The organism is Anaerotignum sp., assembly GCF_017483025.1.
GTDB lineage: Bacteria > Bacillota > Clostridia > Lachnospirales > Anaerotignaceae > Anaerotignum_A.
In genome coordinates this window covers 1-55,026 of the sequence record NZ_JAFUMA010000047.1, presented here as the reverse complement: position 1 = coordinate 55,026, position 55,026 = coordinate 1, and the positions used below count along the sequence as shown (strand labels likewise).

55 protein-coding genes, 1 pseudogene and 2 other annotated features are annotated in these 55,026 nt (G+C 48.2%); of the genes and pseudogenes, 11 read left to right on the top strand and 45 right to left on the bottom strand.

The genetic code is table 11. The annotated features are described in order from the left end of the window. Positions 1–846, bottom strand: a pseudogene (locus IJ369_RS04160) (CvpA family protein); the annotation flags it as partial. 153 nt (positions 847–999) lie between these two features. Between IJ369_RS04160 and IJ369_RS04155 the strand changes: the two are divergent. Continuing rightward, positions 1,000–1,650, top strand: coding sequence for an adaptor protein MecA (locus IJ369_RS04155; protein ID WP_290716326.1), 651 nt, complete (start codon positions 1,000–1,002; stop codon positions 1,648–1,650). 34 nt (positions 1,651–1,684) lie between these two features. Here IJ369_RS04155 and IJ369_RS04150 read toward each other — a convergent pair whose 3' ends face one another. The 27 genes from IJ369_RS04150 to IJ369_RS04020 form a co-directional block, all read right to left on the bottom strand. Next, on the bottom strand, positions 1,685–2,359 hold the full coding sequence (locus tag IJ369_RS04150) for a DUF2461 domain-containing protein (RefSeq protein WP_290716323.1): 675 nt from the start codon (positions 2,357–2,359) through the stop codon (positions 1,685–1,687). A 165-nt stretch (positions 2,360–2,524) separates the two neighbouring features. Next, positions 2,525–3,913: a glycine--tRNA ligase gene (locus IJ369_RS04145; protein WP_290716322.1), complete on the bottom strand. Its 1,389-nt coding sequence runs from the start codon at positions 3,911–3,913 to the stop codon at positions 2,525–2,527. A gap of 169 nt (positions 3,914–4,082) precedes the next feature. After that, positions 4,083–4,258: a binding site (T-box leader), on the bottom strand. A 128-nt stretch (positions 4,259–4,386) separates the two neighbouring features. Further along, positions 4,387–5,109 (bottom strand): DNA repair protein RecO, encoded by a 723-nt coding sequence (gene recO / locus IJ369_RS04140; protein ID WP_290716320.1) that lies wholly within the window; start codon positions 5,107–5,109, stop codon positions 4,387–4,389. 27 nt (positions 5,110–5,136) lie between these two features. After that, positions 5,137–5,286: a hypothetical protein gene (locus IJ369_RS04135; protein ID WP_290716317.1), complete on the bottom strand. Its 150-nt coding sequence runs from the start codon at positions 5,284–5,286 to the stop codon at positions 5,137–5,139. A 148-nt stretch (positions 5,287–5,434) separates the two neighbouring features. Further along, positions 5,435–6,337 carry a GTPase Era gene (gene era, locus IJ369_RS04130; protein WP_290716315.1) on the bottom strand — a complete coding sequence of 301 codons (903 nt, stop codon included), beginning with the start codon at positions 6,335–6,337 and terminating at the stop codon, positions 5,435–5,437. Then, positions 6,334–6,813 (bottom strand): hypothetical protein, encoded by a 480-nt coding sequence (locus IJ369_RS04125; protein ID WP_290716313.1) that lies wholly within the window; start codon positions 6,811–6,813, stop codon positions 6,334–6,336. The genes era and IJ369_RS04125 overlap by 4 nt, the downstream gene beginning before the upstream one ends. Positions 6,814–6,838: 25 nt before the next feature. Continuing rightward, complete coding sequence (locus IJ369_RS04120; RefSeq protein WP_290716312.1) at positions 6,839–7,408, bottom strand: uracil-DNA glycosylase; 570 nt, start codon at positions 7,406–7,408, stop codon at positions 6,839–6,841. 18 nt (positions 7,409–7,426) lie between these two features. Next, the gene (gene cdd / locus IJ369_RS04115) at positions 7,427–7,819 is read right to left on the bottom strand and encodes a cytidine deaminase (protein WP_290716310.1); all 393 of its coding nucleotides are present in this window, start codon (positions 7,817–7,819) and stop codon (positions 7,427–7,429) included. Between the two features lie 20 nt (positions 7,820–7,839). Next, positions 7,840–8,310, bottom strand: a complete 471-nt coding sequence (gene ybeY, locus IJ369_RS04110; RefSeq protein WP_290716308.1) for an rRNA maturation RNase YbeY — start codon at positions 8,308–8,310, stop codon at positions 7,840–7,842. After that, complete coding sequence (locus IJ369_RS04105; RefSeq protein ID WP_290716306.1) at positions 8,291–10,429, bottom strand: HD family phosphohydrolase; 2,139 nt, start codon at positions 10,427–10,429, stop codon at positions 8,291–8,293. The genes ybeY and IJ369_RS04105 overlap by 20 nt, the downstream gene beginning before the upstream one ends. Further along, positions 10,398–11,396, bottom strand: coding sequence for a PhoH family protein (locus IJ369_RS04100; RefSeq protein WP_290716304.1), 999 nt, complete (start codon positions 11,394–11,396; stop codon positions 10,398–10,400). Before IJ369_RS04100 ends, IJ369_RS04105 begins: the two co-directional genes overlap by 32 nt. Beyond that, positions 11,386–12,603 carry a sporulation protein YqfD gene (gene yqfD / locus IJ369_RS04095; RefSeq protein WP_290716302.1) on the bottom strand — a complete coding sequence of 406 codons (1,218 nt, stop codon included), beginning with the start codon at positions 12,601–12,603 and terminating at the stop codon, positions 11,386–11,388. Before yqfD ends, IJ369_RS04100 begins: the two co-directional genes overlap by 11 nt. A 26-nt stretch (positions 12,604–12,629) precedes the next feature. Then, positions 12,630–12,893 (bottom strand): sporulation protein YqfC, encoded by a 264-nt coding sequence (gene yqfC / locus IJ369_RS04090; RefSeq protein WP_290716300.1) that lies wholly within the window; start codon positions 12,891–12,893, stop codon positions 12,630–12,632. 188 nt (positions 12,894–13,081) lie between these two features. Next, the gene (locus IJ369_RS04085) at positions 13,082–14,062 is read right to left on the bottom strand and encodes an ABC transporter substrate-binding protein (RefSeq protein ID WP_290716298.1); all 981 of its coding nucleotides are present in this window, start codon (positions 14,060–14,062) and stop codon (positions 13,082–13,084) included. A 214-nt stretch (positions 14,063–14,276) separates the two neighbouring features. After that, a complete protein-coding gene (locus IJ369_RS04080; protein ID WP_290716296.1) occupies positions 14,277–15,071 on the bottom strand; it encodes an ABC transporter ATP-binding protein in 795 nt (264 codons plus the stop codon). Continuing rightward, on the bottom strand, positions 15,064–15,972 hold the full coding sequence (locus tag IJ369_RS04075) for an ABC transporter permease (RefSeq protein ID WP_290716294.1): 909 nt from the start codon (positions 15,970–15,972) through the stop codon (positions 15,064–15,066). The genes IJ369_RS04080 and IJ369_RS04075 overlap by 8 nt, the downstream gene beginning before the upstream one ends. A gap of 108 nt (positions 15,973–16,080) precedes the next feature. Continuing rightward, positions 16,081–17,070: an ABC transporter substrate-binding protein gene (locus IJ369_RS04070; protein ID WP_290716292.1), complete on the bottom strand. Its 990-nt coding sequence runs from the start codon at positions 17,068–17,070 to the stop codon at positions 16,081–16,083. A gap of 244 nt (positions 17,071–17,314) precedes the next feature. Next, positions 17,315–18,301 (bottom strand): ABC transporter substrate-binding protein, encoded by a 987-nt coding sequence (locus IJ369_RS04065; protein WP_290716290.1) that lies wholly within the window; start codon positions 18,299–18,301, stop codon positions 17,315–17,317. 235 nt (positions 18,302–18,536) lie between these two features. Next, positions 18,537–18,986: a GatB/YqeY domain-containing protein gene (locus IJ369_RS04060; protein WP_290716288.1), complete on the bottom strand. Its 450-nt coding sequence runs from the start codon at positions 18,984–18,986 to the stop codon at positions 18,537–18,539. Between the two features lie 32 nt (positions 18,987–19,018). Continuing rightward, complete coding sequence (gene rpsU, locus IJ369_RS04055) at positions 19,019–19,195, bottom strand: 30S ribosomal protein S21 (RefSeq protein WP_016406744.1); 177 nt, start codon at positions 19,193–19,195, stop codon at positions 19,019–19,021. A 139-nt stretch (positions 19,196–19,334) separates the two neighbouring features. Further along, entirely contained in the window at positions 19,335–21,623 is a 2,289-nt protein-coding gene (gene glgB / locus IJ369_RS04050; RefSeq protein WP_290716282.1) for a 1,4-alpha-glucan branching protein GlgB, read from the bottom strand. A 210-nt stretch (positions 21,624–21,833) separates the two neighbouring features. Further along, positions 21,834–23,180, bottom strand: coding sequence for a TldD/PmbA family protein (locus IJ369_RS04045; RefSeq protein ID WP_290716280.1), 1,347 nt, complete (start codon positions 23,178–23,180; stop codon positions 21,834–21,836). Between the two features lie 2 nt (positions 23,181–23,182). Next, positions 23,183–24,565 (bottom strand): TldD/PmbA family protein, encoded by a 1,383-nt coding sequence (locus tag IJ369_RS04040; protein ID WP_290716278.1) that lies wholly within the window; start codon positions 24,563–24,565, stop codon positions 23,183–23,185. A gap of 1 nt (position 24,566) precedes the next feature. Continuing rightward, positions 24,567–25,112 (bottom strand): Holliday junction resolvase RecU, encoded by a 546-nt coding sequence (locus tag IJ369_RS04035; RefSeq protein ID WP_290716276.1) that lies wholly within the window; start codon positions 25,110–25,112, stop codon positions 24,567–24,569. Between the two features lie 56 nt (positions 25,113–25,168). Continuing rightward, entirely contained in the window at positions 25,169–25,954 is a 786-nt protein-coding gene (locus IJ369_RS04030; protein ID WP_290716274.1) for a divergent polysaccharide deacetylase family protein, read from the bottom strand. Positions 25,955–26,055: 101 nt separating this feature from the next. Continuing rightward, positions 26,056–27,429 carry an MATE family efflux transporter gene (locus tag IJ369_RS04025; RefSeq protein WP_290716273.1) on the bottom strand — a complete coding sequence of 458 codons (1,374 nt, stop codon included), beginning with the start codon at positions 27,427–27,429 and terminating at the stop codon, positions 26,056–26,058. Positions 27,430–27,503: 74 nt separating this feature from the next. Then, complete coding sequence (locus tag IJ369_RS04020; RefSeq protein WP_290716271.1) at positions 27,504–27,968, bottom strand: hypothetical protein; 465 nt, start codon at positions 27,966–27,968, stop codon at positions 27,504–27,506. Between the two features lie 146 nt (positions 27,969–28,114). Here IJ369_RS04020 and IJ369_RS04015 point away from each other — a divergent pair, with 146 nt between their 5' ends. The 3 genes from IJ369_RS04015 to IJ369_RS04005 all read left to right on the top strand — a co-directional run bounded on the left by IJ369_RS04015 (position 28,115) and on the right by IJ369_RS04005 (position 31,002). Continuing rightward, a complete protein-coding gene (locus tag IJ369_RS04015) occupies positions 28,115–28,294 on the top strand; it encodes a hypothetical protein (protein ID WP_290716268.1) in 180 nt (59 codons plus the stop codon). 216 nt (positions 28,295–28,510) lie between these two features. Continuing rightward, positions 28,511–29,086, top strand: coding sequence for a xanthine phosphoribosyltransferase (locus IJ369_RS04010; protein ID WP_290716266.1), 576 nt, complete (start codon positions 28,511–28,513; stop codon positions 29,084–29,086). A gap of 269 nt (positions 29,087–29,355) precedes the next feature. Continuing rightward, positions 29,356–31,002, top strand: a complete 1,647-nt coding sequence (locus IJ369_RS04005; RefSeq protein ID WP_290716264.1) for a SulP family inorganic anion transporter — start codon at positions 29,356–29,358, stop codon at positions 31,000–31,002. Positions 31,003–31,051: 49 nt separating this feature from the next. Here the strand turns inward: IJ369_RS04005 and IJ369_RS04000 are convergent, their stop codons facing one another. The 5 genes from IJ369_RS04000 to IJ369_RS03980 all read right to left on the bottom strand — a co-directional run bounded on the left by IJ369_RS04000 (position 31,052) and on the right by IJ369_RS03980 (position 34,676). After that, on the bottom strand, positions 31,052–32,434 hold the full coding sequence (locus IJ369_RS04000) for a TrpB-like pyridoxal phosphate-dependent enzyme (protein WP_290716262.1): 1,383 nt from the start codon (positions 32,432–32,434) through the stop codon (positions 31,052–31,054). A 312-nt stretch (positions 32,435–32,746) separates the two neighbouring features. Then, entirely contained in the window at positions 32,747–33,094 is a 348-nt protein-coding gene (locus IJ369_RS03995) for a CD1247 N-terminal domain-containing protein (RefSeq protein ID WP_290716260.1), read from the bottom strand. Positions 33,095–33,125: 31 nt separating this feature from the next. Further along, positions 33,126–33,689 (bottom strand): elongation factor P, encoded by a 564-nt coding sequence (efp, locus tag IJ369_RS03990; protein ID WP_290716258.1) that lies wholly within the window; start codon positions 33,687–33,689, stop codon positions 33,126–33,128. Positions 33,690–33,818: 129 nt separating this feature from the next. Continuing rightward, on the bottom strand, positions 33,819–34,328 hold the full coding sequence (locus IJ369_RS03985) for a YqeG family HAD IIIA-type phosphatase (RefSeq protein WP_290716256.1): 510 nt from the start codon (positions 34,326–34,328) through the stop codon (positions 33,819–33,821). Positions 34,329–34,331: 3 nt separating this feature from the next. Next, positions 34,332–34,676 (bottom strand): NifB/NifX family molybdenum-iron cluster-binding protein, encoded by a 345-nt coding sequence (locus tag IJ369_RS03980; protein ID WP_290716254.1) that lies wholly within the window; start codon positions 34,674–34,676, stop codon positions 34,332–34,334. Between the two features lie 118 nt (positions 34,677–34,794). Here IJ369_RS03980 and IJ369_RS03975 point away from each other — a divergent pair, with 118 nt between their 5' ends. The 4 genes from IJ369_RS03975 to IJ369_RS03960 all read left to right on the top strand — a co-directional run bounded on the left by IJ369_RS03975 (position 34,795) and on the right by IJ369_RS03960 (position 40,370). Beyond that, on the top strand, positions 34,795–35,910 hold the full coding sequence (locus IJ369_RS03975) for an aminopeptidase (RefSeq protein ID WP_290716251.1): 1,116 nt from the start codon (positions 34,795–34,797) through the stop codon (positions 35,908–35,910). Positions 35,911–36,028: 118 nt separating this feature from the next. Next, positions 36,029–36,276: a binding site (T-box leader), on the top strand. A gap of 87 nt (positions 36,277–36,363) precedes the next feature. Next, a complete protein-coding gene (gene metG, locus IJ369_RS03970) occupies positions 36,364–38,373 on the top strand; it encodes a methionine--tRNA ligase (protein WP_290716249.1) in 2,010 nt (669 codons plus the stop codon). Positions 38,374–38,375: 2 nt separating this feature from the next. Further along, on the top strand, positions 38,376–39,140 hold the full coding sequence (locus IJ369_RS03965; RefSeq protein ID WP_290716247.1) for a TatD family hydrolase: 765 nt from the start codon (positions 38,376–38,378) through the stop codon (positions 39,138–39,140). A gap of 432 nt (positions 39,141–39,572) precedes the next feature. Beyond that, positions 39,573–40,370, top strand: coding sequence for a 3D domain-containing protein (locus tag IJ369_RS03960; protein ID WP_290716245.1), 798 nt, complete (start codon positions 39,573–39,575; stop codon positions 40,368–40,370). Positions 40,371–40,414: 44 nt separating this feature from the next. Here IJ369_RS03960 and IJ369_RS03955 read toward each other — a convergent pair whose 3' ends face one another. Beyond that, positions 40,415–40,894, bottom strand: coding sequence for a pyridoxamine 5'-phosphate oxidase family protein (locus tag IJ369_RS03955; RefSeq protein WP_290716243.1), 480 nt, complete (start codon positions 40,892–40,894; stop codon positions 40,415–40,417). A 163-nt stretch (positions 40,895–41,057) separates the two neighbouring features. Between IJ369_RS03955 and IJ369_RS03950 the strand changes: the two genes are divergently transcribed. Together IJ369_RS03950 and IJ369_RS03945 are read left to right on the top strand one after the other, a co-directional pair. Then, positions 41,058–41,360 (top strand): metal-sensing transcriptional repressor, encoded by a 303-nt coding sequence (locus IJ369_RS03950; RefSeq protein WP_290716241.1) that lies wholly within the window; start codon positions 41,058–41,060, stop codon positions 41,358–41,360. A gap of 16 nt (positions 41,361–41,376) precedes the next feature. After that, a complete protein-coding gene (locus tag IJ369_RS03945) occupies positions 41,377–43,926 on the top strand; it encodes a heavy metal translocating P-type ATPase (RefSeq protein WP_290716238.1) in 2,550 nt (849 codons plus the stop codon). A 34-nt stretch (positions 43,927–43,960) separates the two neighbouring features. On the opposite strand, the gene dusB is transcribed toward IJ369_RS03945, so the two are convergent. The 8 genes from dusB to ftsH all read right to left on the bottom strand — a co-directional run bounded on the left by dusB (position 43,961) and on the right by ftsH (position 51,282). Then, complete coding sequence (gene dusB / locus IJ369_RS03940; protein ID WP_290716235.1) at positions 43,961–44,926, bottom strand: tRNA dihydrouridine synthase DusB; 966 nt, start codon at positions 44,924–44,926, stop codon at positions 43,961–43,963. Between the two features lie 235 nt (positions 44,927–45,161). Continuing rightward, entirely contained in the window at positions 45,162–45,929 is a 768-nt protein-coding gene (locus IJ369_RS03935; protein ID WP_290716232.1) for a type III pantothenate kinase, read from the bottom strand. Positions 45,930–45,944: 15 nt separating this feature from the next. Continuing rightward, positions 45,945–46,724, bottom strand: coding sequence for a type III pantothenate kinase (locus IJ369_RS03930; protein ID WP_290716230.1), 780 nt, complete (start codon positions 46,722–46,724; stop codon positions 45,945–45,947). Between the two features lie 89 nt (positions 46,725–46,813). Then, the gene (locus tag IJ369_RS03925; RefSeq protein ID WP_290716228.1) at positions 46,814–47,455 is read right to left on the bottom strand and encodes an ECF transporter S component; all 642 of its coding nucleotides are present in this window, start codon (positions 47,453–47,455) and stop codon (positions 46,814–46,816) included. Positions 47,456–47,702: 247 nt separating this feature from the next. Continuing rightward, positions 47,703–48,077: a DUF6145 family protein gene (locus IJ369_RS03920; RefSeq protein ID WP_290716226.1), complete on the bottom strand. Its 375-nt coding sequence runs from the start codon at positions 48,075–48,077 to the stop codon at positions 47,703–47,705. A gap of 2 nt (positions 48,078–48,079) precedes the next feature. Then, entirely contained in the window at positions 48,080–48,880 is an 801-nt protein-coding gene (locus IJ369_RS03915; protein WP_290716224.1) for a biotin--[acetyl-CoA-carboxylase] ligase, read from the bottom strand. Positions 48,881–48,943: 63 nt separating this feature from the next. Further along, the gene (locus tag IJ369_RS03910) at positions 48,944–49,345 is read right to left on the bottom strand and encodes a thioesterase family protein (protein ID WP_290716222.1); all 402 of its coding nucleotides are present in this window, start codon (positions 49,343–49,345) and stop codon (positions 48,944–48,946) included. 2 nt (positions 49,346–49,347) lie between these two features. Continuing rightward, positions 49,348–51,282: an ATP-dependent zinc metalloprotease FtsH gene (gene ftsH, locus IJ369_RS03905; protein WP_290716220.1), complete on the bottom strand. Its 1,935-nt coding sequence runs from the start codon at positions 51,280–51,282 to the stop codon at positions 49,348–49,350. Positions 51,283–51,526: 244 nt separating this feature from the next. Here ftsH and IJ369_RS03900 point away from each other — a divergent pair, with 244 nt between their 5' ends. Next, positions 51,527–52,312 (top strand): nitroreductase family protein, encoded by a 786-nt coding sequence (locus IJ369_RS03900; RefSeq protein ID WP_290716218.1) that lies wholly within the window; start codon positions 51,527–51,529, stop codon positions 52,310–52,312. Positions 52,313–52,350: 38 nt separating this feature from the next. On the opposite strand, the gene hpt is transcribed toward IJ369_RS03900, so the two are convergent. The 3 genes from hpt to IJ369_RS03885 all read right to left on the bottom strand — a co-directional run. Next, complete coding sequence (gene hpt / locus IJ369_RS03895) at positions 52,351–52,881, bottom strand: hypoxanthine phosphoribosyltransferase (RefSeq protein WP_290716216.1); 531 nt, start codon at positions 52,879–52,881, stop codon at positions 52,351–52,353. Further along, positions 52,878–54,236 (bottom strand): tRNA lysidine(34) synthetase TilS, encoded by a 1,359-nt coding sequence (gene tilS, locus IJ369_RS03890; protein WP_290716212.1) that lies wholly within the window; start codon positions 54,234–54,236, stop codon positions 52,878–52,880. Before tilS ends, hpt begins: the two co-directional genes overlap by 4 nt. A 70-nt stretch (positions 54,237–54,306) precedes the next feature. Further along, a partial coding sequence (locus IJ369_RS03885; protein ID WP_290716208.1) for a PP2C family protein-serine/threonine phosphatase occupies positions 54,307–55,026 on the bottom strand: 720 nt, incomplete at its 5' end.

Below are 55,026 nucleotides of genomic sequence, written 5' to 3'. Positions count from 1 at the left end.
TTCCCCCGTAGCTGCATTGATGATGATAGCGCCTTTGATATCCGTGCCGCCGAAAAGACCGATGGTCTTATCTTCCACAGCGCATACCCAGTAAGGCTCACCCTCGTCGTTGATCTCAAAATTATAGGAATGGATCATGGCTATGGGGTAGCGGAAGCGGATATAGCGATTCAGGTTGCGACCAAAATGTTCAAAGGGAGAGATCTTGATGCCCTCTTCCAGCTTGATCAGGTCTACATCCTGGGTGGTCATATCAATGCTGATATAAGCAGGGACGCCAGTGCCGCGGTTGGTGAACCATTTGATGATATCGCCATACTGCAGGGGCGTTACACGGACAGGTTTGCCCTGATAATTGATCTGATTGAAATAAGGGCTCACTTCATACTGAGAGACCATGTCCACCATGCTGCCCATTTCTCTTTCCGCCAGCTTTGCCGCAGAATCCTTATCCAGAATGGGGATCTGGTCATAATTGACTTCATGGATATCGTTGGCAAAATCCCCCGTCTGCACATCCAGCAGCTGATGGTACGCAGATGCCCGCAAAATGGGAGAAGACAGCAGTGTGCCTACGCCATAAACAACGCACAGGGCAAGGGGAAGGATCAGCAGACGTTTTGCTGTTTTCCATCTTTCGCCCCTTTCCACCACGTCACCGTTCCTCTCCAGAAACAGCACCTTGAAAATAGGCCAGAAATTCAGCACCAGCCCAATGGCAATAGCAACGACAAAGAATACCCAGCTCTCTTCGGAATGGATATTCAAAGCAGGCAGATAATAATAATACATCCCACCCCAGATGAGCAGGGTCAGGATAAGCAAAATCCCACGTGTTTTTTTCACAATTTTTTCCTCCGTTCACAGAAAATTAAGAAATATGGCGGCTTTCTCCTCTTTACATCTCCCCGCCAATTGAATATACTATACTATAAATCCAAAAGATTGTATAGTGACAAAACTGACCGTTTCCTTATGAAAACATGAGGGAGTGATACCATGAAAATAGAAAGAATCAGCGAAAATCAGCTGAAACTGACGTTAACAAAAGATGACCTGAAGGAAAGAGATATCCAGCTGGAAGATCTTATCACACCATCCGAAAAGACTCAGAAGCTCTTCCGTGATATTATGGAACAGGCGCTGGATGAAGAAGATTTCATTTCCGAAAACACACCTCTGATGGTGGAAGCTGTTCCCGCGGGGACAGATGGCATTATGATCATCGTAACAAAGGTAACAAGCAAGGACAAGAGCGCCAAAAACGGGGCGGATCTGTTGCATCAGGCACAGGATATGCGCCGCTGGAAGAAAAAGCCCATGGATACCCTGGAACATGCGGAAGAAAAGAACTCCGATATCCTCATCTATTCCTTCCCCGAGCTGGATGACGTCATCCGCGTGAGCCTCAGACTGGATGGCACATTCAAGGGCGAAAGCGCTGTTTACAAGAACGAAAACAAGTATTTCCTTGTACTGCAGGGGGATACATACACTGCAGAGGAATCCTCTGAAGAACTGGAACTGGTATTGAAGGAATACGGTCAGAAGCACGTACCCACACCTTTGGCAAAATATTATCTCCTGGAGCATGGGGAAACCATCATCAGGGATAAGGCCGTGAAGGCGCTGGCAAAGACTTTTGGGTAAATAAAAGAAGAAGCACTCAAGGAGTGCTTCTTTTTTATTCCGCTTCGATATCTTCCAAAAAAGCATACAGCCCTTTCAATCTGCTCCATTCCTCCGCCAGATATTGGGGCAGTTCCGGCGTAAAAAGGATATCCTCCATGGCGCTTCTGGTGCAGATAATGATGTCCTTCTTTTTATACCAGCTTTGGGCCAAGGGGTCCAGGCTTTCATTCCTGATCTTCTTATATTCCTCCCCTTCCAGCTGGAACAGGGGGTCTTTGTCGATTTTTTTCGCTAAGCGCTGAAAGGCCGCGGGGTTGCTGTCGATCTTCTTGCGATAGGCCGTCAGGAAGGCAGGCGTTGCGCACCACATGCCCACTCCATGGGTAAAGCCTTCGGGGTCCAGTTCGAAATAGAAAGAGGGACGCAGCTTCCATTCTGTGCCGCGGAATTTTTCATCATACAGCACGATCCAGCGATTGGCGCGGTAAGGACTTTTATCCCTGGTGTAACGGATGTCACGGTTGATACGAGAAACGGAATATTTCATCTTTTTCCCGCAGAACATGGGGCTCAGTTCCGCCAATTCCGCCGCAAAGGCATCGAAAGGTTCCTTCAGCACTGCTTTGTAGCGGTCGCGGTTCTGATCCATCCATTCCTTGCTGTTATTCATGCGCAGTTCCCACATGAAATCTATGGTTTCAGGCTTGAAGCCTTCGAATTTTTTCATCATATCACCTCAGCATCTATTTTACCACAAAAAAAGGAAAGCCTCAAACTCCATGAGTTTGAGGCTTGATTTACTCCGCAAATCTTTTTTCGCCCTTCGCCTTATCTGTCCCCGCAAGCGGTCACAGATATACGCGAAGTTCCGAAAATCTTTTCTCCGCTTTTATCAAAATTCCATCTTATCTTTCAGATAACCAACCAGATCAGCGATAGGCATTCTAACCTGTTCCATTGTGTCTCTGTCACGAACAGTTACACACTGGTCTTCTACGGATTCGAAGTCATATGTGATACAGAAAGGTGTACCAACTTCGTCCTGTCTTCTGTAGCGTTTACCGATGGAACCTGCATCATCGTAATCGCAGTTGAATTCTTTCGCGATCATAGCATATACTTCGCCAGCCTGATCGTTCAGTTTTTTGCTCAGAGGCAGTACAGCCGCTTTGATGGGTGCCAGAGCGGGATGGAAGTGCAGAACTGTTCTGACATCCTTTTCATCGATCTGTTCTTCATCATAAGCATCGCACAGGAATGCCAGTGTCACACGGTCAGCACCAACGGAAGGTTCGATGCAGTAAGGAACGTATTTTTCGTTTTTCGCCTGATCGAAGTATGTCATATCTTCGCCGCTTGTGTTCTGGTGGCATGTCAGGTCATAGTCTGTTCTGTCAGCGATGCCCCACAGTTCGCCCCAGCCGAAGGGGAATTTGTATTCGATATCTGTTGTGCCTTTGCTGTAGTGAGACAGTTCTTCAGGAGAATGGTCTCTCAGACGCATTCTGTCTTCTGTCATGCCCAGGTTCAACAGAAAGTTTTTGCAGTATGTTCTCCAGTAATCCAGCCATTCCAGATCTGTGCCGGGTTCGCAGAAGAATTCCAGTTCCATCTGTTCGAATTCTCTTGTTCTGAATGTGAAGTTACCGGGTGTGATTTCGTTACGGAAGGATTTACCGATCTGACCGATACCGAAGGGCAGTTTTTTTCTTGTTGTTCTCTGTACGTTTTTGAAGTTTACGAAGATACCCTGTGCTGTTTCGGGACGCAGGTAAACAACGTTTTTCGCATCTTCTGTTACGCCCTGGAATGTTTTGAACATCAGGTTGAACTGACGGATATCTGTGAAGTTATGGGCACCGCAGGAAGGGCATGCAACCTGATTGTCATCGATGAATTTCTTCATTTCTTCGTTGCTCCAGCCGTCAACTGCAACTTCGGGCATATCATGTTCTTTCATGTAGTCTTCGATGATTTTATCTGCACGGAAACGTTCCTTACATTCCTTACAGTCCATCAGAGGGTCAGAGAAGCCGCCAACGTGACCGGAAGCAACCCATGTCTGGGGGTTCATCAGGATGGCACAGTCAACACCAACGTTCATGGGGTTTTCCTGGATGAATTTTTTCCACCATGCTTTTTTCATGTTGTTTTTCAGTTCAACACCCAAAGGGCCGTAATCCCATGTATTTGCCAGGCCGCCGTAAATTTCGGAGCCGGGGTATACAAAACCTCTGTTTTTAGCCAATGCTACGATTTTTTCCATAGATTCTACTGCCATAATTTTTTCCTCCTTTTCTGTGGGGTTCCACCCCACCCCCCGTCAACTTTCTTGAAAGAAAGTTGAACAAAGAACTTTATACGAAATCAAACTGCGTTTGATTTCAAAATGATAAGATACATTGCAAGGGACGAATAAATTAAAAAAAACTTTCATCACTTGCTATAAAGCAAGGGACGAAAGTTATATGATCTTCCGCGGTTCCACCCTCGTTGACTGATTGCTCAGCCCTCTCTTGTGAATACTGCTCCAAAGCGCCCTTCTCTGTTTCCGATTGCCACCTCGCACCGACCGATGGCTCTCTGAAAATCCTCCGCAGATACTCCTCTTTTTCAACGCAGTGTTTTTATGAAGTTGAGACTTATGATAACGCTTTCCGCCATCAAAGTCAAGGGGAAAACTTGTACGATTTTCCATCCAAAATCTTTCGGACGCGCACAGATTTCCACAAAACATGAACGAAAATTCAGTGACTAAGCAAAAAAATCGCGGGTCTTTAATCGCAGGTCCATATGTATATCCATATAGTTCTGCAGGATGACTGTCATCTGTTCCAGCGCTTCATCGGAAAGATTAAAGCCGAAAACAGCCTTACCCTCTTTCTCCAAAACATAGGCAAAGGCCTTCCGTACCGCATCGTAAACAAGAATACTATTCTGGGTGCGATGCGCCGCGCAATAAAATGCCCCTGTTCTGCCGTCAAAATAGAGGTTGCCCTCGCTTTTGCCGCAGATATTACATTCCTCCGGCGCAAAAAGCCCGTTGATCTGCAGGAATTTCAGCTCAAAAATACGGGAGATCAGCTTGGGCGGCAAAGTCCCCTTATCCATGACCAGAAAGGCGTAGTACAACAGTTCCAGCACCTCATCCTGCTCCATGCCGGCAGGGCAGCTCCGGTCTACCAGTTCCGTCAGGTACATAGCTTCGGAAAATTTATCAATATCCATCCGCAGGCCATAAAAGCTATTCAACAGCTCCGCCTGGGTGATGGAATAAAAACCGCTGCCCTCAAAAACAACAAAATCGGCATAGCAGAACAGCTGCGTCGCCGCCAAAAGCCTGCTTTTCGCATTTCTTGCCCCACGGGCGGAAAGGACAACCCGCCCCACGCCCTTCGCCAGAAGGACGATCTGCTTGTTGCTTTCGCCTTTTACCTGTTCCCGTATGACAATGCCGCGCAGCTTTTCTGTTCCCATAGCCGACCTCGTTATATTCGTTCAGTTTCAATAAAAATTCTTGTATCTTGACGTTTCCTCTATGCGGCGGCGAGGGTTTTCCGCCTGTTCCGCTGTGTATTTGCGATAGCGCAGGTAATCCTCCACCTGCCCTGTCTGCAAAAATTTCTGCCAGTAGTCTCTTTCATTTTCCTGCATCATCCCGTCCCCTTTCTATGAAAATAGGATGCGAAAAAATATATTTAACATACTGTTATTTTATTTCCATTCGCGGGGCTCTGCCCCAACACCCCGCAAGCCTTTGAAAAGGCTTGACCGAAACTTTTATTTGCCTTCGGCACGACAATTAGATATTACGTTTATCGTAGCCAAAGTTTTTCAGCAGGAAATCGCTGTCTCTCCAGTCTTTTTTCACTTTTACCCACAGCTGCAGATAAATGGGAGAACCCAGCAGTCTCTGCATATCATATCTTGCAGTAGAGCCGATGCGTTTCAGCATAGAGCCCTGTTTACCGATGATGATGCCCTTATGGGAATCTCTTTCGCAGTAAATGGTCGCCTGTACGTCTACCATATCCTGATCGGGGCGTTTCTTCATGGACATGATTTCCACAGCAATGCCGTGGGGCACTTCATCCTGCAGCAGGTACAATGCTTTTTCACGGATGATCTCCGCTGCGATCTGTCTTTCGGGCTGATCTGTCACCATATCGCCGGGGAAGTACTGAGGGCCTTCCGGCAGATATTTTTTGATGACTTCCAAGAGTTCCCCTGTGTTTCTGTCCTTCATAGCAGAAATGGGCACAACTTCCGCAAAGTTATGCAGCTTGCTGTAAGTGGCGATGACTTCCAGCAGGGTATCTCTTTCCACTGTGTCGATCTTATTGATCACCAGCACAACGGGTGTTTTTACGTTTTTGATTCTTTCCAGAACATACTGGTCCATGGCCTGGATTTCTGTGGTAGGCTCGATCAGCATCAGCACCAGATCCACTTCATTAAAAGTTGTTTCCGCAGAGCGCACCATATATTCACCCAATTTGGATTTGGGCTTATGGATACCGGGCGTATCCAGGAATACGCACTGGAAATCATCCTTTGTCAGGATGGAAGTGATTTTATTTCTGGTTGTCTGGGGTTTATGGGATGTAATGGCGATCTTTTCCCCGATCAGGCAGTTCATCAGCGTGGATTTGCCCACGTTGGGTCTGCCTACCAGAGAAACAAAGCCGGAATGGAATTTTTTCATTCCATTTCCACCCCTCTTTCCTTCAGCATTGCTTCCTGTTCTGCCAGGAAATTCTGGTCTTTTGCTTCCCAGTCCTTTGCCATATCCAGCAGCAGTACATACTGCAGCCATCTGTCGTTCTTTGTATCGATATCTTCCTGAGTCAGGCCTTTGATCAGGCACAGCGCCTGATAATATTTCATGCCGTTTTCCGCTGTCATATATTCTGTATGCATGCCCAGAACCACATGGATCTTATTTGTATTGGGCAGACGATATCTTCTGATCTCTTCCTGGAAATCTGTTACATCCTGACCCATCAGCTTTGCAAATTCATAAGCCGCTTTGTAATGGGCAATGTATTCGCTTTCTGTGATTTTTACACGGAATGCGCCCCAGTGTTCTTCGATATACTGCACAACCTCTTCCATTGTTTTTGCATTGGGTTTCAGTTCGATGTCAGCAAATTTTGCTTTCAATGCATCAATACCGCTCATATTTTTTCCTCCTAAAATATTTATCTTATCCTTGATTTTTCAATTCATCCCACTTTGCACGGATGGCCTGCATATCTTCCCATGCAGGGCGTTTTTTTGTTTCATCCCGAAGCAATGCCGAGGGATGGTACGTTGCGATCATATGATATCCTTTTCTCTCGATCCATTGGCCTCTCTGCCGTGTAATTTTGAAATCGGGATCGATGATGGTGGTGGCAGCAATTCGCCCCAGACAAACGATGATTTTTGGGCGTATCAGCATCAGCTGATATCTGAGATAATTCAGACATGCTTCCTTTTCATCGTCATGGGGGTCACGATTGCCGGGCGGGCGGCACTTCACCACATTGGCGATATATGCGTCCTCCAGAGAAAGGCCAACGCTGGCAAGCATTTTATCCAGTAATTGTCCCGCAGGGCCTACGAAGGGCAAGCCCTGCAGATCTTCCTGCTGACCCGGGCCCTCCCCAATGAACAGGATATCCGCGTTGCGGTTGCCTTTGCCGATGACCACATTGGTACGCATTTCCGCCAATCTGCACTTATGACAGGAAAGGCACGCGCCTTCTAATGTTTCCCAGCTTTTTTCCGCCATAAAAATTCCACCTTAACCTTACTTAATATCTTTACTGCTAAATCCGCAAGGAAGTAACTCTCTAACTGAATATGTTACCATACCCTTTTCCTCACTGTCCAGAATGACTTTGCCATCGGGCAGGAATTCAAAGAGCACCTGTCTGCAGATGCCGCAGGGAGAAGCGTAGTCCCCGCTGCTGGCAACGACAGCGATTTTTTCGAATTCTCTGTAGCCTTCGGAAACCGCCTTGAAAATGGCTGTCCGTTCGGCGCAGTTGGTTGCACCATAGGATGCGTTTTCGATATTGCAGCCCTTGAAAACGGTACCATCCTTCGCCAGAAGCGCCGCCCCAACCTTGAAATGGGAATAAGGCACATAGGCATTCTGCATGGCCTCTTTTGCCAGTGCTACTAACTCTCTATCTGTCATAGGAATTCCTCCTTATGATTTTATTTTCTGGGGAACCCGGCCTGAATGAGGATTTCCTTCTGTCTGCGGAACATTTCCGCTTCTTCTTCCGGCTCCATATGGTCATAGCCCAGAAGATGAAGCATGCTATGGGCTGTCAGGAAGGCGATTTCCCGTTTCAGGGAATGGCCATATTCCTCCGCCTGTTCTCTGGCACGTTCCAGAGAAATGATGATATCCCCCAGGATAATTTCGTCATTTTCGTTTACCTCTGCTTCTTCCCCTTCTTCAAAAGTCAGCATAGGAAAGCTGAGGACGTCTGTTGCTCTGTCAATATTTCTGAACTGCTTATTGATCTGTCGAATTTCTTCGTTATCCACGATGGAAACGCTGATCTCGCAATTTTCGTCAAATTCCTCATATTTCAAAGATTCTGCCGCCGCCTTCTGGATGGCTTCTTCCAGTTCTGCGGAAAGCAGTTCTTCTGTTCTGTTATCGATCAGTAGATTCACTGTTTTCTTCCTCTCTCTTTTCTTCTACAGCGCCTTTCTTTGCCGCTGCGTCGATCTCTTCCTGTTTGGGGTATGCCACCCGTTCGTGATACATGCCGTGGAATACCTTCAAAAATGCTTTGCGGATGATCTCCAGTTCATGGATGCCAAGACCGCTGTGATCCAGCTGTCCATCGTCCAGCTTATCTTTGATGAGGGTCTTTACCACGCCTTCTGCTTCTTCCAGCGTCTTTCCGCTGCCGAGAATAGAACGCACCGCCGCTTCCACCGTATCCGCCAGCATGACCACGGCAGATTCCCGGGATGTGGGCACAGTGCCCTGATAGCGATATTCCGCTTCGGTCACGTTTTCCGCCCCATAGGCCTTCAGCGCCTTGAAATAGAAAAACTTCACAAGGCTTGTCCCGTGGTGTTCCCGAATGACATCGATGATGATGCGGGGCAGACCGTATTCCAGACCCATTTCCACACCGTTTTTCGGATGCTGGGTGATGATCTTCGCGCTGGTTTCCGGCGCCAGATCGTCATGGGGATTATAGCCGGACTGATTTTCGGAAAACATCTGCGGATTCTTCAATTTACCAATATCGTGATAATAAGCGCCGGCACGGGCCAAAGCCGTATTTGCGCCAATTTCATAGGCCGCAGTCTCCGCCAGGTTGGCAACGATGAGGCTATGGTGATATGTACCAGGCGCTTCCAGCATCAGGCGGCGCAGCAGCTCATTGTTGGGGTTCGTCAGTTCCAGCAGGCGCAAGGGCGTATTGGCTTCAAAGGTCGCTTCCCAGAAGGGCAGACTGCCCACAGCGATCACGACGGAAACCAGGCCCATCACTGCTGCAAACAGACACTTCAGCATCAACCCCTGGGAATAGCCGCCATCAAAGAACAGCCCAACGCCAAACATGGCGATCAAGCTGACGATGCCCATAGCCACCGCAATGGGAACCATCCTCTGCCGCTTGTCCGTTTTCTGGATCAGCAGGGCGCCAAGGGTGCCCACCAGCAGGGAATACATCAAAAACTGTACATCGCCGTTGAAAATGAAACAGCCAATGATACAGAACAACGTATTCATAACCAGAGCCACACGCCGCCCCGCCAGAAGGCTTGCCAGCATGGCAAACAGCCCCAGAGGGATCAGTGTAAAATAAGGGATATTGGCCATCAGCCGCAGCAAAATGATCATCAGCACATAGACGCTGAAAAGCATCTTTACTTCATTCTTTTTCAGCACAACGGCCCCTTTGCTCCATGTAAAGAAGAGATAGAGTGCCACAAACAACAGCCCTACCATCAGCATACTGCCCATAAGGGGCAACGCGCTGCTTCTGTAATCGGCACCGCCGATCAGATTCAGGCTCACCAGTCTGTCGTAGATATCCTGAGTGATGATCTCCCCTTCATCTACGATCTTCTGATTTTTGCGGATCATCACATCATCCACTTCGGCACGCTTTTCTTCCCGGGCGGCTTCCATGGCTGCTTCATCGGGCAGGAGGTTCGGTTCCAGCCCTGCTTCAAAAATAGAATTTGCCATTTCCTTCAGGGAACTGCTCCACGCAGTGGATGCAAAGGCTTCGTTCGCCTTCGCTCTGCCCTCTTCCAGCGCATCAGCGGTGATGCCCTCTGCATAGACCTGATTCATGGCCACCAGGCAATCCTCCGCAAACAGGATACGATTCACAGAATCCAGCCCGGCGTAGGCATTCAGTTCTTTCTCCGTCAGCAACACAGGCAGCTTCCAGGGGGCCGCCTGGGCTTTTTCATAAAAGCTGTCCGCTTCTTTCAGGGAAGCAAGGATGCTGTTCAGATCTTCAAACAATTCATTCACTTCCGTGCGGCTTTCCTCTTCCACCACGGAATCATGCTTATAAATAGGGGCAACGCTGTCCGCTGCCGCTTCTTTCAGTTTGTTGGTTGCCACTTCATCCACAGCATCTGCTTCCGCCACATAACGCTTTTCCGCCACAGAGCCCACCTGCACCATATCCAGCTCCTGCACATAGGAGCCTGTGCCGATGCAGAACAGGGTCAGGATGAAGGCAACCGCAAACATCAATCCCTGCTGGGATTTTTTCTTCGCATTATTTGGGGAAGCGTCTTTCTTTCTTGCCATCCTGATCGCCTCGTTTCTTGTTTTCAAACTTTTCATATGCAAGGATGATTTTCTGCACCAGGGGATGGCGCACAACGTCTTTATTGGTCAATGTGATCTGGCCGATGCCCTCGATGCCGGAGAGGATCTTTGTTGCTTCCATCAGGCCGCTTCTTTTACCTTCCCCCAGGTCGATCTGGGTAATATCGCCGGTGATGACCGCTTTAGAACCATAGCCGATACGGGTCAGAAACATTTTCATCTGCTCCGGTGTGGTATTCTGGGCTTCATCCAGCACGATGAAGGCATTATCCAGTGTTCTGCCGCGCATATACGCCAGAGGGGCAACTTCTATGAGACCCTTTTCCATATTTTTCATAAAGTTTTCCGCACCCATGATCTCGTACAGCGCATCGTACAAAGGACGCAGATAGGGATCTACCTTCTGCTGCAGGTCGCCGGGCAGAAAGCCCAGCTTTTCCCCCGCTTCGATGGCAGGACGGGTCAGGATGATACGATTCACTTCGTTATTTTTAAATGCAGTGATGGCCATTGCCATGGCAAGGTAGGTTTTCCCTGTGCCCGCGGGGCCGATACCAAATACGATGGTGTTATTTTTGATCAGGTCAACGTATTTCTTCTGCCCCAGAGTTTTAGGCTTCAAAGGTCTGCCGTTGACGGTAATGCAGATCAGATCATCATATACCTTTTCCAGCTCCTTCAGGTCTGCTTCTTCAGCGGAGGAGATGAAGTATTCCAGATTCTGTTCTGTGATCTCTTCGCCCTTTCTTGCCAGAGCCGCCAGGGAATGCATGATGTTCCATGCTTTATGCACGTTCTTTTCCTCGCCAGAAATTTTCACATCATCGCCACGGTTGACGATGCTGACACCGCAGGCCTTTTCGATTTTTTTAATGTTCGCATCGAACTGCCCGAAAACAGGCAGGATGATACGGTTATCCATCTGCATGGTTCTTTCAAAACTCATTCGCGCTTCCACGCTCCTTTTCTTGTGTTCTCAGTTGTTTTTCGTCTATTCTTTCCGCCAGGGTTACTTCCGCTTCGGCGCGGACACCATCGGCGTATTCTTCAAATCTGATTTCTATATTCTCTATTTTACCGTATGGGGACAATAAATTCTCTGTCTTTTTTCTTAAATTTTCTTCCAAAATCGACTTTGCCTCGTCAACAGTACGTTCCTTTTGCGCCGTTTCGCAGGCTTTCCAGATTTCTTTTTTCATTTTCAGGGGCAATTCAAAATCCCCCAGCGCCAGAGGCGTTTCTTCCAGCACTGTCTTTTCCCACTGCCCGTCACCGCTGGGCCGAATAAAATCCAGCTCCTTTTCGGAAAAAATCAGGCTGTAATTTTCCTTTTCCAAGCCACTGTAAATCGTTTCTTCATATTGCAGGGGCATTTCTTCCGTCAACCGCTGCCAGATGCGGGCCATGACAGCCCCTTCCGCCGCGGTATATTCGGTATGCTGTTCCTCCCCCTCCAAGCCAATGAGAAGCTCCGAGGAAATCAGGATATCCCCCTTTTTCACCACATCCCCCGCCGAAACCAGCGGCGTTCCCCGCTCGGCAGTGATCTGAATAATTACGCCATCGGCAGATGCGATAATATCACAGGGAGTCTCCTTTTCCACCAGTTCCACCTTTTCGATGGTCTCCGCCAGCTTCACCGTGGCATCCGTTCCCCGGATACCCACGCTGACCCAGGAGATATCAGCAAATTGCTCCAGAAGGCTATTCGTAACGGCTTCCGTATCCACGTTCCGCTTCCATGCACCGGGCCTCAGGCCCATTTCCTCGCAAAAGGAAAGGATGTCTTCCTTTGCAAGGCGTTCATTTCCTTCCACCTCCACTGTCCAGACGAAGGAAGAAAGTATGTATAGCCCTGCGGCAAAAAGCAGCACGCCTGCCGTCCATACTTGTCTCCTGCGAAACCGCCCCAAAAAGGCAGGAAGGCCGCCCCAGCCAAGGACTTCGATGGTACAGCCCGTTTTCTCAGCGCAGGCCTCCAGAGTATCCAGACTGCCGCCCGCCGCTTTCATGGTCATGCCCGCCCCCGCCTGGGCCACATCCCAAAGATAGACCCCGCGAAAAGCTGCCATATTCATGAAACGTTCGGCAGAAAAGCCCTTCGCCTTTATTCTAACATATCCACGTAAATAATACCATAACGCCAAGAACAAAATCCTCACCCCTGTCGTTCTGCCTGTCAGGTCAAAAATTCCATTTTCTCCACTCTGCCTGTCACCACCATGCATTCAGCAGAAAGCTGCTTTAAGCAGAGATCGCGTCCTGTCAGGCGCAGGACCCCCGCCGCCGTAGAGATGCGCACCGTTTCTTCCCCATATTCCAATATCCCTTTATAGTTTTCTATGGATACCTCTTCCCGCCCAATGAAGGAGATCAGAGGAAGATTCAGCATGATCTCTTTAGGCAATTCCAGCGCTTCTGTCATGTTTTTTCTGAGTCCCATGCGCACCACCTCAAAGCCATTTATTCAATCTATGCCCCAATGAAAAAAACTAGACTTTGTCCAAAAAAAGCACAGAAAAAGCGGAGCATTTCGCTCCGCCTTTTCTGTTGTTGTCTGCACTTTATTTCTTTTGTATGGAGGTTGATTATATTACCTTTCTCTTTTGTATAGGGGTTGATGATCTATCATCATTCACCGATCGCTACCATGCCTTCGGGAACTGTCATGCCCAGAGCTTCAACGATTTCGGGATTGTATTTTTCTGTGATACCATCGGAAACATATTCGATAGGCATTTCAGCGGGGTTAGCACCGTTTACCAGGATTTCATAAGCCATTTCAGCTGCTTTTACGCCCAGGTCGTAGTAGCTGATGGACAGTGTAGCGATACCACAGCCGCTGCAGATGCCTTCTTCGCCGGCGATTACAGGGATACCAGCGGGAACTGCTACGTTTTTGATGATTTCTGTGTTGTTAGCCATTGTGTTATCTGTAGGAACATACAGAACGTCACATTCGCTGACTGCTTTTGTTACTACGGACTGTACTTCGTTGGAATCTGCTGCTGTGTATTCAGCCCAAGCTACGCCTGCTTTGTCCAGTTCAGCCTGTGCCAGCTGAGACTGATAGATGGAGTTAGGTTCTGCGGAGCAGTAAACGATACCAACTTTTGTTACATCAGGAACCAGTTCCAGCAGCATTGCGATCTGCTGATCAATGGGAGCCAGGTCGGATGCGCCTGTTACGTTTTTGCCGGGTGCTTCGTTGGAATCAACAACACCAGCTGTTACATAGTCTGTTACGGATGTACCAACGATGGGAATATCGCCTGTTGCAGCTGCTGCGGACTGCAGTGCTGTTGTTGCGTTTGCCATGATCAGGTCAACTTCGTTGGAAACGAATTTTGTTGCGATCGTTGTGCAGTTTGTCTGTTCACCCTGTGCGTTCTGGTAATCGAATGTTACGCTGTCGCCCAAGAGTTCTGTCAGTTTATCCTGGAAGCCCTGTGTTGCTGCGTCCAGAGCGGGGTGTTCCAGCTGCTGAATGATACCAACTGTATATGTTTCGCCGCTTGCCGCATCGTCTGCAGGTGCTTCAGAGCCGCCGCAGGCTGTCAATGCCATTGCTGCAACCATCATTGTGGCTACCATTTTCATCCATTTTTTCATAAGAATCTCTCCCTTTTCTTAAGTCTTCCACTTCGTTTGATATTTTTCGCTTCGGCGCATACTTGCGCATATGCGTTGCATCGCTAAAGTCATTATAGCACTCTGTCATACAATGTCAAGAAATTGTTCTTAGATTTATACAAGTTTTTTGTATACATTTAACAAGCGTTTTTATATAAAAAAGCACCCTTTCGGGTGCTTTTATTGCAAGTATTTAGCCTAAGAGAGCTCTGTCGCTGACAAATTCTTTACCACTGGCAACGGTAAACTGTTTCAACAGATCGTCTACGGTCAGGTTCTTCTTTTCCTCGCCTTTGATATCCAGAATGATCTGGCCGTCCCACATCATAATCAGACGATTGCCGTGGGCAATGGCATCCTTCATGTTATGGGTTACCATCAGGGCTGTCAGCCCGTTTTCCGCAATGATCTTATCGGAAAGCTCCAGAACCTTCGCCGCTGTTTTAGGGTCCAGGGCTGCTGTATGTTCATCCAGCAGGAGCAGTTTAGGCTTTTTCAATGTTGCCATCAGCAGTGTCAGTGCCTGTCTCTGCCCGCCGGAAAGCAGACCTACTTTTGTACGCATACGATTTTCCAGACCCAGATCCAGCATCTTCAGCAGTTCAAAATATTCTTCTCTTTCCTTCTTTGTGATGCCCCATTTCAGGGTACGTTTCTGGCCACGGCGTTTTGCAATGGCAAGGTTTTCTTCGATTTCCATATCTGCCGCTGTACCATTCATAGGATCCTGGAATACACGGCCCAGATAGATGGCTCTCTTATGTTCGGGCAGTTTTGTGATGTCGATGCCGTCGATAATGACAGAACCGGAATCCAGAGGCCATGTGCCGGCAATGGCATTCAGCATAGTAGATTTGCCCGCACCATTACCACCGATGATCGTTACAAAATCCCCTTCTTCCAATGTCAGATTGACACCGTTCAGGGCTCTTTTTTCATTGACAGAGCCGGGGTTGAATGTTTTATAGATATTTTTCAGCTCAAGCATTTTCGCCGCCTCCTCTCTTCACATGGTTGGCAGCATATTTGCCTTTCAGATGAGGCACTGCCATGAACAGGGCTACGATCAGGGCACTGATCAGCTTCATATCTGTTGTTTCCAGACCCAGCCACAGTACCACTGCGATAACAACGAAATACATGATAGCGCCGCCAACAACCCCTACCATACGCAGCGCATAGTTGAAGTCGAATTTTTTGAAAATAACACCGCCGATGATAACAGCCGCCAGGCCGATAACGATAGCACCACGGCCCATGTTAACGTCTGCGTTGCCCTGATACTGAGCATACAGGCCGCCCGCCAGACCAACCAGACCGTTGGAGATCATCAGACCCAGGACCTTCATGGAGTTTGTATTGATACCCTGGGCACGGGCCATTTTTTCATTGTTACCTGTTGCACGAAAGCCACGGCCGACCTCTGTGCCGAAGAAGCTGTACATCAGACCAATCACAGCCGCACAGAAAACGATAGAAACAATGATCGCATGGGGGATATCTCTCAGGCTCAGGATCAGGTCGTATTTATCTACGCTGATGGCCTGGTTGGATTTGCCCATGATTCGCATATTTACGGAATACAGCCCCAACTGTGTCAGGATACCGGCCAGGATGCCGGGAATACCAAAAGCAACGTGGAACACGCCTGTTGCCAGACCGGACAGCATGCCGGCGATCGTTGCTGCCACCAGAGCAACGCCTACGCTGTGGCCGGAAAGCATCATCATAACTGCAACAGCACCGCCTGTCGCAATGCTGCCGTCAACGGTCAGATCTGCAAAATCCAGTACTTTAAAAGTGATGTAAACGCCGATGGCCATGACGCCCCAGATCAGCCCCTGCGCCACAGAGCCAGGAAGGGCATTGAATAATGCCATAATGTTCATAAAAAAACCTCTTTCTTTATTATTTATTTCTTTTCACAGGAATAAGCGGAGCCGTTCAGCTCCGCTATATTGATTCTCCTGTGTAAAATTCCATTTTACTTAAGATAATCATGCAATGGGTTCCATCCCTTCGGGAATTGTTACACCCAGTGCTTCAGCGATTTCAGGGTTGTATTTAGGCACGATACCATCTGTCATATATTCGATGGACATTTCTGCAGGGTTCGCACCATTTACCAGAATATCGTAAGCCATTTCAGCCGCTTTCTGACCCAGGTCATAGTAGCTGATAGCGATTGTGGACAGCGCGCCAACCTGGCACATTGCTTCTGCACCTGCTACTGTAGGAACGCCTGCGGGAACTGTGATGTTCTTTACGATTTCCATGTTGTTTGCCAGTGTATTGTCAGCCAGGATGAACATCGCATTGCAGTCAGCAACAGCGTTTGTTACGATGGACTGGATTTCGTTGGAGTCTGCCACTGTATATGCTGCGTAAGGAACACCCAGAGTATCCAGATAAGCTGCTGCCAGGTCATACTGGAAGATGGAGTTGGGCTCTGCGGAGCAGTATACGATCGCTACTTTTGTATTTTCGGGATCACAGAACTGCATCAGAACGTCTACCTGTGCTTCTACGGATGCCAGGTCGGAAACGCCTGTTACGTTTGTACCGGGTGCATCATTGGATTCGATAACGCCAGCTGTTACATAGTCTGTTACGGATGTACCTACGATGGGGATATCTGCTGTTGCAGCCGCTGCTGTCTGCAGAGCTGTTGTTGCATTTGCCATGATCAGGTCTACGCCGTCAGAAACGAACTTTGTGGAGATGGTTGTGCAGTTTGCCTGTTCGCCCTGAGCATTCTGATAGTCGAATTCTACATTGCCTTCGCCCAGCAGTTCTGTCAGCTTATCCATGAAGCCGTTTGTTGCTTCGTCCAGGGAACCATGTTCCATCTGCTGGATGATACCGATCTTATATACATCGCCGCTTGCAGCTTCTTCTGCAGGTGCTTCAGAGCCGCCGCAGCCTGTAAATGCCATAACGGCCACCATCATAGCCGCTGTCAGGCTCATCATTTTCTTCATTTTCATATGTATCCTCTCCCTTTTGTTTTTCATTAGATGAAAAATTTTTCTATACTTTCGACAAGCGTCCGTATAAAAATACATCGTAAAATGAATTATATCACTCGTAATTTCCTTGTCAACATCAAATCGAATATTTCGATAAAGCGCATCGAAATATCTGCTGATTCGATTTAGTGCCAAAAAGCAGAACAGCGTCACAGCAAAAAGAAAGGAGCCTCTCGGCTCCTCTCTGGAAGGATCTTCTCCATTATTCAGCTGCTTCCACAGCTACCATACCTTCGGGTACTGTTACGCCCAGTGCTTCTGCGATTTCAGCATTATATTTGGGTGTGATGCCTTCAGATACGAATTCGATGGACATTTCAGCGGGGTTCGCGCCGTTTACCAGAATGTCGTAAGCCATTTCAGCTGCTTTTACGCCCAGGTCATAGTAGTCGATAGACAGTGTGGACAGCGCGCCAACCTGGCACATGACTTCTGCACCGGAGAAAGAAGGGATACCTGCGGGAACTGTCACGTTCTTCACGATTTCCATGTTGTTTGCCAATGTGTTGTCTGTAGGGATATAAACAGCGCCACATTCAGCAACTGCGTTTGTCATAACCGCCTGGATGTCATTAGAATCTGCTACAGTGTAAATAGCATAGTCTCTGTTCAGTTCTTTCAGGTATGCTTCTGCCAGTTCAACCTGGTAGATGGAATTTGCTTCGGAGGAGCAGTAAACAACTGCGATCTTTGTGTCATCTTCACAGAACTGCAGCAGAACATCGATCTGTGCGCTGATTTCGGACAAGTCGGAAACGCCTGTTACATTTCTGCCGGGTGCTTCGTTGGAATCAACAACGCCAGCTGTCACATAGTCTGTTACGGATGTACCAACGATAGGGATATCGGCTGTTGCAGCCGCTGCAGCCTGCAGTGCGGATGTGGCATTTGCCATGATCAGGTCAACGCCGTCGGAAACGAATTTTGTTGCGATGGTGGTGCAGTTTGTCTGTTCACCCTGGGCATTCTGATAGTCGAATACGACATTTCCTTCGCCCAGCAGTTCTGTCAGCTTATCCTGGAAGCCCTGTGTTGCCGCATCCAGAGAGCCATGTTCCATCTGCTGGATGATACCTACTGTATATGCGCCTTCTGCTGTTTCTTCTGCGGGTGCATCAGAGCCGCCGCAGGCTGTCAGTGCCATTGCTGCTGTCAGCATCAATGCTGTCAGTTTGGTCCATTTTTTCATAATTCGCTTCGCTCCTTTTCCATTGAAATAAAGTGTACATATTGTCTTACAAATCAACCGTAAGGAGATTATAGCACCCCATTTTTGAAAGTCAACATAAAATCGAATATTTCGATGCAGTGCATCGAAGAAATTGTTCATTCGATTTTAGCAGTGTAACGCATATACGCAAACAAGTGCAATTTGCATGAAAAAAACCACAAGGTCTCCCTTGTGGTTTTGTTGTTTTTGATCATTACTTGCCCTGGAGCATTTTTTTCACAAGACCGCCGACAATTTTCATATCTGCACGACCTTTTACCTTGGCTGTCACGATACCCATGACTTTGCCCATTTCCTTGATTGTGGAAGCACCGGTTTCAGCGATCGCATTTTTTACGATCTCCTGAATTTCTTCTTCACTCAACTGCTCTGGAAGGTAACTTAACAGAATTTCGATTTCTTTATTGAGTTTTTCGATCAGATCTTCTCTGCCGCTCTTGATGAAGTCGGGCAAGGAATCCCTTCTGCTCTTGAGCTGTTTGGAGATAACTTCGATGACACCTTCATCATCCAGTTCAACTTTGTTATCTTTTTCGATCTGCAGGATACCGGAACGGATCAGCTGTACTGTATCCTTCTTGATTGCATCCTTTTCTTTCATAGCAGTTTTCAAATCTGCAAAAAGCTGCTCTTTTAATGACATATAATCATCCCTTTTCGCCTTAGTAAAATAAATTATCTGAATTTACGTTTTCTAGCGGCTTCGGATTTCTTTTTGCGTTTTACGCTGGGTTTGTCATAATGCTCTCTTTTGCGTACTTCGCCCATGATGCCATCTCTAGCACATGTTCTTTTGAAACGACGCAGTGCGCTGTCCAAGGATTCATTTTCTTTAACTTTTACCTCTGACATTGAATTTCCCTCCCTCCCAGTGCGAGATTCGTTGATAGCAAGAAAAGTGCTTTTGCGCCTTTTTTTACCATACATCTAAGAATTATACACAAAAATTCTCGCAACGTCAATAAGAACAAAGAGAAATTCTTAAGAAAAATCATGCCAAATCTGCTTCAGCCACAGGTTTTTCTGTATTTTTTTCGATACTTTCTGTTTTCTTTGCCGCCTTTTTCACAGGTGCCTTTGCTTCTGCTTCCCTCTCCAGCACGACCATACCCAGAGGAGGTACATCCAGATTTACGCTGAACGGGCAGCGGTTGCAGGGTACCTTTTTGCTTTCCAGAGGCCCTTCATTGAGAACATTGCTGCCGCCGAAGCGTTCTGCATCACTGTTCAGAACTTCCTTATAAATGCCTTCTTTGGGCACGCCCAGAGAGAAGCCGTTATGGACAACGGGGGTGAAATTGCAGACAAAAATCAGTTCCTTATCTTTGCTTCTGCGAACAAAGGATACGACAGAACTGTCTGCATCGTCACATTCGATCCATTCGAAACCATTGGGGTCGAAATCGCCTTCCCAGAAAGCACTTTCCTTCGCATAGAAATGGTTCAGTTCCTTCACATAAGCCTGCATCTGCTGATGGTCTGCATACTGCAGCAGGTGCCAATCCAGAGAACGGGCTTCGCTCCATTCCTGATACTGACCAAATTCCCCGCCCATGAACAGCAGCTTCTTGCCGGGGTGGCCCATCATAAAGCCATAGGACAGGCGCAAGTTTGCGAATTTCTGCCAGGTATCCCCGGGCATTTTGCCGATCATGGAACCCTTCATATGTACTACTTCATCATGGGAAAGCACCAGAACGAAGTTTTCGGAATAGTTATAGGCCATACCAAAGGTCAGCTTATTATGATGATATTTTCTGTGGATGGGGTCTTTCTTGATATAGAACAGGAAATCGTTCATCCAGCCCATGTTCCATTTCAGGCTGAAGCCCAGGCCGCCTTCTTCAGCTCTTCGGGTAACGCCGGGCCAGGATGTGCTGTCTTCTGCGATCATCATAGCGCCGGGTTCTCTTTTTTCGATGATGGAATTCATGTGTTTCAGGAATTCGATGGCATCCAGATTTTCACTGCCGCCGTATTTATTGGGAATCCACTGGCCTTCATCCTTGCAGAAATTCAGATGCAGCAGCGATGCAACAGCATCTACGCGCAGGCCATCGATATGGTACGCCTGCAGCCAGAACAATGCATTTGCCAGCAGGAAGTTGGCAACTTCTTTTCTGCCATAGTTAAAGATATAGGTACCCCACTGAAGATGTTCACCCAGGCGGGGGTCCTGATGTTCATACAATGCCGTGCCGTCAAAACGAGCCAGACCGAAATCATCCTTGGGGAAATGGGCAGGCACCCAGTCCAGAATAACAGCGATGCCGTTCTGATGGCAGGTATCGATGAAATATTTGAATTCATCGGGGTTGCCATAGCGGCTGGTGGGGGCATAATAACCTGTTACCTGATAGCCCCAGCTGCCATCAAAGGGATGTTCTTCCACAGGCAGGACCTCGATATGGGTATAGCCCATTTCTTTTACATAAGGAATCAATCTATCCGCCAATTCTGTATAGGTCAGGAAACGATTTTCTTCCCCTCTCATCCAGCTGCCCAGATGCACTTCGTAAATATTCATGGGAGACGTTTTGAAATCGTATTTCTTTCTGCCTGTCATCCAGCGGCGGTCTTTCCATTTATAGCGTTTCAGAGGGAACAGCTTGGAAGCCGTATTGGGTCTCAGCTCGGAATAAAGGCCGTAAGGGTCGATCTTGTCCACGTGTCTGCCGTTATTCTGTACCACATGGAATTTATAGGCATCCCCTTCCGCCAGGCCGGGAATGAAAATTTCCCAGATACCGGAATTGCCCAGTCTGCGCATCAGGTGTCTGCGGTAATCCCAGTTATTGAAATCGCCGACAACGCTGACCGCCTTGGCATTGGGCGCCCATACGGAGAAAGCCGCACCTTTGGCCCCCTGATGGGTCATCAGTCTGCCGCCCATTTTTTCGTAAATTTCATAATGGGTGCCTGCACCGAAAAGGTGTCTGTCAAATTCGGACATGGTAGGCTCGAAGGAATAAGGATCATAACCCTTCCAGCTGTTGCCGCTATAATCTGTATATTCCAGCTGATAGCGGAACCATTCTTCCCTGTCCTCGATGGTCACTTCAAAAAAACCATCCTGATGGAGCAGTTCCATGGGATATTTTTTGCGTTTATTGGCATGGTCGATGACGGTGATCGTTTGGGCACCGGGCGCAAAGGCACGGACTACGACCATTTTTTTACCGTCCTGTTCGATCTCATGCATTCCCAGCACCGTATGAGGGTCCCCATGCACCCCGTTTACGATATGGAAAATATCATAAAGTTTTGTGGTTGTGAGCATTGTCTCATCCCCTTTACTTAAATCTTCTTTTTATCGAAAAAGTCTCAAAAACTTCATCTTTTATGAATTATGTTATATATATGTTATTCTACCACCATTCCCCTTTCATTACCAGTCCAAAAACAGAGGGGAAATCTGTCAAAATTCTCCAGTATTTCAGATAATGAAAAGCCCTGCAGACATTCCCGCCCGCAAGGCTTTCTTCTTATTTTATATACCTGCAATATCCAGCTTCCTTACCAGAACGGAAGGAGAACCTACCCCACCGGAACCAAAGTAAAGGTCATCCGCCAATTCTTCCACGCCTTCCAGCAGTTTATAGAAATTACCTGCAATGGTGATCTGTTCCACAGGCTTGCCGATTTTCCCATCTTCCACGCGGAAACCCTCCGCAGAAAGGGAAAAATCACCGGAAACGGCGTTGGTGCCTGCATGAAGGCCCATCAGGCTGGTGATGAAAAGGCCATCGCCCATTTCTGCAAACAGTTCTTCCCTGCTTTTTTCGCCCTTTGCCAGATAGAAATTCGTCGTGCCTGTTTTCACGGAGCCCGTCAGTCCCGCTTTGAAGCCATTACCAGTAGATTTGACACCATCTTTTCTGGCTGTCTTCCTATTATAAAGGAGGGTTTTCAGTACGCCATTTTCGATGACGGCTTTATTTTTCCCGGAAACCCCTTCGCTGTCGAAGGGTCGGGTGCCATAGCCGCCTTCCAGAAGGGCATCATCTCTTAAAGTCACTTTATCAGAAGCAATTTTCATGCCTGTTTTCTCATTTAATAAGGAAAACCCTTTCTGCACATTTTCCGCAAAGAAAATTCCCGCGAAGGCCCCCAGTAGGGAAACCATGGCTCTGCCATCCAGAATGATATCATATTTGCCGCTGGGCACAGAGGATGCACCCAGATGGGCCGCCGCTCGCTTTGCCGCTTCACGGCCTGTTGCTTCGGGGTCGAAATCGTTCCAGTCCTGGGCCTTCCAGAAATAGGAGCCTGTTTTCGTTTCCTCTCCTTTTTTTGCAATGGCAGAAACGTATGCTGTCGCAAAGTTTTTCGCAAAAGAAACATCCAGACCTTTTGTATTTTTGATGGCGATTTCCGCAAGGGCAGTGCCCAAAGCGCAGTAATCCAGAGATGCTACTTCCTCCGCGCCGGCCAGTGCCGCCTGTTCCATACGCATGGCTGCGTTGATCTTATCCTCCACTTTCAGCTGTTCCAGTTCTTCATTCACGCCTTCCAGTTGGGGATAGGATGCTTCCCCTTCATATAAATCTTCCATATCCTCGGGGGAAAGGAGGGCCGCATTTTCCTTTGCCGTTTCCACCAGAAAAGGGATGGCCGCTTCCGTCAGCCGTTCCGTATAGGCATAGCCTGTCCGTCCGTTGATATTGCCGCGAAACGCCAGACCTTCCTCCTTGCTGTTTTCATAATTGGCAACTTCCCCTTCCAGAATCAGCACCTCAAAAGCCTTGCCGCCGCGGTAAAACACTTCGCACTCCGCAAAGCCTTCCTGTTTCCCAAAGGCAAGCACCTTGTCCAAAAATTCTTTTCTTTTCATCATGCTTACCCCCTTCCGCCAACGGTCATACTGCTGACACGGATCATTGGCTGTCCCACATCTGTAGGGATAGAGCCGCTCTTGCTGCCGCACATGCCCTGAGCCCGTTTCAGGTTATTGCCAACCATATCAATATCCCGCAAAACCTCTGCGCCTTTGCCAATGAGGGTCGCCCCTCTGACAGGCTCAGCGATTTTACCATTGCGGATCATATATCCTTCCAGAACGGCAAAATTGAAGGAACCCGTTGCAGGGTCTACACTGCCGCCGCCCATCTGCTTCGCATAAAGGCCAAATTCCGTATTGGCGATGATTTCCGCAGGGGTACTTTTGCCATTATCGATGAAAGTATTGGTCATACGGCTGGTGGGGGCATAGCGGTAATCCTGTCTGCGGGCGGAACCTGTGATGGATGCGCCCATGCGTCTGCCGTTCAGTCTATCCACCATATAGGAATTAAGAACACCGTCTTTGATCAGGATATTTCTCGCCGTAGGCGTGCCTTCGTCGTCCATTTCCGCAGAGCCCCAGCCGTTTTGGATGGTGCCATCGTCAATAGCCGTTACCAGAGGGGATGCGATGAGCTGTCCCATCTTACCTGCAAAAACGGAAGCATTTCTCGCCACGGAAGTTGCCTCCAACCCATGACCGCAGGCTTCATGGAAAATAACCCCACCGAAGCCATTATCGATCACAACGGGCATTTTCCCTGCAGGGCAGGGTTTTGCACCCAGCATGGTCACAGCAATACGAGCCGCTTCCCTTGCTGTATCCTCCACATCGATGCGGTCGAAGAGTTCAAACCCTTCGGAACCGCCGGGCCCCAGATGACCACTCTGCTTTTCCGTTGCGGAAGAAGCCACTGCTTCCACCGTAAAACGGCTGCGGGTGCGGTTTTCTTCCCCCCAGACCCCTTCGCTGTTGGCCACCAGAACGTGTTTCATCACTTCCAGATAGCCGGCTCTGGTCTGTGTAATAAGGTCGTTATAATTTTTCGCCGCTGCGGATGCCCGTCGCAGCTGTTCCGCCTTGGCGGTTTTTGCAATGCTTTCCGGCAGGATACGGATGGGGTTGATACATCTTGCCGCCATTTCCTTCCAACCCTTGATGTTGTAGATGCGGTCGCCCTTCATTGCCGCCGCACCTTCTCTGGCGATGCGGATGAGGTTTTCCTCAGAAAGGTCGTTGGTAAAACCATAGATGGCCTGATTGCCAAAGAACAGGCGCACCCCTGCGCCGTAATCCATGCCGCCCAGAGCCGTTTCCACCCTGCCGTTTACCATGGCGATGTTGCTGCGCTTCGTCTCTTCCGCGTAGATTTCCGCAAAATCCGCGCCGCTTTCCAGGGCCGCTGTCAGTATATTTTCCACTGCTGTTTTTTTCAGCATATCACTCACTTCCTTGCTTTTCTGTTTCCTCCAAGTACAGGCTGACCGCTTCCAGATAATGCAGGATGCTGCCTGTCTGCTGGATGCTGTATTTTTTATCGAAGGCAGCATAGGGGATGGATTTGCGTCCGCCCTTTGCCGCATTTTCCCAATATATCTTCAGTGTTTCAAAGGGCAGCAGATAATATTCATCCACTGCAGAAAAATGTACCAAAAGAAAGGAAAGGCCCCGCTGCTCCTTAAATTCCTCCATAAACGCCATCTGATGCTCATGGATATTCTGCAGGGGCAGGCTTTTGCCCGCCGTTTCCTTGGCATCGAAGGCCACGGGGATGCCCTGGGCTACGCCGATATAGTCTACAGTAGACTGCTTTTCGAAATAGGCCAGAGTAATCGTTTTCGATTCCCCATCCATCTTTACAGGGGTGATAGGCGTAGGAATTTTCTGGAACAGGGCCAGTTTTGACTGCCGATAGCGTTCATTTGTGAAATTGATGATCTCTTCAAAGGTGCTGCCCCGCAGCCCTCTGGAATTCCAATGGGCCATATTCCTGCTCCTTCCCTCATTTTTGTATATACGGAGTTATTTTACCATAGTTTACATTATTTTGCTAGGGCGCTTACCTTCACGAAAACGATTCCCGCCTGTTCCAGTTCCGGAATCAGTTCCTTGATGGCACGGGCGGTCACTTCCCCGCCCTCGGGGCCCACGTGGCCAATGGCAAGGGCTTCGCCTTTTTCCAACGCAACTTCCGCCGCCTTGCGGAGATTGGATTTTACCACTTCCAGAGAATCGGTGCTGTCCAGAAATACGTCCCGCCCCAGGAAGGTGACGCCTTTTTCCCGGGCGATGGTTTTCCCAAGGCTATTTGGCGTCGTCATGCTATCCACAAAAAGGGCGTTTCTTTCCTTTAAAATATCCATCACAGCGGAAAGGGCAGTTCTATCCTCCATGATGGCAGAACCCATGTGGTTATTCAGCCCTACGGCATCGGGCAGGATGGAAAAGGCCTCATTGACCCTCTCTTTGATTTCCGCTTCGCTCATCTCTCGAAAGATGCCCTTTTCCCCGACCCATTCTCGTTTCCCTGTCAGGGATTCCATAGGCATATGTATGAAAATTTCCTTTCCCGCCTGCCGCACCGCTTCCACATCGGCTTCTGTGCAGGAAGAGAAAGGCATCACTGCCGCTGTAAAAGGGATTTCTAAGGCAAGCATTTCTTCCGTCCCTTCGCCGCAATAACCAAAATCGTCAATGAGGATGGCAAGCTCCCCTCGCTTTTCCCCGCTGACCGGTTCTGCCTGTCTTGCCGCAACTGTTCTGCCACCCAGAAAGCACATCCCAAACAACACCAGATATTTCACACCCGTTTTCCAGTTCTTTTTCATCCAAATCGCCCCTATCCTTTCGTTACTCTATACCTATCCCCTTTCTTTGTCCCATATGTAAAAAAAGAGCATTGGAAAAATCCAATGCTCAAATTTTTTATTTAAGAAACCATGCCTTTTGCCTTCCAGCCCTTCAATTCTTTTACCAGAAGAAGGACTGCCAGCAGGAAGGTCAATACATCGGCGATGGGAGCCGCCCCCAAAGCGCCATCCATCCCAAAACGGGCAGACAAAATCAGCGCCAGCGGGATGAGGAACAACACCTGTCTGGAAAGGGACACGGTCAGCGCCTTCACAGGACTGCCGATGGCCTGGAAGAAGGACGCCGTTACGTTGGGCAGGCCATAGACGAAGAAGCCCAGCATATACAGACGGAAACAATGGACCGCAAATTCCTGATACAACGGTTCATCTTCCACAAACATAGACGCCAGCAGGCCGCCGCCGAAATGGAATACGGCAAACCACACCATAGAAATAACGATAGAAGCCTTTGCCGCCACTTTGATGGTCTGTTTAACGCGTTCGAACTGCTTCGCGCCAAAGTTGAAGCCATTGATGGGCTGGGTGCCGGAAGCCAGACCCACAAACATGGAGTGGGCGATCTGATAAATTTTCATCATCAGGCCATAACAGGACAGAGCGATATCGCTGCCATAAATGGTCTGGGCGCCATATTTGCGCATCAGGTTGTTCATCACGATCTGGGTCGCCGCCGATGCGGTCTGGGTACAAAGGCTGGGGAAACCCAGCTTGAAAATATTCTGCACCGTTTTGCCCTGCAAAGGGAGATTTTCTTTTTTCAGATGGAAATGCTGATAGCGTGGCAGATATGCCAGGGCGATACAGCCGGAAACGATCTGCCCGATGATGGTAGCCAGAGCCGCCCCCGAAATGCCCCAATCAAAGCCAAAAATGAAGATAGGGTCTAAAATTACATTCAAAATTGCACCGATCATCATGCTTCGCATCATGTACTGAGGGTTGCCGTCGGCACGGATGATGGCCGTAAAAGCCATATTACACATGGCAAAGGGCTGCCCGATCAGGGTGATGCTCATATATTTCGCCGCTTCCTCCACGATGGTGGGGGATGCGCCGAAAAATACTACCAACGGCCTTACGAAAATCAGCCCAAAGACCATCAGCAGAAGCCCTGCGCTCAGCAAAAGCACAACGGCATTGGCGAAAGTCCTGTCGGCTTCGTCCTGTTCTTTTCTGCCCAAATGCAGGCTGATATTTGCCGCGCAGCCATCCCCGATGAGCAGGGCCATTGCCGCCGCAATGATGCCCAAGGGGAAGGTGACATTGGTGGCTGCCACACCGGCGATGCCCGTAGCATGGCCGATGAAGATCTGGTCAACGATATTATAAAGGTAGTTTACCATCAGGGTCAGGGCCGTTGGAACGGAAAATTTCAGCAAAAGCCGCCCGATGGGGTCTGTCCCCAGGATATTCTGTTTTTGTTCAGCCATGCCGCTCCTCCTTTCCCATGCCTGAAAGAGAAGCCCCAAGTCTCTCTTCAGACTTGAGGCTTTCGGTCTTTTTCTTACTGGCCTACAGGCTTGCCGCAGGAACCACAGAATTTCTGGCCTTCTGCCAGCACTGCGCCGCAATCTGCGCATACAGGAACAGGATCTTTTTCAATGCCTGCTTTTTCCGCCGCCTGTTCTGCTTCTGCCGCTTTTTCCGCTGCTTTGCGTTCTGCTTTTTCTGCTTCGCGCTCTGCTTTTCTTGCTTCGCTTTCCGCTTTGATCTGGTCGATCTGGGCTTCATATTCACGAATCTTATCCTGGGCAACTACGATCTTGTCGCAGATCAGCATTGCTTCCTCGTCCAACTGTTCGCCCACCGCGAATTTGGACCAGTAATATTCGCCCAGTTCTCTCTGAAAGCCCTGGATATTGCCCTTTGTAATATTGATCTCGCTGATCAGTTTATTTGTTTCCAGGCTGTCATTTGCCTTTTCAGAAACAGTTTTTGCCATTTCATTCAGTTTATCAAAGAAAGCCATAGGTATTCCTCCTTATTGCATCGATATTTATCCTTATTATATATTTTCTTCATTTTTCCTGCAATCCCTTTTTCTTCTGCCCTTTTTCCGCATGAAAAAACAAAATCCCTTCATATTATAATCATATAAAAAGGAGGTGATGAAAGATGGACTGGTTTCGCAAATGGAACACCCTGCCAGAGGAGGTACAGCAGCTGATTTTACACAACGGACGGGATATGCATAAATTTTACACTCTTTCCACAGAAGAAAGACAGGAAGTATTGAATCGTATCCGTATGGCAAACACGCCGGATGAGCTGGAAAGTACAGCAAAACGAAAATAGGCGCAGCCTTTCATGGGATTGCCCTTCACACAAAATCCCCAAAACTTTTGCAAAAAAAACAGACTTTCTATTCAAATTCCCAATTCTCCTGAAAAACGGGCTTTTTTGGCAAATCGCTTATTTACATTGGCAAAAGCAGGCCGTATAATAAATAAGATATCTTTTTGAGATTCAAGCAACAAAGCAGTAAAGAAGTTTAGAGAGGAAGCCAGCAGCATGGATTTGTTAAAGAGAAGAATTCTCCAGGACGGAATAGAATTGGGGACAGAAGTCGTAAAAGTAGATTCTTTTTTGAATCACCAGCTTGATATTGGTCTTTTTATGGCTATCGGGAAAGAAATCCATCGCCGTTTTGCTCATCTGGGCATCAATAAAATCCTGACCATCGAAGCATCCGGCATCGGCATCGCAGCCATCACTTCCATGTATTTCGATCTGGTTCCCGTTGTTTTCGCAAAGAAAACACAGCCTAACACCATGTCCGATGATTTCTACGGCGCAGCTGTAAAATCCTTTACAAAAGGCACCGTTTCCATCGCCCGGGTATCCAAGCAGTATCTGAATGAAAACGACAGAGTCCTCATCCTCGACGACTTTATGGCACACGGCGAAGCTGCCATGGGTCTTTGCTCCCTGGTGGAACAGGCCGGCGGTAAAGTTTGCGGCATTGCAGCTGTCATTGAGAAAGAATTCCAGGGTGGCAGCGCAAAGCTGAGAGAAGCAGGCTACAATGTAGATTCTCTGGTTGTTATCACAAAGATCGAAGATGGTCATATCATTTTCAAAGACTGATTTTTTTATCAACAAAATATTCTCCCCGCCCCAAACGGCGGGTTTTTTTATGTATTTTTGCAAAATCCAAAATTTAACACAAAATTTGCACAAAAAAAGGCAGGAAAAATCTCCGTTTTCACGGTTGAGAACTGCCACCCGCTTTGTTATGATAAGCAGGCGTGCTTTGTTTTTTAAAAAAGCCCTAATAAATGCCTGTTGCCTTTGCAACTTTTTATAAAAATGAGATGTATGTATTATAACGAACCACATGAAGGGAGTTTTTATGTATGCTGAGTGCTTTTATCAGCAGTTTGAAAAATGAATTCCGCGGCTATAACGCAGCCGCATTGACAAAAGACCTGATGGCCGGCCTGACCGTTGCCGCAGTGGCCCTGCCCCTGGCGCTGGCCTTCGGTGTCAGCAGTGGTGCCGATGCCGCTGCCGGCCTGATCACAGCCATTATCGCCGGTCTGTTCATGAGCTTGCTTTCCGGCGGCTATTACCAGATTTCCGGCCCTACCGGCGCCATGTCCGCTATCCTGATCCCGCTGGTAGCATCCTACGGTATCGATGGTGTGTTCATCGCCACGCTGATCGCCGGTGTGATCCTGCTGATCGCCGGTATCCTGCATCTGGGCAAGCTGACATCCTTTATCCCCGCCCCCGTTATCACAGGCTTTACCTCCGGTATCGCCGTTATCATCGCCATGGGGCAGATCGATAATTTCTTTGGTACATATTCCGAAGGCTCCTCCAATATTGCAAAACTGCTGAGCTATGGCATACTGGGCTTCGCCCCCAATATGACCGCTGTTGGCATTGGCGTCTTCGTTGTACTCTTTATGGTTTTCTTCCCTAAAAAATGGAATGCAGTGGTTCCTGCATCCCTGCTGAGCATCATCATCGCCACAGCCGCATCCATCTTTATGGGTCTGGATGTTGCAGTGGTCGGCGAGATCCCCAAAACACTGACACCCGAAAACCGCCTGATGTTCAGCGCTCTGGATCTGAAAACCATCGGCGCCCTGGTAACACCCGCTTTCTCCATTGCCATCCTGGGCATGATCGAAAGCTTGCTCTGCGGTGCTTCCGCAGGCCGTATGACCGGCGTTCGCCTGGATGCCAACCAGGAATTGATCGCTCAGGGTATCGGTAACATCTTCCTGCCCTTCTTCGGCGGTATCCCTGCAACAGCAGCCATTGCCCGTACCAGCGTAGCCATCAAATCCGGCGCAAAAACAAGACTGACCGGTGTGTTCCATGCAGTAGGTCTTTTGATCTCCATGTTCCTGCTGGCTCCCGTTATGTCTAAAATTCCTCTGGCAGCCCTGGCTGGCGTTCTGATGGTAACAGCCTGGAGAATGAATGAATGGGAATCCATCCACTATATCTTCTCCCATAAATTCAAGGGCGCGATGCTGGAATTCGTTGCCACAATGCTGGCAACTATCGTATTCGACCTGACAGTAGCTATCCTGATCGGCGTTGTCATCGGTCTGGTATTCCTGGTATCCCGTCTGTCCTTCATCGAAATCAACTACGAAGATGTTGATATGAACCGTATGCACGTTACAGACCCTGTTCTGTGCGAACGCTACAGCAACGCAAAGGTAGTTTACATCACAGGCCCTATGATCTTCGCAAACACACAGTCTGTAGCTGATATCGCTCTGAAAGTGTCTGGTTACGATACCGTCCTGTTCTCCATGCGTGGTGTATCCAACATCGATATTTCCTGCGCACAGACCCTGCGCGAACTGGTAGACAGCCTGCGCGCAAAGGGCGTAGACGTTGCCGTCTGCGGCGTACCTACTCACGCTATGAAAATGATGGATCGTTCCGACCTGCACGATATCATCGGTGACGAAAACTTCTACTGGAGCGTGGAACGCGTTCTGCTGACAAACAGACCCAGACCCACTGCAAAAACATAAGAAAGCATAAAAATAACCCGTATCCAAAGGATACGGGTTTTTATTTTACTTATTTTTCAGGAACATCAGGCAGACCATTGAAGCCGATCTGCAGATCTTCATCTGTGGGGATATAGTCGCTCATTACGCCATTATTGAATTTTTCATAAGCAACCATATCGAAATAGCCTGTGCCGGTCAGACCGAATACAATCGTCTTTTCTTCGCCGGTCTCTTTGCATTTCAGGGCTTCATCGATGGCTACGCGGATGGCATGGGAGCTTTCAGGGGCAGGCAGGATGCCTTCAATGCGGGCAAACTGTTCTGCTGCTTCGAATACGGCTGTCTGTTCCACAGCGCGGGCTTCCATCAGGCCATCATGATACAGCTGAGAAACAACAGGGCTCATGCCGTGATATCTCAGACCGCCTGCGTGGTTGGGAGAAGGGATGAAGCCGCTGCCCAGGGTGTACATCTTCGCCAGAGGCGTTACCATACCTGTATCGCAGAAATCGTATGCAAATTTGCCTCTTGTCAGGCTGGGGCAGGATGCAGGCTCTACAGCGATGATTTGATAATCCTTTTCACCGCGGAGCTTTTCGCCCATGAAGGGAGAGATCAAACCGCCCAGATTGGAGCCGCCACCGGCACAGCCGATGATGATATCGGGCTCGATGCCGTATTTATCCAGGGCCGCTTTTGTTTCCATACCGATGATGGACTGATGCAGCAATACCTGATTCAGCACACTGCCCAGAACGTAGCGGTAACCTTCTTTGCTGACTGCCGCTTCTACGGCTTCGGAAATGGCACAGCCAAGGCTGCCTGTAGTGCCGGGATGTTCCGCCAGGATCTTCTTACCGATCTCCGTTGTCGTAGAGGGGGAAGGAGTCACAGATGCGCCGTAAGTACGCATCACTTCTCTGCGGAAAGGTTTCTGTTCATAGGATACCTTTACCATGTAAACTTCACAATCCAGACCCAGATATGCACAAGCCATGGAAAGGGCTGTACCCCACTGGCCTGCACCGGTTTCTGTTGTGACGCCTTTCAGGCCCTGCTTCTTCGCATAATAAGCCTGGGCAATAGCGGAATTCAGCTTGTGGCTGCCGCTGGTGTTGTTGCCTTCAAATTTATAATAGATTTTTGCAGGTGTCTGCAGTTTTTCTTCCAGACAATACGCACGAACCAGAGGTGCGGGTCTGTACATTTTATAGAAATCCAGGATCTCCTGGGGGATATCAATATAAGCGTTGTCGTTATCCAGTTCCTGCTGCACCAGTTCATCGCAGAATACCGCGCCCAGTTCTTCCGCAGTCATAGGCTGCAGTGTGCCGGGATTCAGCAGCGGTGCAGGTTTCACTTTCATATCGGCACGAACATTGTACCATTTTTTAGGCATTTCCTGTTCTTCCAGATAAATTTTGTAAGGGATTTTTTTGTCCTGTTTCATAAAGCATGTCTCCTCTCGTCTTTCTTTTCTGTTCTTTCTAATCTCGTCTGAAAAATTTCTATAAAACATAAAAATTTTGACTATCGTACATCACCCAAAGACATTTGTCAATATTTCATGGTCAATTTTGGCAGAAACGCCTTTTCCTTTTTAACGTAAACCAAAAAATTTCGGTGTATTTCCCACTAAAATAATAAGATTACCATTACAAATTTGTATGTCCTGCCGAAATTTTCCAACAGAAATTTTTTTAAAATTTCAAATAAAAAAGGCACGACTTGGAATCTCCAAATCGTGCCTTGATTTTGCAAATCAGAACTTCAGCTCATCGATATCGGCTGTACCCATGGGGATGCTGTTGCCGCACCCGGGACAGGCGATCTCTTTTTCTGTTTCCATGGTCTCCTCATCCACGTCGATCTCCTCGCCGCAGTTGGGGCAAATAAAGGAATAGAAGAAGATGGGTTCATCTGTTTCATCCATATCTTCGTCATCCATTACCATATCTTCATCATCCATGAATGTCTCCAGCATGAAAGCCATGTCGTCCAGAACATCCAGAATACCATGGAAGATTTTTCCCTCTTTGCTTTCTTCGGGGAAGCCGCTTCCATCGCAAAGCCCTCTTAAATAAGTGATCTTTTTTTCAAAATATTCCATTTGTCAAAAGCCTCCCTGCCAAATCAGGTGATTATTCTTTGGATCTGCCCAGATATTCGCCTGTTCTTGTGTCGATCTGAACTTTTTCGCCTTCTTCAATGAACAGAGGAACCTGGATCTGCAGACCTGTTTCCACTGTGGCAGGTTTCAGAGCGCCCTGTGCTGTGTTGCCAGCGAAGCCGGGTTCTGTTTCTGTGATGATCAGGTCAACGAACTGAGGAGCTTCTACCAGGAAAGGAGAACCTTTGTAGAATTTTACTGTAACTTCATCATTTTCTCTTACATATTTCAGAGCTTCTTCTACCTGATCGTAGTGCAGAGGGATCTGATCGAATGTAGCGTTATCCATGAAGTAGTACAGTTCACCATCGCTGTACAGATACTGCATTTTCTTTGTTTCGATGTGTGCTTTGGGGAATTTGTCGTTAGGGTTGAACGCTTCTTCTCTTGTAGCACCTGTCAGAATGTTTTTGTATTTTGTTCTTACGAAGGGAGAACCTTTACCGGGTTTTACGTGCTGGAAATCCAGAATTACGTGGGGTTCGCCGTTCATTTCAAAAGTAATACCTTTTCTAAAATCACCTGCAGAAATCATAATATTGCCTCCTCAAAAATAAAATTCAATTTTATTATTCCAAATTACAATGCCAATTACCTCAGCATATTCCTTTATATTTTAATAGATTGAGCCGTATATTTCAATAAAAACTTGAAAAAACCACTCTTATTTGCCATATTTCTTGAAATAAACCTTCATCACCTGACGTTCCAGACCACGTTTTACCTTTGTCTGAATCTGATCTCTGTCACAGATAGGGGCTGTCATGATGCAAAGCAGACCTCCCTTATGTCCGCACCACATATCGGTGAAAACCTGGTCGCCGATCATGGCTGTGCTTTCGGGGGTTGTGCCCATGATCTCCATGGCACGGTTCAGTTTTTTGATGCCGGGCTTGCCCGCCTTATGTACTGCCAGAGCACCCAGTTTTTTATTGAACAGATGCACTCTGTCCTTTGTATTATTGGACAAAATGCAGAGTTTGAACCCTTCTTTTCTCAAAAAGGCAAACAATTCCACGATCTCCTCATCGGGCTCCGCCACATCAAAGGGTGCGACCGTATTATCGATATCGAATACCAGCCCGCGGATGCCCAGCTTTCTCATATCATCCAAAGGCAGTTCAAATACAGATTTCACATAAATATCAGGAAAAAAACGTTCCAGTAATGCCATAAATCATTCCAACCCTTCTCTTCCGCGCCAGTAGGCGTTTTCGTCAATGTCCCCCAGTCGTTCCCCGCTGAGATAGCGGATCATCACATCATCCGCCTCGCCGATAACCCCATAGGTCAACTCAATGCGCTTTGCACGAAGCGTATTGCGGGCAGAGGAACGGATTTTGCCGCAGATGACGGCATTGATGTCCTGCTCAGTCAGAAAATCCGACACAGTGGTCTTACCCAGAGGGATGATCTCTTTTTTCTTTACCAGTTCGATCTCCACTTCATACACCGTGAATTCCGTGGCACGGCTGTACTGCTGGTCGATCCTGCCATTTTTTGTGGGAATGGCAACACGCATGTCAATCCCTCCTTTCCTCCTTCCATTTTAGAAGGAACAGCATATCTTTGTCAATTTTTTTGCATATTTTTCTAAAACAGTGTACAATACTATTCAGAAAAATGAAAGGAGAAAGATTATGGACGAAAGAATCAAGACTTTAGCATATAACTTAGTACATTATTCCTGCCGACTGGAAAAAGGCGAAAAGGTGTGGATCTCCTGCAACGGCATTCACCCCATGCCTCTGGTGAAGCAGATCATCAAGGAAGTATATAAGGTGGGTGCTGTGCCCTTCGTACAGCTGATGACAAACTCTCTGGAAAGAGAACTGCTCCTGGGCGCAACAGAAGAACAGCAGAAAATGCTGGCGGAAGTGGACTGCCACCTGATGAAGCAGATGGACGCTTTCATCGGCGTACGCGGCGAAGATAACCTGACAGAGCAGTACGATGTGCCCACAGATAAGATCGACATGCAGAACCGCCTGTATGATGACCCCGTACATCATCAGATCCGCGTGCCCCATACAAAATGGGTCGTTCTGCGCTATCCCACAAATTCCATGGCCCAGGCAGCAAAAACCTCTCTGGAAGACTTCGAAGATTTTTACTTCAACGTATGCAATCTGGACTATGGCAAAATGAGCAAGGCTATGGACAGCCTGGTGGAACTGATGAACAAGACAGACAAAGTGCGCCTGGTGGCAAAGGATACAGATATCACTTTCTCCATCAAGGATATCCCTGCCATCAAATGCGCTGGCGCCTGCAATATCCCCGACGGCGAAGTTTACACAGCCCCTGTGAAAGACTCCATCAATGGTGTCATCACTTACAACACACCTTCCGAAATGAACGGTTTCACCTTTGAAAACGTAAAACTGACATTCAAGGATGGTAAGATCGTGGATTGCGACGGCAACGACAAAGAACGTCTGGAAAAGGTATTCAATACCGACGAAGGCGCAAGATATGTAGGTGAATTCGCCATCGGCGTGAACCCCTACATTACAGAGCCCATGAACAACATCCTGTTCGACGAAAAAATCGCAGGCTCCATCCACTTTACTCCCGGCAACAGCTATGACGATGCCCCCAACGGCAATAAATCTGCCATCCACTGGGATATGGTACTCATCATGACTCCCGAATATGGCGGCGGCGAAATCTGGTTCGACGATGTACTGATCCGCAAGGACGGTATCTTCGTTGTGCCCGAGCTGGAATGCCTGAACCCCGATAATCTGAAATAACTTCGACAATCTATAGAGCCGCGGAACGCACCGCGGCTTTTTTCCTTATCATACGTTCTTTTTCCCGTGTATCCATTGACAGAAAACCGGGAAATATAGTAAAATATCTTTTATTAGATGAACAGCTATGAAAAGGAGAGTACGCGATTTTCGCTTTGCCACAGAGAGCCCCGGCAGCTGGAAAGGGGCGCAGGAGCAACCGCCGAAGATGACCTTGGAGCTTCGCCCCGAGTATCTGCAAAACAGATATTAGGTCGCGACGGGTTCGCCCGTTATTGCGAGCGGGTATTTCATACCCACAGAGGTTTTTTCCGTGAGGAAAGAACGAAGTAAGGTGGTAACACGGCAAATCTGTCCGTCCTTTCACTATGGAAAGGGCGGCTTTTTTTCGCACGTTTCCTCTTGCCAGACAAAGTAAAAAACCATTTTATAAAATAAAAAGGAGAGATATTTGTGGCTAAAGAAAAATTCTATATCACCACACCCATTTACTATCCCAGTGATAAGCTGCACATTGGCCATTCCTACTGCACAGTAGCAACTGACACAATGGCTCGTTACAAAAGACTGCGCGGCTATGACGTTATGTTCCTGACAGGTACAGATGAACACGGTCAGAAGATCGAACGTATCGCAACAGGCCAGGGTATGACTCCCAAGGAATACACAGACAAAGTTGTAGCAGGCATCAAAGACCTGTGGAAACTGATGGAAATTTCCTACGACAGATTCATCCGTACAACAGATGACTACCACGTAAAAGCAGTACAGAAAATTTTCAAACAGCTGTACGATCAGGGCGACATCTACAAATCTTCCTACGAAGGCTGGTACTGCACACCCTGTGAATCCTTCTTCACAGAAACACAGCTGAAAGACGGCAAATGCCCTGACTGCGGCCGTGACGTAGAACTGCTGAAAGAAGAAAGCTATTTCTTCCGCCTTTCCAAATACGGCGACAAGATCATCAAATATTATGAAGAAAACCCTGAATTCCTGCAGCCTAACACACGCCAGAACGAAATGATCGCAAACTTCCTGAAACCCGGTCTGGAAGATCTGGCTGTTTCCCGTACCTCCTTCAAATGGGGCGTACCTGTAGAATTTGACCCCGGCCACATTGTATACGTTTGGATCGACGCGCTGTCCAACTACGTAACAGCGATGGGTTATGGCAGCGACAACGATGCGGACTACCAGAAATACTGGCCCGCAGATGTACACGTTGTAGGTAAGGAAATCGTTCGTTTCCATGCCATCATCTGGCCCGCAATGCTGATGGCTCTGAATATGCCTCTGCCTAAGAAGGTATTCGGTCACGGCTGGCTGGTTATCAACGGCGGCAAAATGTCCAAATCCGTTGGTAACGTTGTTGACCCCGTTGTTCTGGTGGAAAAATACGGCGTAGATGCCATCCGTTACTTCCTGCTGAGAGAAATCGCTTTCGGTCAGGATGGCAACTTCACAAACGAAGCACTGATCCAGAGAATCAACTCCGACCTGGCAAACGACCTGGGCAACCTGGTTTCCAGAACCTGCGGTATGATCGAAAAATACTTCGGCGGCAAGCTGCCCGCTGACAGAGCAGAAACAGAATTCGACGCAGACCTGAAAGCTGTTGCAGCAGCTACAATCCCCGTTGTAGAAGCAAAAATGGACAACATGCTCTTCTCCGATGCGCTGATCGAAATCTGGAATCTGATCCGTCGTACAAACAAATATATCGACGAAACACAGCCCTGGGTTCTGTGCAAAGACGAAGCAAAGAAAGCAGAACTGGCAAATGCACTGTACAACGTTGCAGAAAGCATCCGTATTATTTCCATCCTGATCCAGCCCTTCATGCCTCTGACACCTGCAAAGATCTGGGCACAGCTGAACATCGCTGCAGGCGAACTGACAGAATGGGAAAGCACAAAGACATGGGGTCTGCTGCCTGCTGAACTGGCTGTACAGAAAGGCGAAACACTCTTCCCTCGTATCGACATGAAGAAAGAACTGGAAGCTCTGGAAGCTGCCATCAAAGCATCTCAGGCTACTTCCATCGCAAACCAGAAGAAGGAAGAAGAAAAGAAAGAAGAACCCAAAAAAGAAGAAGCAAAAGCACCTGCCCACGAAGAACCTGAATACCCCGCAGAAATCACCATCGACGACTTCTGCAAGGTTCAGCTGAAAGTCGGCGAAGTCATCGAAAGCAACGAAGTGCCCAAATCCAAAAAACTGCTGAGAAACGTCGTAAAATTCGGCGATGAAGAAAGAGTCATCTTCTCCGGCATCAAGAGCACATATGCGCCCGGCGAACTGGTTGGCAAACGCGTTGTGGTTGCTTACAACCTGAAACCCAGAAAGATGATGGGCGAAATGAGCTACGGTATGATCCTGTGTGCAGAAGACAGCGACGGCAAACTGTCTATCCTGACAACACTGGATGAAAACTTCGAAAGCGGCAGCGCAATCAGCTAATTATGAAATATTTTGAATCCCACGCCCATTATGACGATAAGAGATTCAGAGAAGATAGAGAGGAGCTCCTGCGGGAGCTTCTCCCTGCTTCCGGGGTAAGTCATGTCATCAATATCGGCTGCGACGTGAAAAGCTCCGAAATGAGCATCCGTCTGGCGGAAAAATATGACTATATCTACGCTGCCGTCGGCGTACACCCCCATGAACTCTATGATATGTCCTCTCAGACCATCGAAAAGCTGAGAAAGCTGAGCAAACACCCCAAGGTAGTTGCCATCGGTGAAATCGGTCTGGATTATTATTATGATACCCACCCCCGGGAACTGCAGCGCTTCTGGTTCAGACAGCAGCTGCGTCTGGCGGAAGAAACAGGTCTGCCCGTTGTCATCCATTCCCGCGATGCTTCTCAGGAAACCTTCGATATCATTCAATCTTCCACCGTACGCCGTGGCTCCATCCACTGCTATTCCGGCTCTGCGGAAATGGCGAAGGATTATGTGAAAATGGGCTTCCACATCGGCGTTGGCGGTGTAGTCACTTTCTCCAATGCAAAAAAACTGGTAGAAACGGTAGAGGCTATCCCCATTGAAAGCATCCTCATCGAAACGGACTGCCCTTATCTGGCACCTGCCCCCAACAGAGGCAAACGAAACGATTCTACAAACCTGAAATACGTTGTGGAAAAAATTGCTGAAATTAAAAACATAACACCGGAAAAAGTAGCAGAAATTACAGAAAATAATGCGAAATCTCTGTTTTTCAAATAAAAACTTTCAGAAAATTTTTCCACCCCGAAAAAAGCGGAGCAAAACCCCGAAAACCCTTTAAAATCAAGGCTTTCCGGGGTTTTATCTTTCTGAAAAAGTTTCATTTTTTTGCCATTTATTTTAAAAATAATCACCATATTTTTTAAAAAAGGTTGCGTAATTGTTACAAATGTGTTAATATATTGACTGTAGAAAGAATAAAGATATATCAGAACGATATGTCTTTTATTTTTTGCAGTCAAGAAAATAAGGCGTAAACATTATGCGGAAGTGACGACTCCCCGTGTAAATACGACTGCGACCGTCCCCCATTCAAGGACGGGAGAGAGGCATAAAAATCTAACTCATGTCTATCATCTAATAACTACAAGGAGCGACATCCCCTGCCCTTCCCACACAAAAAGGCAGTACGGCTCGTTCAAGGAGGTAAAAATGAAAACACATCTTAGAGTATTTGCTATCGTAGTATTTATATTGGTAATCGGCTGCGGAACAGCATCTGCTTACAGCAAATCCGAAAATATGCAGTCTGTAGTCATCAATATTGATGGCGCACCCAGAATGGTCTCCACAGACAAGACCACAGTTGGCGAACTGCTGGCTGATCTGGAAAACACAATCGATACAGAATACTTCCTGGAAGGCGCAGACGAAAGCGACCCCATCGAAGCAATGATGACACTGTCCCTGACATCTGTAACAGAAAAGACAGTGGCAGAAACAAAAACAATCCCCTACAAGACCATCGAAAAAGAAAACCCTAACATGGAATACGGTGAATCCAAAGTGATCCAGGAAGGGAAAGATGGCGTATCCACAATCATCAGCAAAGAGATCTATCACGGTACTGAACTGATGGATACAAAATTTGTGGAAGAAAAAGTTACAACAGCAGCACAGAATAAAATCGTTGAAGTTGGCACAGCCCACTACATCAACGGCGTTAGATACACTAAAGCCATCAGCGCAAAGGTAACCGCTTACACACCCTTTGACGCAGGCTGCAACGGCATCACAGCCTCCGGCACAAAAGCCGGCTACGGCACCGTTGCTGTAGACCCCAAGGTGATTCCTCTGGGCTCTAAAGTTTATATCCCCGGTTACGGCACAGCAATTGCTACAGATACCGGCGGCGCTATCAAAGGCAACCGCGTAGACGTTTGCTACGGCTCCAAAGCAGAAGCATTCGGCTGGGGCGTTAGAAACACAACAGTATATGTTTTAGCATAAAAACAAACCCGTTCTCTTAAGAGAACGGGTTCTTTTTTTATTTTTTATTTTTCATTTACTTTTCCAGACAAAGTTTCCATATCGATACGGACAATGCCTGTGGCATCCATTTTGGGCAGGATATACTCCTCATTGTCCTTGAATGTGCCCGGTGCGTATTTTTTCGCCACCAGCCAGAGGGCATGGAGTTTTTCTTCTTTTTCCTCCACGATGGTTGCAATGCCTTCTGCAACGACGCTTTCATAGCGGTGGGTAAATTTTTCAGGGTCAATATAAGTATTGGAAACACAGGTCACACAAACCTTGGGGTTCTGGCGGATATTCTCCAGTTTTCTGCCTGCGTTTGCCGCACAGTGGAAATAGATTTTATCACCTTCGACTACATGGGAAACAGCCACGCCATAGGGCTGTCCTTCTTTATCGGCTGTCATAATGATGGCATATTCTGCATTTTTGATAATTTCTCTGGCTCTTTCTTCTGAAACCAGTCTGTCTTTTCTTCTCATCGGATGTCCTTGCTTCATCTGAATCCCTCCCATCTGGTTTCAGTCTAGCACAACGAAATTTTCTGCGCAAGATGATACCATTTCTCAGGTGGCAAAACCCCTCTTGACTTATACCCCCAAGGGGTATATAGTAGTATTGCATACCCCCAAGGGGTATCTTAAGAGAGATATGGAGGTACTTATGGAAAAAAACTGTTGTTGTACACATAAGACAAAACATCGTTCGGAAGAAGAATATAAATCTCTGATCAATCGTCTCAACCGCATTGAAGGTCAGGTACGAGGTATCCGCAAAATGGTGGAAACAGACACTTACTGCACGGATATCCTGACACAGGTCAGCGCCATTCAGGCGGCACTGAACGCCTTCAACCGCGAACTTCTGGCAAACCACATCCGTACCTGTGTGATGGAAGACATCAAAAACGGGAAAGATGAAACCGTAGACGAACTGGTGCAGACATTGCAGAAATTAATGAAATAAACGGAGGTGTTCCGACTTGAAACAAAAATTCGACGTGACGGGCATGACCTGTTCCGCCTGCTCCGCCCATGTGGAAAAGGCTGTGCGGAAGCTGGAAGGCATCGATACCGTCAGCGTAAACCTTTTGAAAAACAGCATGGTCGTGGAATATGACGAAAATGCACTGAATACAGACGACATCATCAACGCCGTAAAAAGCGGCGGCTACGGCGCAAGCCTGCAGGGCGCAAACAATGCTTCTGCGGCAAACGAGCCCCCCAAAAACGTGGCGCTGGAGGAAATGGCAGTGATGAAAAAGAGACTCATCTCTTCCTTCTGCTTCCTTATCCCCCTGTTCTATGTCTCCATGGGGCATATGATGGGCGCACCCTTGCCCGCCATCCTGACAGGCCATGAAAACATCATGCTTTTCGCCCTGACCCAGCTGGTGCTGGCAACGCCCGTCCTCATTATCAATAAGAAATTCTTCGTAGTCGGCTTCAAAGCCCTGGCAAACAGAGCCCCTAACATGGACTCTCTGGTTGCCCTTGGCTCTGCGGCTTCCTATATTTATAGTATCTTCGCCATCTACGCCATGGGCTATTACCTTGGCCGCGGCGATCTGGAAATGGCACACCATTACGGTATGGAACTGTACTTCGAAGGGGCGGCAATGATTTTAACCCTCATCACCGTGGGCAAATTCATGGAAACCCGTTCCAAAGGCAAGACTTCCGAAGCCATCAGCAAGCTGATGGACTTAGCACCTAAAATGGCAACCGTTCTGAGAAACGGCAAAGAACAGGAAATCCCCATCGAACAGGTCATCGTAGGCGATATCATCGTGGTACGCCCTGGTCAGAGCATCCCCGTGGACGGCAAGATCATCGAAGGCTTCTCCGCTGTTGACGAAAGTGCCATCACTGGCGAATCCATTCCTGTGGACAAGCAGGTGGGCGACACCGTCATTGGCGCAACAGTGAATAAAACAGGCTTCTTCAAAATGGAAGCCACCCGTGTTGGCAATGATACAACATTGTCTCAGATCATCAATCTGGTGGAAGAAGCCAGCGCATCCAAAGCACCCATCGCTAAACTGGCGGATACCGTCAGCGGTATTTTTGTTCCTGTCGTTATTACGATTGCAATCATCGCAACAGCGGTCTGGATGTTCGTTGGTCATCCCTTCTCCTTTGCCCTTTCCATCGGTATCGCCGTTCTGGTTATCTCCTGCCCTTGCGCATTGGGTCTGGCGACTCCTACAGCCATCATGGTTGGTACAGGCAAAGGCGCAGAATACGGTATTCTGGTGAAATCCGCAGAAAGCCTTGAAATCGCCCATAAAATCGACACCGTCGTTCTGGACAAAACAGGCACTCTGACAGAAGGTCACCCCATCGTGACAGACGTAATGCCCGCCCCCGGTGTACTGAGAAATCCTTTCTTGAGAGCGGCGGCTTCTATCGAAGCATTGTCTGAACATCCTCTGGCAGAGGCTGTGGTGAACCATGCAAAAGAAGCAGAAATCAGCCTGAACGATGCGGAAAATCTGCTGGCTACGGCAGGTCAGGGTATCGAAGCAGACGTAAACGGCAAGCATATCCTCGGCGGTAACCTGAAAATGATGCAGGAAAGAAATATCGACCTGAAAGGCTTTGAAGAAAAAGCCATCACCCTTGCAGAAGAAGGCAAAACACCGCTCTTCTTCGCAGAGGGCGAAAAATTCCTGGGCGTGCTGGGCTTAGCGGACACATTGAAGCCCACCAGCAAGGACGCCGTTGACGCATTTCATAAAATGGGCATTGACGTAGTCATGCTGACGGGGGATAATAAACGTACAGCCAACGCCATCGCAGAAAAACTGGGCATCCACGCCATCGCGGAGGTTTTACCCCAGGATAAGGAAATGGAAGTGCGCAGACTGCAGGAAAGCGGCAAGAAGGTCGCCATGATCGGCGACGGCATCAACGACGCCCCTGCCCTGACAAGAGCAGACGTGGGCATCGCCATTGGCGCAGGCACAGACGTTGCCATGGAATCTGCAGATATCGTGCTGATGAAGAGCGACCTGCTGGATGCAGTAACAGCCGTGCAGCTGAGCCACGCCACCATCAAGAACATCAAACAGAACCTGTTCTGGGCGTTCTTCTACAACACATGCGGCATTCCCCTGGCGGCGGGCGTATTCTACACAGCCCTGGGCTGGAAGCTGAACCCTATGTTTGCGGCAGCGGCCATGAGCTGCAGTTCCGCGTTCGTTGTAGGCAACGCATTACGCTTGAAGCTGTTCAAACCAACACACCAGGAACTCTACGCTGCAAAAGCGGCGCAAGTGATAGATGAAAAAGAAAATGATATTCCAAATGAGGAGGAAGTAATGATGAAAAAAGTACTGAAAATCGAAGGCATGATGTGCCACCACTGCACAGGCAGAGTTGACAAAGCCCTGAATGAAATGGACGGCGTGAAAGCAACTGTTTCCCTGGAAGGCAAATCTGCCGAAGTGGAACTGAGCAAAGAAATCAGCGATGAAGAACTGGTGAAAGTGGTAACAGACGCCGGCTACGAAGTAGTAGACATTCAGTAAAATAAAAAAGACCGGAAATCCGGTCTTTTTTATTTTACTTATGACTTTCCAGATACCCTCTCAGAAGGCTTTCCAGTTCTGCTCTGTTTTCTGCATAGTTCAGCTTGCCGCGCAGTTCCGCCGCACCGGGCATCCCTTTCATATACCACGCCATATGCTTTCTCATTTCACGTACACCGATATATTCACCCTTATAATCGATCAGCATCTGCGCATGGCGCAGGGCCTTTTCCACCCGTTCTTCCGCCGTGGGTTCGGGCAGCAGTTCGCCTGTATTCAAATAATGCAAAATGCGTTTGAAGATCCAGGGATTCCCCTGAGCACCTCTGCCAACCATGATGGCATCACAACCTGTATGCTCCAGCAGATTTTTGGCATCCTGAGGGGTAAAGATATCGCCATTGCCGATAACGGGAATGTTTACAGCCTCTTTCACCTGTTTGATGATATCCCAATCCGCCTTACCACTATAATACTGCTCTCTTGTTCTGCCATGAACCGCCACAGCAGATGCGCCATTTGCTTCGGCAACCTTTGCAATTTCCACAGCGTTCACATGGTCATCATCAAAGCCCTTACGGAATTTGATGGTCACGGGCTTAGACTGGCTTTCCACCAGGGACTTTACAATTTTACCCACCAATTCAGGCGTTTTCATCAGACAAGAGCCTTCGCCGTTCTTGACGATCTTCGGCGCAGGGCAGCCCATATTCACGTCGATGATATCGATGGGGTACTGCTCTATTTTCTTCGCCATCGCACCCAGGATTTCAGGATCGGAGCCAAACAGCTGCACCGCAACAGGGCGTTCCTTCGGGTCGATCTCCAGCAATTCTGTTGTATTTTTATTATCGTATAAAATGCCCTTGGCGCTGACCATTTCAGAGTATACCAGTCCGCAGCCCATTTCCTTGCAAAGCAGGCGAAAAGGCAGGTCTGTCACGCCCGCCATAGGCGCCAGGAACACGTTATTTTCCAATTCTAAATTTCCAATTTTCATAATATTCTCCCTTCTTGAGGGCTTTGCCCTCAAACTCCCACCAAGGGAGTCACTCCCTTGGAACCCCGTTGCGGCAAAGCCACTAGCTAAGGGGCAAAGTCCCCCAATGGATACCGCAAAACCATGTACATGGTTTTGCAAATGGGGGTCTGGGGCATCATGCCCCAGCGGGGAAGTGGGGTGGCACCCCACGGTCTTAAGAGAAAAACAGACGATTCTCTCGTCTGTTTTTATTTTACTTATTTTTTTCGTATAAAATACGCAAACCCTTCAAAGTCAATACAGGGTCAAGTACATCGAAAATTTCATTGTTGGGGTCGATGACCTTCGCCAGCCCGCCCGTAGCGATGACCTTCATATCAGGCATGTTCAATTTTTCCTTGAACTCCTCGATAATATACTTTGTCTGGCCGATATGCCCCAGCACCAGGCCCGCCTGGAAGCTATCCACGGTGTTTTTCGCGATAATAGACTTGGGCGCCTTGATCTCGATCTTGGGCAGCTGTGCCGCCTTCTGATAGAGGGCATCAGCGCAGGAAGAGATACCCGGTGTGATAAAGCCAGTAATAAACTCATTCTTTTCATTGATCACATCGAAGGTATTGGCTGTACCATAATCGATAACGATGGCAGGGCCGCCATAGATCTCATTGGCCGCCACCAGGTCGACGATTCTGTCGGCGCCAACAGATTTGGGGTCATCGCGCTTGATTACGATGCCTGTTTTCATCCCCACGCCTACGATCATTGGTTCGATATTAAAGTATTTACGAATGCCCTGTGTCAGGGAATACATGATATCAGGCACAACAGAAGAAATGATGACCGCTTCGACCTTTTTTGCATCGATCCCCGCTGCATCAAACAGGCCATGGATGCAAATACCTGTTTCGTCAGCAGTGCGATTGCCGCCGGTGGTCATTCTCCAGCAGTTGACCAGTTCCTCCCCATCATATAAGCCTAAAACAAAGTTGGTATTACCAACGTCGATTACCAAAAGCATCTGCTTTCCTCCTACTTATCTCCTGCCCTTATTTTTCGCATAGATCAGACGCAGGCCATGCAGCGCCAGAACAGGATCATATACATCAAAAATACCTTTTTTCTCTTCATGGATCACTTTGCCCAGACCGCCTGTCGCAATAACCTTCATATCAGGACATTTAAAATGTTCTCTGATTTTTTCGATGATATATTTCGCTTCGCCAATATGGCTCACCACCAGGCCCGCCTGCATGCTTTCCACAGTATTTTTCGTAATTACACTGCCGGGATTTACGATCTCAAATTTAGGCAGATTTGCCGCCTTCTGTGTCAGGGCATCTGCACAGGTCTGCAGCCCGGGAGCTGTGATACCCGTCAGGAATTCGCCCTTTTCACTGACAACGTCGAAAGTGGTCGCCGTACTGTAATCCACAACAATGGCAGGGCCGCCATAAAGTTCGTGGGCTGCCACCAGGTTGACGATACGATCGGTACCCATTTCCTTGGGGTTTTCCATACGCAGGTTAATCCCTGTTTTGATACCCGCACGAACCACAATAGGATCTTTTTTCAGGAATTTCTTGATACCATTGAGCATGGAATACATCACATTGGGCACAACGGAAGAAACGATGATCGCCTCGATATCGTTTACGGAAACATCGGAATATTCGAACAGATTGCGAATCATCAGCCCCGTTTCATCGGAGGTGCGCCCGCTCTGGGTGGAAAGACGCCAGTTTGCCACCAGCTTATCCCCATCAAATACACCGAAAACCATATTCGTATTGCCTACATCGATTACCAATAACATAAACCTTCTCCTATTCGGAATTTAAATTTAAAGAACGGCGCAGGAAATCCATCCTGCGCCGTATGCATTTCTATTTTATGTATTCAAACTTAAACGACCTTTTTATATAGCGTTCTGCTGACAGCCTTGGAAACGATGCCGCCTGCGATACAGCTTGCGGGCATTTCCAGTGCGCCATTGATGCCTACGAACAGGACTACAAATACAAAAGGATTTACGTTGCCGAAAGCCTGATTGAAGCCCTGGATATAATCTGTATTCCAGAAACACAGCAGCAGTGTGCTCATGAAGAACAGGGTATTCAGGAAAGCTGCAAAGAAACCGCCTACAAAGAAACATACTGTTTTCTTTTTATCCAGCTTCTGTGCTGCCAGGAAGATCACACCTGTCAAAAAGCCCATCAACATTCTGGTAGGGATACATGTGACGAATGTACCCAGAGGGCTGATGTTAAACAGCATCGCACTGAAAGGAGAAGCACCTGTCATTGCCTGATAAAAGCTTGTTGCACCGAAGACGAAGCCCAGCCACGCGCCCGCCTTGGGGCCCATCAGCATTGCGCCGATGCCTACAGGGATCATCATCAGGGAAATATCCAGACCAAAGGTATGGAAATAACCCAGGGGCGTGAAGCTCATTACCAACAGGATACCTGTCAGAAGACCCAGCGTTGTCAGATCGCGAGCTGACATTTTGCTCTTCTTTGTTACTGTGTTTGTTGTTTCGCTCATTTGAAATAGCTCCTTTCATTCTCATTCTTATCTTTGCCATAGGGCTATGAGATATAAGATGATTTGGAATATTGTTTACAGACTGCCTGTCCCGCTGGAAAGAAAAGCCGATATGCCTGCCCATTTTTCAGGGTCATGCTATCCTTTTCCTTATTTCCCACCGTTCCACATAATCTTCATTCATTATAACAGCAAATGTGAATATTACAATATTTTTTTCAATTTTTTCCCTGTTTTTTGCCTATTTTTACAGGGCTTTGCCCTCTGCAGCGGCTCTGTGCATCAATTCCTGCTTCGCCATTTCGCCTTCTTTTGTGCAGAAAATCACATACCACAGTTCCATCGCGCGGAACAGTTCCAGTTCTTCCTTCTGCAGGCGTTTGATCTCCAATTCTGCGCCGATATCGTCAAAATCGAAATCGCCTTCATGCTTTACAGTTTCAAAATACACATCGCCGTTGTCATCAAAGCCAACGATGAAGGTACAGTTCAGTTTTTCCGCCATATACACGCAGATCTTTTTCAGATCTTCCTTGATGGCATCGGGCAGGAATTTGAATTCCGCTTCCATAAAATATTTCTGTTCTTTATTATTGGCTGCTGCCAGTGGTTTTCTTGCCATTGTTATTTCTCCTCTCCTCTGATGGATACTTCCCCGGAAAAGACCACTTCTTCCCTTCCCGTATCCTTTCTTCTTACGATCAGCTCCCCATCGGGGGTGATATCCAAAGCCGTGGCCAAGTAAGTCTCTCCGCCGATGACGCGCACTTCTTTTCCCATATTCAGACACTTTGCACGGTATCTTTCCTTAAAGGGGGCAAATGTACCGCCCTCTGCCAGAAACTCCTTATACAGCGCCTCAAAGCAGGCCATTGCCCGCCATACCATTTTACAACGGTCATACTCCCTGTTGCTTTCCAGGTACAGAGATGTGGCGATGTCCTTCAATTCTTCGGGAAACTCCTTCGTATTCACATTGATGCCCATACCCACGGTGATGGAATGGATGGATTCCATGTCGCAGTCCATTTCCGTCAGGATGCCCACCAGTTTCTTTCCATTCAGCAGGATATCATTAGGCCATTTGATAGCGGGTTCGAGTCCCGTTATCTCCTCGATGGCTTCCGCCAGGGCGATGCCCGCCAGAAGGGTCAGGGTGGATGCCTGGGTTGGCTGGATATCCGGCCTGAGCAATAAACTCATCCAGACGCCGCTGCCTGCAGGCGCCTGCCAGGGGCGGCCTCTTCTGCCGCGGGCTGCTGTCTGCAGCTCTGCTACCGCCAGCGTGCCTTCGGGTTTACCTTCCAGCGCCAGATCGCGGATGCGGTCATTGGTAGTATCCGTTTCTTCATAAAAATACAGGGGATGTCCCATTTTTTCTGTTTTCAGGGCATTTTCCAACACCTTCTGATTATATTCGTTCATAAAGAACCTTCTTTCAAAAAAAGGCACTGGTGGGATTCCACCAATGCCCATTTTCAGTTTTTCTTATTTGTCGCCTTTTTTGTTTACTCTGCCCAGGAATTTGCCCAGTTCGATGATGGCACGGCCATGTGTGCCTTCGCAGATCTTATCTACTTCATCATAAGCTTTTACGGAGTATGTCAGCAGTTTGCCTTTTACTTCTGTAATTTCTGTTACCACGCGAACCTTCATGCCAACGGGTGTTGCAGCCAGGTGAGCCAGGTTGAATGTTGTACCTACTGTTTCCCAGCCTTCGGGCAGGAAGGGTGCTACTGTGCCGATGGCTGTGCCTTCGATCCAGGAGATCAGTCTGGGGGAAGCAAATACGGGCACGTTGTCGTTGCCGAAATGTGTTGCTGTATCGCCTTCTTCTACGATAAATTCTTTTTCAAATGTCATGCCGGGTACGATGTTGTTGAAATCCATGGTTAAATCTCCTCTCTGTTTTCCATATCTGTTGTTTCTGTGGATGTTTCTTCTGCGGTTTCTTCCACTTCATTTGCGATGCCCAAAATTTCATTGCGCACCTTCTGGTCAAACAGAGCACGGAATTCGTCCCCTGTCACCTTTTCTTTTTCTACCAGCAGCTTTGCGGTAGCATGGAGCATTTCCATATTTTCTTTCAGGAGGCGTTTTGCTTCCTGATAAGCTTCTGTTACGATACGGTTGACTTCCTGGTCGATGGCAGTTGCCACGCCTTCACCGTAGTTTCTTTCCTGACCCCAGTCTCTGCCAATGAAAACTTCATTGCTGTTGCCGCCAAACTGGATAGGGCCCAGCAGTTCGCTCATGCCGTATTTTGTTACCATATTTCTGGCCAGAGCTGTCGCACGTTCGATGTCGTTGGAAGCGCCTGTGGTGATGTCTTTGATGACCAGTTCTTCCGCCGCGCGGCCGCCCAGCAGGCTGATGATCTCCTGTTCCATCATCATTTTTGTCATATACATTCTGTCCTCACCGGGCAGGGGCATGGTGTAGCCGCCGGCCATACCTGTAGGGATGATGGAAATGCTGTGGACAGGGTCCAGTTCGCTCAGCACTTCGAAGAGAATCGCGTGACCGCCCTCATGGTATGCTGTGATGTATTTTTCTTTTTCAGAAATAACTCTTGTTTTCTTTTCTGTACCAACGCCGATCTTGATGAGAGCCTTCTGGATCTCTGCCATATCGATCTTCTTTTTACCGTCTCTGGCTGTCAGCAGGGCTGCTTCATTCAGAAGGTTTGCCAGGTCTGCACCGGTGAAGCCTGCTGTGGTCTGCGCCACAACTTTCAGGTCTACTTCGGGCGCCATGGGTTTGCCCTTTGCATGGACACGCAGGATTGCTTCTCTGCCCTTTACGTCGGGTCTGCCAACGTAAACCTGTCTGTCGAAACGACCGGGACGAAGCAATGCAGGGTCCAGGATATCTGCACGGTTTGTTGCTGCGATGATGATAACGCTTTCATTGATGCCGAAACCGTCCATTTCAACCAGCAGCTGGTTCAGGGTCTGTTCTCTTTCATCGTGACCGCCGCCAAGGCCAGCGCCTCTGCGACGACCCACAGCGTCGATTTCATCGATGAATACGATACTGGGAGAGTTTTTCTTCGCCTGTTCGAACAGATCACGGACACGGGATGCACCAACGCCGACGAACATTTCTACGAAGTCGGAACCGGAAATGCTGAAGAAAGGCACGCCCGCCTCACCAGCAACGGCTTTTGCCAGCAATGTTTTACCTGTACCGGGAGGGCCCACCAAGAGGACACCTTTGGGAATTCTTGCGCCCAGGTCTGTGAATTTCTGGGGAGCTTTCAGGAAGTGTACCAGTTCTTCCAGTTCCGCTTTTTCTTCGTCACAGCCTGCAACGTTATCGAAAGTCACTTTATTTTCGCCTTCCACGCTCATTTTGGCCTTGCTTTTGCCAAAGTTGGCCATTTTGCCGCCGCCACCCTGCATGCGATTGAACAAGAGGGTAAATACGATGATCATCACGATCAGCATGATGAGGGATGGTACGATCTGGGAAAGCATGCTCTGTCTCTGCAGTTCCCCAACCTCTACCTTGATATCATTTGTCACAACTTTTTCATCCAGTTCTGCCTGCAATGTGGAGATACTGGGTACGTTTACACTGATGATGCTGCCGTCTTTCAAAGTGGCTTCTGCAGTACCGTAGTCGCTGACTTCTGTGCTTTTTGCCACTTCCACGGATGCAACGTTATTTGCTTCCAGTTCCTTCATCAGGTCACTGTAAACATAGGCTTCCTGGGCCGTTTCCTTTTCCTGGGGGAGCATCTGGGGGCCTGTATAAGCCAAAGCCGCCAGGATCACAACGAATATCAGCACATAAAGCCCTATGGATTTGAAATATTTGTTCAAGAGCGTTCCTCCTTATACTCATAAATTTTTTGACTATCCCAACCTCTTTACCCCACAGAGGTTAGACCATATCAATTTATAATTGTAGCATACTTTAAAAAGAAACGCAACGCAGTATTTCGGCGGAAAGAACGAAAAAACTGCTGAAAATCCGCCGTTCTTTTCCTCCCGAGAAATGTTGTTTCTTTACTTGGGAAATCTTCTGTGTTATGCTGAAAAAAGAGATTGAAAAGGAGGCGTTTTTATGGTATCCATTGATCGAAGAAAATGTATTGGCTGTGGCCTTTGTGTGAAAGATTGTTTCTTTCAGGTGTTACATATCGAAGAGGGGAAAGCCAACGTTTCCGGCGGCTGCTTTGAATGTGGTCATTGCGTGGCGGTCTGCCCCACAAAAGCCGTTTCCATGCCCAATCTTCCCATGGAAGAGGTGCGGGAATATGACGATTCCTGCAGGATGGACCCGGAAAATCTGCTCCATTTCATGCAGTTCCGCCGCAGTGTGCGCCAGTTCAAACAGGAGCCTATCCCGAAATTCCTGCTGGAGACCATTATCGAGGCAGGGAGATATACCCCCACCGCTGCCAACCGACAGGATGTTTCCTATATCGTAGTGCAGGATACGCTGGAAGAAGTAAAGCCCATCCTTTGGGATGGATTGAAAAAAATGCTCCAAGGCGGAAAAATGGGACCCTATGCACCTCGACTGCAGAAGTTCTGCGACGAGCATGACGCCGACCCCAATGAGGACAGACTCTTCTGCCATGCAGATGCCATGGTGCTGGTGCTGACAGATAATCCTATGAATGCCTGTCTGGCTTCCACTTCCATGGAACTGATGGCCCAGTCCCTTGGCGTAGGTGTATTGTACAGCGGCTTTTTGCAGCGTACCATCATGGCAACACCCGAAGCTAAGGAGAGCCTCGGCATTCGAGAAGAACAGTACCTCTGCCCTGTCATGCTGATGGGTATCCCCGCTGTGAAATATCAGAGAACTGCCCCCAGAAAAAAAGCAAACGTAAGCTGGAAATAAAAAAAGCCGTAAACCAAAAGGTTTACGGCTTTTTATTTTTAGTCTTCGTCGAAATGGAGAATACCTACATAGGGCAGATTTCTATATTTCTGGGCATAGTCCAGGCCATAACCAACCACGAAAGCATCGGGGATGGTGAAGCCTGTATAGTCGCCTTTGATATCTACCACACGGCGGTCAGGTTTATCCAGCAGAGTAACGAGTTTCAGTTTTTTGGGGTTTCTGAATTCCAGCAGTTCTTTCAGTTTTTTCAGTGTTCTGCCAGTGTCGATGATATCTTCCACGATCAGCACGTTTTTGCCGTTGATATCGTCATCCAGATCCAGTTTCACGTTGACATTACCGGAGCTGACTGTGCCGTCACCATAGCTGGAAACGCTCATAAAATTCAGAGAAACGGGCATTTTCATTTTTTTCGCCAGATCAACCGTTACAACAACCGCGCCCTTCAGTGTGCAGATCATTTCTACAGGTTCGTCACCGAATTCCTTATATAACTCCTCTGCCAGCTCTTCCAATCTCTTGTCGATTTCTTCCGCTGTCAGCATTACTTCTACTCTTTCCTTCATTCCTGTACCCTCCGTATCCGAATCCATAAACATCGAATCGTCTGCTCATCGGCTTTGCAGGCCTCCGAACTGCGCAGGTTCGGCGCCCAAAGCACCTCTTCCCCCATGGCGATGAGGGGATAGGCCTCCCGCTCTTTTCTGGGGATCTTTTCATCGATGAACCGGTCCTTGATTTTTTTCCTGCCGTTTTTCAGGCGGATAAAATCGCCTGTTTGCCTTGTTCGACAGAAAAGTTGTTTTTTTATTTTATCATAATCGAATACTTTCGTACAGGTTTCCTCAGAAATTTCATCAAATTTTTCATGGAAAGAAAGCATCACGGCAATGCCCGCTTCCCAAATGAGGACTTCTTCGCCCATGGGAAGATGGTAGCAGTAGCCCTTCGCCTTTTCTTTTTTCAGAGAAAGGACCAGCGCCTCATAGCGGTTTTCGGCGCGGATACCTTCCAGAAAATCACGGCTTTTGCCCGTTTCCTTCGTCAACAAGTCTTCCAGGGCCTTGATCTGCGCCTGGGAAACGTCAGTTTTCAGAAAATGGGCCATAGCTTTCCGCAAAACACGACGGCGCATGGCGTGATGCAGAGCCTTCAGCTTTTCCCGATGCAGATGCACTTCCTCCACGGCAGAGGGCAGCTGCACCTGTTCATAGAAAAGCAAAGCCTGCTGTTCCAGAAAATCCTCTTCCTCCCCCAGAAGGGATGCCGTTTCCGCCATGTGTTCCACTGCCTTGGGGTTGATCTCCTGCAAAACAGGCAGCACTTTCAGGCGCAGTTTGTTTCGGGTATATTTTTCCTGGCTGTTGGTGGCATCTTCCCGCCAATCAAGATGATTTTCCCGGCAATACTGCTCGATTTCCTCTCTGCTGCAGAAAAGCAGAGGGCGGCAGATATTTTCCCGCACGGGAGACATACCCGCCAGACCCGTCAGGCCTGTCCCTCTGCAAAGGCGCATAAGCATCGTCTCCGCCTGGTCCTTCTGGTGATGGGCAACGGCAATGCGTCCTCCTTCGCCGGCCGCTTCGCGGAAAGCGGCATAGCGCAGGATACGTCCCGTTTCTTCCTCGCCAAGGCCGCGAACCCCGGCTTCTTTCGCCACATCATATTCCTTTACGATACAGGGGATACCCAGAGAAGCGCAGAATCCCTCCGCAAAACGAGCGTCCTCGTCGGCTTCTTTTCCCCGCAGACCGTGATGGACATGGACGGCGGTGATGTCCCATTGAAATTCTTCTTTCATGCCGCAGAGAAGATGCAGCAGTGCCACGGAATCCGCCCCGCCGGAAAGCCCCACGATGAGCTTTGCCTTTTGGGGAAACATATGAAATTGTGCGATGGTCTTTCGTACTTTTTCCCGCATATTCGTCTCCTAAACTGGTATGTAACCATATTATCATTACTCTACACGAAATCGGAAAAATACGCAATATTCACGCACGTTTTCGCCAGAAACGGCTTGCCAGAACGGTCATATCGTCCCTTCTGCCCTCTTGCCGCTCCTTCTTTGCTTCCTGCAGGATATAATCCGCCGCATCCTGGGGGTTCGACATAGGGAAAGCTGTCAATTTCCCCTTCAGCCAGATGCCCGTCTGTTCTTCGCCGCCAAGGGCATCGGTGATGCCGTCGGTCACCATCAAAATCATGTCTCCATCCTTCAGCAGCATCTGGTTTTTCTCCGCCTCTACCTGCTTCAAAATACCTGCAGGCAAAGTGGTGGTACGGAGGGAAATGACCCTGTTGTTGCGCCAGATATAGGTCGCCACAGCCCCCAGCTTGATGAACTCCGCATGCCCATCAAACAGGTCTATGTGACAGATATCCAGCGTAGCATAGGTCTCTTCGCCCCGCCGCAGCAAAAGAGCCGAGTTTATCATCCGCACTGCCAGCTCACGGTCAAAGCCGGCTTCCGTGAATTGTTCCAGCAGTTCGATGGCGATACGGCTTTCCTTCGCCGCCGCTTCTCCCGTTCCCATACCATCGGAAAGGGCAAGAAGGGCATTTCCCCGCTCCGTTTCCAGAAAGGCCGCCGCATCCCCCGTAGGTCTGCCCTCTTCTGCAGGGGCAACGGCTGTGGCTGTGGTCAGGGAGAAGGCGGGCTCTTCGCAAAAATGCAGGGTACATTGATGCCCTTCCGCATCCATGGAACAGGT

Bases quoted from the DNA above. Each gene is read 5' to 3' on its own strand.
- IJ369_RS04155 (WP_290716326.1), top strand. From the start codon at position 1,000: ATGAAAATAGAAAGAATCAGCGAAAATCAGCTGAAACTGACGTTAACA.
- IJ369_RS04150 (WP_290716323.1), bottom strand. From the start codon at position 2,359: ATGAAAAAATTCGAAGGCTTCAAGCCTGAAACCATAGATTTCATGTGG.
- IJ369_RS04145 (WP_290716322.1), bottom strand. From the start codon at position 3,913: ATGGCAGTAGAATCTATGGAAAAAATCGTAGCATTGGCTAAAAACAGA.
- recO (WP_290716320.1), bottom strand. From the start codon at position 5,109: ATGGGAACAGAAAAGCTGCGCGGCATTGTCATACGGGAACAGGTAAAA.
- IJ369_RS04135 (WP_290716317.1), bottom strand. From the start codon at position 5,286: ATGCAGGAAAATGAAAGAGACTACTGGCAGAAATTTTTGCAGACAGGG.
- era (WP_290716315.1), bottom strand. From the start codon at position 6,337: ATGAAAAAATTCCATTCCGGCTTTGTTTCTCTGGTAGGCAGACCCAAC.
- IJ369_RS04125 (WP_290716313.1), bottom strand. From the start codon at position 6,813: ATGAGCGGTATTGATGCATTGAAAGCAAAATTTGCTGACATCGAACTG.
- IJ369_RS04120 (WP_290716312.1), bottom strand. From the start codon at position 7,408: ATGGCGGAAAAAAGCTGGGAAACATTAGAAGGCGCGTGCCTTTCCTGT.
- cdd (WP_290716310.1), bottom strand. From the start codon at position 7,819: ATGACAGATAGAGAGTTAGTAGCACTGGCAAAAGAGGCCATGCAGAAT.
- IJ369_RS04105 (WP_290716306.1), bottom strand. From the start codon at position 10,429: ATGGCAAGAAAGAAAGACGCTTCCCCAAATAATGCGAAGAAAAAATCC.
- IJ369_RS04100 (WP_290716304.1), bottom strand. From the start codon at position 11,396: ATGAGTTTTGAAAGAACCATGCAGATGGATAACCGTATCATCCTGCCT.
- yqfC (WP_290716300.1), bottom strand. From the start codon at position 12,893: ATGGGACTCAGAAAAAACATGACAGAAGCGCTGGAATTGCCTAAAGAG.
- IJ369_RS04085 (WP_290716298.1), bottom strand. From the start codon at position 14,062: ATGAAAAAATGGATGAAAATGGTAGCCACAATGATGGTTGCAGCAATG.
- IJ369_RS04080 (WP_290716296.1), bottom strand. From the start codon at position 15,071: ATGCTTGAGCTGAAAAATATCTATAAAACATTCAACCCCGGCTCTGTC.
- IJ369_RS04075 (WP_290716294.1), bottom strand. From the start codon at position 15,972: ATGAACATTATGGCATTATTCAATGCCCTTCCTGGCTCTGTGGCGCAG.
- IJ369_RS04070 (WP_290716292.1), bottom strand. From the start codon at position 17,070: ATGAAAATGAAGAAAATGATGAGCCTGACAGCGGCTATGATGGTGGCC.
- IJ369_RS04065 (WP_290716290.1), bottom strand. From the start codon at position 18,301: ATGAAAAAATGGACCAAACTGACAGCATTGATGCTGACAGCAGCAATG.
- IJ369_RS04060 (WP_290716288.1), bottom strand. From the start codon at position 18,986: ATGTCATTAAAAGAGCAGCTTTTTGCAGATTTGAAAACTGCTATGAAA.
- rpsU (WP_016406744.1), bottom strand. From the start codon at position 19,195: ATGTCAGAGGTAAAAGTTAAAGAAAATGAATCCTTGGACAGCGCACTG.
- glgB (WP_290716282.1), bottom strand. From the start codon at position 21,623: ATGCTCACAACCACAAAACTTTATGATATTTTCCATATCGTAAACGGG.
- IJ369_RS04045 (WP_290716280.1), bottom strand. From the start codon at position 23,180: ATGATGAAAAGAAAAGAATTTTTGGACAAGGTGCTTGCCTTTGGGAAA.
- IJ369_RS04040 (WP_290716278.1), bottom strand. From the start codon at position 24,565: ATGCTGAAAAAAACAGCAGTGGAAAATATACTGACAGCGGCCCTGGAA.
- IJ369_RS04035 (WP_290716276.1), bottom strand. From the start codon at position 25,112: ATGGCCCATTGGAATTCCAGAGGGCTGCGGGGCAGCACCTTTGAAGAG.
- IJ369_RS04030 (WP_290716274.1), bottom strand. From the start codon at position 25,954: ATGAAAAAGAACTGGAAAACGGGTGTGAAATATCTGGTGTTGTTTGGG.
- IJ369_RS04025 (WP_290716273.1), bottom strand. From the start codon at position 27,429: ATGGCTGAACAAAAACAGAATATCCTGGGGACAGACCCCATCGGGCGG.
- IJ369_RS04020 (WP_290716271.1), bottom strand. From the start codon at position 27,968: ATGGCTTTCTTTGATAAACTGAATGAAATGGCAAAAACTGTTTCTGAA.
- IJ369_RS04015 (WP_290716268.1), top strand. From the start codon at position 28,115: ATGGACTGGTTTCGCAAATGGAACACCCTGCCAGAGGAGGTACAGCAG.
- IJ369_RS04010 (WP_290716266.1), top strand. From the start codon at position 28,511: ATGGATTTGTTAAAGAGAAGAATTCTCCAGGACGGAATAGAATTGGGG.
- IJ369_RS04005 (WP_290716264.1), top strand. From the start codon at position 29,356: ATGCTGAGTGCTTTTATCAGCAGTTTGAAAAATGAATTCCGCGGCTAT.
- IJ369_RS04000 (WP_290716262.1), bottom strand. From the start codon at position 32,434: ATGAAACAGGACAAAAAAATCCCTTACAAAATTTATCTGGAAGAACAG.
- IJ369_RS03995 (WP_290716260.1), bottom strand. From the start codon at position 33,094: ATGGAATATTTTGAAAAAAAGATCACTTATTTAAGAGGGCTTTGCGAT.
- efp (WP_290716258.1), bottom strand. From the start codon at position 33,689: ATGATTTCTGCAGGTGATTTTAGAAAAGGTATTACTTTTGAAATGAAC.
- IJ369_RS03985 (WP_290716256.1), bottom strand. From the start codon at position 34,328: ATGGCATTACTGGAACGTTTTTTTCCTGATATTTATGTGAAATCTGTA.
- IJ369_RS03980 (WP_290716254.1), bottom strand. From the start codon at position 34,676: ATGCGTGTTGCCATTCCCACAAAAAATGGCAGGATCGACCAGCAGTAC.
- IJ369_RS03975 (WP_290716251.1), top strand. From the start codon at position 34,795: ATGGACGAAAGAATCAAGACTTTAGCATATAACTTAGTACATTATTCC.
- IJ369_RS03965 (WP_290716247.1), top strand. From the start codon at position 38,376: ATGAAATATTTTGAATCCCACGCCCATTATGACGATAAGAGATTCAGA.
- IJ369_RS03960 (WP_290716245.1), top strand. From the start codon at position 39,573: ATGAAAACACATCTTAGAGTATTTGCTATCGTAGTATTTATATTGGTA.
- IJ369_RS03955 (WP_290716243.1), bottom strand. From the start codon at position 40,894: ATGAAGCAAGGACATCCGATGAGAAGAAAAGACAGACTGGTTTCAGAA.
- IJ369_RS03950 (WP_290716241.1), top strand. From the start codon at position 41,058: ATGGAAAAAAACTGTTGTTGTACACATAAGACAAAACATCGTTCGGAA.
- dusB (WP_290716235.1), bottom strand. From the start codon at position 44,926: ATGAAAATTGGAAATTTAGAATTGGAAAATAACGTGTTCCTGGCGCCT.
- IJ369_RS03935 (WP_290716232.1), bottom strand. From the start codon at position 45,929: ATGCTTTTGGTAATCGACGTTGGTAATACCAACTTTGTTTTAGGCTTA.
- IJ369_RS03930 (WP_290716230.1), bottom strand. From the start codon at position 46,724: ATGTTATTGGTAATCGATGTAGGCAATACGAATATGGTTTTCGGTGTA.
- IJ369_RS03925 (WP_290716228.1), bottom strand. From the start codon at position 47,455: ATGAGCGAAACAACAAACACAGTAACAAAGAAGAGCAAAATGTCAGCT.
- IJ369_RS03920 (WP_290716226.1), bottom strand. From the start codon at position 48,077: ATGGCAAGAAAACCACTGGCAGCAGCCAATAATAAAGAACAGAAATAT.
- IJ369_RS03915 (WP_290716224.1), bottom strand. From the start codon at position 48,880: ATGAACGAATATAATCAGAAGGTGTTGGAAAATGCCCTGAAAACAGAA.
- IJ369_RS03910 (WP_290716222.1), bottom strand. From the start codon at position 49,345: ATGGATTTCAACAACATCGTACCCGGCATGACATTTGAAAAAGAATTT.
- IJ369_RS03900 (WP_290716218.1), top strand. From the start codon at position 51,527: ATGGTATCCATTGATCGAAGAAAATGTATTGGCTGTGGCCTTTGTGTG.
- hpt (WP_290716216.1), bottom strand. From the start codon at position 52,881: ATGAAGGAAAGAGTAGAAGTAATGCTGACAGCGGAAGAAATCGACAAG.
- tilS (WP_290716212.1), bottom strand. From the start codon at position 54,236: ATGCGGGAAAAAGTACGAAAGACCATCGCACAATTTCATATGTTTCCC.